This window comes from Corallococcus sp. NCSPR001, assembly GCF_017309135.1.
Taxonomy (GTDB): domain Bacteria; phylum Myxococcota; class Myxococcia; order Myxococcales; family Myxococcaceae; genus Corallococcus.
Window position 1 is genome coordinate 1,869,340 of the sequence record NZ_JAFIMS010000002.1, and the last position, 56,687, is coordinate 1,926,026.

Sequence of the window (56,687 nt, forward strand, 5' to 3'; positions counted from 1 at the left end):
GCGGTGCTCCAGTCGCCCACGGTCGCCCAGCTCGCGGCCGGCTTGAAGCAGGGGCAGGGTGGGGTGGACCTGGGGCCTCGCGGAGGCGAGCCGGGCGCCGCCATCGCCCCGTCGTTTGGCCAGGAGCGGGTGTGGTTGATGCACAAGCTCAACCCGGACGCGCGGGCCTACCACACGCAAGCCGTCTTCCGGCTCGCGGGGGCCCTGGACCTCGCCGCGCTGCACGCGAGCCTCACGGACGTCGTCCGTCGTCACGACGTGATGCGCACCCGCTTCCCGGAGGTGGATGGAGAGCTGCGCTGCGAGCTGGAGCCGCCCTGGGAGGTGGAGGTGCCGCTCCAGGACTTCAGCGGCGTGGGCGAGGACGTGCTGGAGGCCCGGGTGGGCGAGGCGGTTCGCGAGGCCGTGCAGACGCACTTCGTGCTGGCGGAGGGCAGGCCGTTCCGCTGGCGGCTCCTGAAGGTCGGCGCGGAGGAGCACCTGCTCGTGCACGTCGAGCACCACGTCGTGCACGACGGCTGGTCGTTCAACGTCTTCGTCCGCGAGCTGATCAACGGCTACGCCGACCATGTGCGCCACGGACAGTCGCGCCGCCCTCCGCTGGCCGTGCAGTATTACGACTACGCGCGGTGGCAGCGGGAGTGGGTGGGCACGGAGGCCGCGAACGCGCAGCGCCGCTTCTGGCGTCAGGCCCTGGAGGGCGCGGAGACGCAGCTCCAGCTCCCGCGCCGCGCGCTGTCCGGGACCCGGCGCTTCCGGGGCGTGGCGCCCCGGATGGAGCTGGACGCGGAGCTCGCGCGCCGGTTGCAGGACCTGGCGGACCGCAATCACACGTCCCTCTTCACCACGCTCCTCGCGGCGTTCTTCGTCCTGTTGCACCGCTACACCGGCTCGCGGGACATCCTCGTCGGGACCGCGGTCGCGAACCGGCGCTGGCAGGACACGGAGAGCCTGCTGGGCATGCTCGTCAACACGGTGGTGTTGCGCGGCCGGCTGCACGAGGACCCTACCTTCACGGAGCTCCTGGCGCGGGTGCGGCGCAACACGCTGGAGGTCTTCGACCATCAGGAGCTGCCGTACGAGCACATCTTCGCGGAGTCACCCGCGCGGCTCCAGGGCGGGCTCAATCCGTTGATCCAGACGATGTTCAACTTCCATGACTCGTCGGTGGGCTCGCTCGACGCGTCCCCGCTCGACGTCACCATCGTCGAGGGCCTGAGCAACGGCTCCGCCAAGTTCGAGCTGTCCGTCGTCGCGGTGCCCCTCTACGCCGAACCGGGACACATCAGCCGGTTCGCCGGGGACCTGGTGAGCATTCCCCGCTCCGACAGCCCCGTGCGCTCCAGCCCCCGGGCCTCCCTGAGCGGCATCCTGCTCTCGTGGGAGTTCGACTCCGACCTCTTCGACGACTTCTTCGTCACCGGGATGCTGTCCGCGTACCAGCAGCTGCTGCGCTCCATCACCGCCGAGCCGGACACCCGCGTGTCCCGGCTGGCCTTGATGAACGAAGCGGGGCAGCGCGCGCTCGTCAGCGTGGGGGCCAGGACGGAGGCTCCCACGTACCGGGTGCATGACCTGCTGGCCCACTGGACCCGGCTTGCGCCCGACGCTCCTGCGGTGAAGGCGGGGGCGTCCGTGCTGACGTACGGAGCACTGATGCGCCAGGCGGAGACCCTGGCGCACCACCTGCGAGGCCTGGGCGTTGGCCAGGGGTCGCTGGTGGCGGTGTGCATCCACCGCTCGGCGGAGCTGGTCGTGGCCCAGTTGGGGAGCCTCATGGCGGGGGCGGCCTTCCTCTCGTTGGATCCGAAGGCGCCGCCGCCCTACCTGGAGTCGCTCGTCCGGGATGCCGGGGCGCACGCCCTGGGCACCACGGCGGCGCTGACGGACCGGCTCACCGGCCTGCCCACCGTCGTGCTGGACGACCTTCCCCCGAAGTCCGGTCCGCCGTTGCCCTCGGGGAGTCCGTCCGACCTGGCCTATGTCCTCTACACCTCCGGCTCCACGGGCAAGCCCAAGGGCGTTCAAATCGAACACCGCTCGGTCGTGTCGCTCATGTACCGGACGGCCCTGGCCGACGACCTGGGGCCGGGCAAGACGATGCTGGCGATGGCGTCGGTCTCCTTCGATGTCTCGGTGTTGGAGGTCTGGGGGACGCTGTTGAACGGCGCGGCGGTCCACTTCCTGCCGCCCGTCTGGGACGTGCCCTCGCTGGCCCGGTGCCTCGTCGAGGAGCGCATCACGCACGCGGTGGTTCCCCCCGTGGTGTTGCCGCGGTTGGCGGCGGAGGCCCCGGAGGCCTTCGCCGCCCTGGACCGGATGATCGCGGGCGGGGAGGCCTTTCCCCCGGAGGCGTTCCGCATGCTTCAGCGCGCGGGCTTCACGAAGCTGACGAACGCCTACGGCCCCACGGAGGCCACCGTCATGGCCACTGCCTACAAGCTCGACGAAGGGCATGACCCCGAGGCCCCGAACGTGCCCATCGGCCGGGCGCTGCTCAATGCCCACGTCGTCGTGCTCGACGCGGCCGGGCAGGTGGCGCCGCCGGGCGCCGTGGGGGAGATCTGCATCGGAGGGGACGGCCTCGCGCGGGGGTACCGGAACAGGCCGGAGCTCACCGCGGAGCGGTTCGTGCCGGATCCGCTCGCGGCGCATCCGGGCGGGCGGCTCTACCGCAGCGGAGACCTGGGCCGGTGGCTCCCGGGGGGCCTCATCGAGTTCCTGGGCCGCCGCGATGAGCAGGTGAAGGTCCGGGGCTTCCGGGTGGAGCTGGCGGAGGTGCGCGCCGCCCTGGCGGAGCATCCCGGCGTGGCGGACACCCTCGCGGTCATCGACTCGCGCGCGGAGGAGCCCCGCCTCGTGGGGTATGTGGTGTCCGAGCCGGGAGTCGCGGTGTCCGCGCAGGCCGTGCGCGAGGACCTGGCGCGCAGGCTGCCGGGACACCTGGTGCCCTCGGAGGTCGTCGTTCTGGAGGCGTGGCCGTTGACCCCGCACGGGAAGGTGGACCGCTCCCGGCTGCCCACCACGACCCCACGCAGTCCGGAGGCGCCCTTCACGGCGCCCAGGACCGAGACCGAGGTCCGCATCGCGGCGGTGGTCGCGGAGCTGCTGGGGGTCATCCGGGTGGATGTCCACGAGAGCCTGCTCGCGCTGGGCATGCACTCCCTGCAGGCGATGCGGCTGGCCTCGCGGCTGAGCCGGATGATGGGGCGCGAGGTCGGGCTCGCGACCATCCTCATGGGGCCCACCGTCGCGCAGCTGGCCGCGGCGCTCACCGTGGCGCCGGCCGCCTCCACCTCCCTCAAGCGATTGCCGCGCGCATGACGACCGCGTTCCCGATGTCCTTCGCCCAGCAGCGGCTGTGCTTCCTGCACCGGATGGACCCCACCGGCGCGGCCCATGCCACGGTCCGCTGCCACCGGGTGGCGGGCCCGCTGGACCTGCGAGCCCTGCGAGAGGCCCTGGACGTGCTGGTGGCCCGGCACGAACCGCTGCGGACCGTCTTCCCCCTGGGGACGCAGCAGCACCTCGCGCCGCATGGACAGGCCCCTCTCCATGTCGTGGACGTGGCGACCGAAGCCGAGGCCCTGCGCCACGCGCAAGCCGAGGCGGCCCGTCCGTTCGACGTGGAGCGCGGACCGCTGCTGCGGCTCACCGTGCTCCGGCTGGAGCCCCGGACGCACTTCCTGGTCTTCGCGCTGCACCTGCTCGCGGCGGACGGCGGGTCGCTCCAGGTCTTCTCCGAGGACCTGGCCCTCGTGTACCGCGCGGCGGTCCTGGGCGAACCCACGGGCCTGGCCGAGCTGCCCGTGCAGTACGTGGACTGGTCCGCGTGGCAGCGCGAACAGCTCACCGCTCCACGGCGCGAGTCCCTGTCGCGCTGGTGGCGTGAGCGGCTGTCCGGCGCTCCCTTGTTCCTGGACCTGGTCGCCCCGCGTCCCGCGCTGGGCCAGGGGCGCCGTGCGCATCGCGTGCTGCCCGCCGCCCTTGTCCGGTCCGTGCACGCCCTGGCGAGCGCTGAACGTCAGACGGTGTTCACGGTGCTGGCCGCCGCGTGCGGCCTCGTGCTCGGTCAGCGCGCGGGACGTGAGCGGGTGTTGCTGGGGCTGGCCGTGGCGAACCGGGACCTGCCCGAGGTCGAGCGCGTGCTCGGATTCTTCGTCAACACCGTCGTGCTGGAAGTGGACCTGCGCGGCGCCCCTGATTTTCGCCAGCTGCTCACGAGGGTGGCCGCGGCCACGGCGGACGCGTACGCCCACAAGGACCTGCCCTTCGAGCAGCTCGTCCAGGACCTGTGCCCGCCCAGGGAGCCCACGCGCTCTCCCGTGGTCCAGGTGAACTTCGCCTACCATCCGCCCCACACGGCGGGAGCGCTGGCCCTGCACGGCTGCGAGGTGACGGAGTCGGTGTTGGACCTCCCCTCCGCGAAGTTCGAGCTCACCCTGCGGGTCGAGGAGCGCCCCGACGGCCTGTTCACGCTGTGGGCCGAGTTCGATGAGAGTCTCTTCGATCTGGCGTTCATCGAAGGGCTGCTGGCGGCCTACGAAGAGGTCCTGCGGACCGTGAGCCCCGGCGCACGCGTGACGAGCCTGCGTCCGCCCCCGACCGCGACGGAGGCACACCTCGCCCGCATCTTCGCCGACGTGCTGAAGGTCGCTTCGGTCGACCCGTACGACGACTTCTTCCGGCTCGGCGGTCATTCCCTCCAGTTGATTGAGATCGCGGCCCGGGTCCGGACCGAGATGGACCGGGACCTGGGAGTGCGTGAGCTGTATCAGCATCCCACCGTGGCGGGCGCCGCCGCCCTGCTGACACGAACAGGAGCTTCCCGATGAGCAATTCCTATCCGTTCCCCAAGGATTGGCAGCACCCGTTGGAGCCTCCCGCTGAATACAAGCGATTGAGGCAGGAAGCCCCGGTGTGTCCGGTCCGGCTGTTCAACGGCAACACGGCATGGTTGGTCAGCCGCTATCAGGACGTGCTCGCGGTCCTGAGCGATACCCGGATGGTGCTGGACTCCACGCTGCCAGGGTTCCCGCATATCTCCGCCTCCTCGGTGGCGCGGCAGGAGCGGACCCTGCCTTTCTTCTTCCGCCCGGACGCGGAGTACCGGGTGCAGCGGGCCATGCTCGTGCAGGAGTTCCTGCCCCGGCGCATGGAGGCCCTGCGGCCGCGAGTCCAGCGCACCGTGGATGAGGCGATCGACGCGATGCTGGCGGGCCCTCAGCCAGTGGACCTGATGGCCGCGTTCGCGCTGCCTGTCGCCATCCGCGTCATCTGCGACCTGCTCGGGGTGCCCCACGACGGCGCGGAGCGCCTGCACGTCCTCAGCCGGACCATCGGCTCCCGGACCTCGTCACGCGAGGAGGCGATGGCGGCCCTGGCCGGACTGGATGACGTCTTCCTGTCGCTGGTGGAGGCGAACCTGCGTGAGCCCACGGACACGCTCATCGGGCGCGTCGTGGCCGAGCAGGTGGCGACGGGCAAGCTGAGCGCCCCGGATGCCGCCGCCATGTTCCATGCGCTGTTCTACGCGGGCCACGGGCCGCCCGCGTACATGTTCGGCCTGGGCACGCTGGCGCTGCTGCTCGACCCGGAGCAGTTGGAGAAGTTCCGCGCGATGGAGGACCCCGCGGCCATCACCGCGGCCGTCCAGGAGCTCCTGCGCTTCGTCAACGTCTCGCACCTGGGCCGGCAACGCGTCGCCACGGTGGACGTCACCCTTGGCGGCCAGCTCATCCGCGCCGGCGAAGGCATCCTCGCCCAGCCGGATTCAGCCAACCGCGACGAGACGGTCTTCGAGAACCCGGACCGGCTGGACCTCGAGCGCGAGGTGCACCGTCACTTCGCCTTCGGCCATGGCATCCACCTGTGCACGGGGCGGGCGCTGTCACTCATCGAGTTCGAGGTGGTCTTCAAGACGCTCTTCCAGCGCATCCCCACGCTGCGGCTGGCCGTGCCTGCGGAGGAGCTCAGCTTCAAGAAGGATGAGAACCTGCTCGGCGTGCACGAGCTGCCCGTGACCTGGTAGGCGCGTCAGGGAGCCAGGGCCTCGAAGCGGCAGTCCATGTCGCCCAGCACCGTGCCTGGCGACGTGAAGAAGTCCGCCCGGAACTCGAGCGCGTAGGTGGCGCTCTGGGGCGCGGTGAAGACAGCCCGCCAGCGCACCTCCTCCCGGTCCTCCAGGGTGGACGCCTGGACCGCCCCCGTCGCGTCGAGGAAGACCACGTCCGGCCGGTGCTTCGCGCCCGACACCTTCCAGGGGCAGTCGAGCTGGTAGCGCTGTCCGGCGACGGCCTGGAACGTGTAGACGTCGTGGTCGATGGCGTTAGCGATCCGGAAGGACAGCGTCTGGGGGCCGTCCGGGATGGGAGTCGCCGTGTCCAGGGTGTCCCCGTGGTCGTCCAGGCCCTGGTCCTCCACCTGGAGCGTGTAGTTCCCCGTCACGTACTTCGCTTCGAGCGCGGGCGTGCCCGTCATCTCCACGAAGTGCGTCGCCTGGGACGCCTTGAAGGACGTCGAGGTGGGGACGCCCCCGGAGGCCGGATGGGTGCCGAACGGGCCCCCCGGCGCCGCGTCCCGGAGCGCGCCCTGGCGCTGTCCCGTGAGGGCGAAGGACACCCGGTAGTGGTGCCCGGGCTGGACGGAGAGGGCGAAGACGTCCCGGTCTCCGGGCACCTCGATCTTCCCCTGCACGGACGCGGTGCCGGCCAGGACCGGCGTGGCCGCTTCCGGGGTGCCCCCGTGGTCCTCCGGCCCCAGGTCGTTCAGCACGCAGGTGTAGGGGCTGGACGGAAGGAGGGAGTTGGCCTGGATGGAGGCGAAGTAGGTGCCCCCCAGGGCCTTGATGCGGGCTTCGCCCTCGGTCTCCCGGTCGTTGACGTCATACGCGGCGCCTTGCGACTTCTCCTGGCCGTTGAGGAACCGCAGCTCCCAGGAGGGGTTCGGGAAGGCGCAGCCGAGCGCGTAGACGTGGTCCACGGTGGTCTCGAACGACAGCAGGTCCCGTTCGCGCCAGTGCTCGCCGTAGCCCGTGAAGGGCTGCTCCGACGGCTTCCAGGGCGTCGCCCGGAGGAGCAGGTCCCCGTGGTCGTCCGGCCCGCGGTCCTCCAGGCGGAACTGGAACGGCACGCGGGGGTGGCTGTTGAGCGGGAGCAGATAGAACGTGTGCACGGCGCCGCGCTCCAGCCCGGACCAGTGCCGCGGGCTGGGGGGATAGTCGGTGCTGTCGCTGTACTGGTCGGCGGAGTCGAGCCGCGTGCCCGCGGCATCCCGCAGGACCACCGAGTAGCCCAGGCTCCCCGGCTCCACCGTGAGGTCGTAGTGCCGGCATCCCCGGGCGACGAAGGCGAAGTGCACCGGCACGCCTCCTCCGGGCGGCCAGGTGACGGTGTGCACTTCGTCCGAGGGCGTCAGCAGCGTGGCGCCATCCGGCACGCCCGCGTCCCCCGGGTCCCCAGCCGTCCCGTCGTCCGCGCAGTCGACGTTCCCCGCGTCCGGCTCCGGCTCACTCCCCGCATCCGCCTCCGCGTCCGTGCCGGCGTCGAGCACGAGCGGCGGAGGCTCCGGTGTGGAATCACATCCCGCGCCGAGGACGAGCCCGCCGGACAGGAGGAGGACAGACAGCCACCGCTGCTTGACGTTCATGGCAATGGACATGTCAGGGGGCCAGGACCTCGAAGAGGACCGTGTGGTCGACGAGGTTCTCCCGCAGATAGGCGGCCATCGCGAAGTAGTAGGTCCCCTCCGTGGTCAGGGTGAACTCCTTCACCCAGCGCGAGCCGACGCGCTGCCCGGGGGCCCGGATGGAGCGCCCCTGCTCATCGTAGAGCGTGGAGATCAGCTGCTGCCCGGTCGACGTGTCCCTCCAGTCGCCGCTGAGGCGGTAGCGCCCCCCGGCGATGGCCTGGAAGGAGAGGTAGTCCTCGTCGATGAACTCAGAGATGTGCACGGTGACGGTCTGCGACGGTCCGGTCAGCGGCGTCGCGGTCTGCCGCGTGTCGCCGTGGTCGTCCAGGCCCAGGTCCTCGAACCGGAGCGAGTACGGGGCGGACGTCCACTGCGCCCGCACGACCCCGTCCCCCTTCACCCCCACATAGTAGGAGGTCTCGGCCGCCTTGAAGGCCAGGACGATGTCGTCGAACCCCTCGAACTCGCCGTCCGGCGGCGCCGCGAGGACCCGACAGTCGGGCGGCGTGGCGCCGGGAGTGCAGGTCGCGCGGTAGTGGTGTCCGGGTTGGACGCCCAGCGCGAAGACGTCGAAGTCCCCACGGAAGTCGAGCCGCCCCTCGACGGAGGTCGTCCCCTCGGCGAGCGCGGTCGCCGTCTCCATGCGCTCACCGTGGTCCTCCGCCCCTTCGTCCTTCAGCCGGCACTGGTAGTCGGAAGGGGACGGGGCCACCAGGACGTTGTTGGCCTGGACGATGGCGAGGGCCCGCTCCGCGGGGGCCTTGAAGGCCGTGGAGGCCCGCAGCTCCGTGAAGTTCGCGCCGTTCACCTCTCTGACGGCGTAGTTCAGGACCGGATCGAAGAAGGACAGCCACCAGCCCCGGTGTGAGAAGTCGCACTCCATCGAATAGACGTGGCCCGCCACGGTGGAGAACGAGAACACGTCGCGGTCCCCCGAGTGCTTCCCCTGTCCCATCACTGGCTCCGAGGGGCGCCAGGGGGATGCAGTGGTGAGCAGGTCACCGTGAGCATCCGGCCCCTGATCCACGAGGCGGAAGACCAGGTCCCGGGGGAACTCGAACGGCTCCGTCGAGACCTCCAGCGTGTAGAAGCCCTCCTGGGTGAACCCGGACCAGTGCGTGATCACGGGGAGAGTCCCGGAGAGGCCTTCCCGGCGTTCGAGGACGGCTCCGGACGGGTCCTTCAACGTCATGATGACCCACCGCTGGTACTCCTCGATGAGGAAGTCGTAGTGCCGCCCGGCCTGTCCCAGGAAGGCGAAGCGGAGCGTGACCTGGGGGTCCGTCCAAGGCGCGGTGCGAACGCGCGTCGCGGACGGGCGCAGGAACGAGTGGCCCGCCGGAACGCCTGGCGGCGGGGGCTCCTCGGGTCCGTCGTCCGGCCCCGCATCGGCCCCCGCGTCCACACCGGCATCCAGGCCCGTGTCCACACCGGCATCCGAACCCGCGTCGCTTCCCGCATCCACGCTCGGGCCCGCGTCTGACAGGGGAGGCGGCTCCTCCGGAGTGGACTCGCACCCCGAGCCCATGAGCAGACACCAAGAAACGAGAAGGGCAGACAGCGAACGCGATTTCAAAAACATCTCATGGGCTCCCGGGACGCGGGCACCCTATCCGAAGAGCGCCTGGGGTTGCCACGGCCGCCTTGTCAGGCTTCAAGACGGCGGGCAGACGCCGCGTGGAGCCGCGCCTCAGTGCCCCCAGGTCCCCGAGTTCCAGAGCGGGGTGACGCCGTCCTTGTCATAGATGACGAGGTTGCCGTCGTCCTGGAGGATCAGATAGGCGCCCGGATGTCCCCAGGTCATGCTGGACCAGACCGCCTGACCGACGGTCGGGGTGCTCGTGCGGTAGACCACGAAGTTGCCGTCGTCCTGCATGTGGGCCGTCAGGGCCCCCTGTCCTGCGGTGTTTGCCGTCCACAGGGCGCTCGTCGCGTCCCAGAGGACCAGGTTCCCATCGTTCTGCAGGACGAGCGAGAACCGGCGGTCGTTCGACACCATGGACTGTCCCAGCCAGAGGCCCTGGCCGGCGAAGAGGATGCTCGGGCCCACGCCCACGGCCTGCCAGGCGGCGGTCACGGAGGCGATGTCGGCCGCGCTGTACCCGAGCTGCGCGGCGGCCTGCTCCGTGGCCAGCTTCGCGTCGGCGAACGTGGCCATCGTCTTGCCAAGCAGCAGCACCGTGTTGGCCCGGTGGAAGACCTGGGCCGCCTTGGCGATGCCGATTCCGCGCACGGCGATGGAGGAGCGGCCCCGTGGGTGCTGGCCACCCTGGGACAGCAGATAGAACGCCAGGTTGGGGATGCCCGAGCTGTAGTGGACGTCGGTGAACGGGCTGAAGGTCTGGTCGAAGTAGTCCAATGACTGCCCATCCAGCTTCGGGTCGTTCATGTAGCGCAGGGCATCGCCAGACGTGGCGGGAGTATAGATTTCCTCCGCGCACTTCCAGGTGTTGGCATTCACCACCTGGCCGTTGCGGTACCACTCGCACACGCTGCCCATGATGTCGGACATCGACTCGTTCAGGGCGCCGGGCTCGGCGAAGTACAACAGGTTGGAGGTGGAGAGGGTGAGCCCATGGGTCACCTCATGCGCTGTCACGTCCAGCGCGTTGACCATGTTGCCGAACGTCACGCCGTCGCCGTCTCCGTACAGCATCTGATTCTTCGAGCCGCTCCACGCCGCGTTGGCGTAGCCGTAGCCGTAGTGCACCGAGCTGACGAGCTTGGACCCCGCGCCGTCGTAGGAGTCGCGGTTGAAGAGGCTCTTGTAACAGTCGTAGGTCGTGCCGAGCAGGTCGTAGTTGGTATTGACCGTCGGGTCCGCGACCGCCGCGCCGCCCTCCGCCCGGACGAGGGTCCCCGGGAGGTTCGCGGAGCCGCCGTGGTTGACGTCGTACACCGCCCGGTTCTTGAGCGTGTAGAGGTTCGGCAGCCGCTGCACGACCGACCCGCTCACGGCGTGGATGATGACGTCCTCATCCACAGCCATTCCGTCCTGGCTCCGCCCCGTCACGTTCACGCGGTACACGAGGTCCAGCTTTCCGCCCGCTGGCCAGTAGGCCATCCGCGGATGGGTCTCCAGCTCGATCCGGTCGAGCCGCGCGGAGTCCCGCCGGGCCACCGCGATGGCGTCCTCGGGACTGAGCCGCGCGTCTCGCGGCGCGTCGAGGTCCGCGCGGGCGTTGCCGTGAACCGCGTAGACAGCGTCATTCCTCGTGTGGAGGACAAGCGCGGCGCCCAGGACCTCGCGGCCATGCTTGCGCTGCACGTAGATGAAGTGCCGGTCGCCCAGGCCATCCGTGACGGCCCGCTGGAAGGTGAGCTCCGCGGGGTCCGCGTGGAACACATTGCTCACCGCGAGGAGGGAAGGGCGCAGCGCGCGGACCTCTGCCTCCTCGGTCCGCTCGTTCCCACCGAGCCGCAGTTGACCGAAGTTCCCATTCGCGAACGTGGGCACATGGCCCTCGTCGGTGCCCACCACCTGGAGTCCGGAGATCGTGACGCCCAATGCGTCCGGCTCGGCGGCGGTGCGCTTGTCGTTTTCTTCCATTCCCTGACAGGCCGAAAGGCCGACCAGGACGCCCAGGGTCGCGAGACCCCGAATTCGATGCGCGGTCATCATTTGCACTTTCGTCTCCTGCCGCTTTTCGTTGCGTTGTGATTCGATGCCGCTCAATCCCTCAAGGAGAGACATGCCATGAAGAGCTTCCTGGGTGTGCTGACGGTGCTTGTCGTCCCGGTGCTGGCGGCCTGTGGTGGATTGGAGCCTGTCGAGGCGCCAGAACTGGAGCAGCAGTCGAGCGCCCTCGTCACGTGCTCACAAACCTGTCCGGATGGTTCGACGGTGTCTTGTGAAGGGAACACCTGCTCGGTGCAGGCGGACTCCGTCGAGTGCGATGGCTTCTACAACATCTGCCTCCCCTCCACTCCCTTCTGTGGGCTGAACAATCGCTGTAGCAAGCTCGCGGGGACCCCGTGTTCGCCCGTGGGTGGGACGCGGAGTTGCTGTCTGCCGGGCCACCCCAATCCCAATTGCTTCTGCACGCCCCTGGGCGTCTGGGCTTGCAGCGCGCTGTGAAGTGCCGACCCGGACGGCCCCTGTCAGCGGCCGTCCGCGTCCCCAAGGGAGCTTCAGTTTCTCAGGCAGACCCACTTGTTGGCGGGGATCTCCTGACAGAAGCACTCGCCAAAGGCGCCATCGGCCCACTGGCAGCCCGTCTCCGCCCCCGGAGAACAGCGGCGGGTCTGGAGCGTCTCACAGCTGCTGAGGGCCTCGGCGGAGACCTGGCCGGGCTGCGCACCGCTCTCGGCACCGTCCGTCACTTCCGCGCCACCACAGCCCATTCCGAAGATGGAGACGACGGCGAACATCGCGAACCCACGAAGCAACATGTGACGCTCCCTTTCGCTGGTGAGGTGTCGATGCAACTGCAGACGAAAGGATTGGTCAAGGTTTGCCTGGAAAGCGCGATGTTGTTGGAAAGCTACGCGCGGAGCGGTCTCAGCGTTTGAGATTGCGGTTCGCGCGCAGGCTCAGCAGAACGCCTGCGAGCAGCGCGGTGCCACCCCAGAGCAGCCGCTGGGTGAGGGGTTCTCCGAGCAGCAGCACCGCGCCCACCGCCGCGATGACGGGGACGGACAGTTGCACCACCGCTGCGCGCGCGCTGCTCAGGTGTGGCAGTGCTGCGTACCAGAGGCTGTAGCCCACGCCCGAGGCGAGCGCGCCGGACGCGACCGCGAGCAGGAGCCCCTTGGACGACGGGAGTGGGGCCGCTTCCAGCGCACGGGCGAGCATCACGAGTACGAGGGCCAGCGGCACGCTGCGCGCGAAGTTGCCGGCCGTTGCCGCGAGCGGGTCCGTGCTCCCGCGTCCCCGCAGGCTGTAGATGCCCCACGCCGCGCCCGCCGTGGCCATGAGCCCCGCGCCGAGCGCATCCGGGGCGCTCGCTCCAGGGAGCGTGAGCCCCGCGAGCCCCACGAGGGCCACCGCGAGCCCCGCCCACTCGAGCGCACGCGGCCGCTCACCGCGCGCGAGCCCCGCCGCGAGCATGGTGAGCTGCACGCAGCCGAAGAGCAGCAGGGCGCCCACGCCCGCCCCGATGCGCACGTACGCGAAGCTGAAGCCGGCCGCGTACACGAAGAGCGCGAGCGCCGAGGCCCAGCTCCCGTGCCCCTTCGTCCCGTGGCCGCCCCGTCGGAGCCGCAGCAGCAGCGCGAGCACCAGCGCTCCCGACGCGAGCCGCACCAGCGTGAACGAACCCGCGTCGATGCCGCGCGCCGCGCCACCCGAGAGGGCCGCGCGGCACAGCAGCGAGTTCGCGGCGAAGCCCAGGAGGGCAAGCAGGGTGAGGAGGGGCGTGCTCACGCGGCAGGGGCATAGCGGGCCGCGTGCCGCGCGTCACGTGCCCGGACATGGAAGTGTTCCATCGCCGGTGGATGCGGCCCCACGGCTTCGTGCTCACTCGCGAGCCGCTGCCTGCCTGCACGGCCTCGCCGCGAGCCTCGACTTCTTGTGTGACGGGAAGAGGGCGCCCGTCGGCATGGCACCGGGCCTGAAACACGCCTTCCGCACATTGGGGAGCGTGTAGGTGTGGTTTCTCTCCGATGCGCCTTGCCCGCGTCAGGGGCGCGCCCGAAAATGCCGGGCCATGCGTTTAATCCTGATGACGGTGCTGTGTGCCTCCGTGTTGGCGGGGTGCAAGAAGGACGACTCGAAGGCCGGAGCGCTGAACGTCACCATCGGCTACAGCGGCTTCACGAAGGGCTGCGTCACGGTGACCGCCACGGACGAGGCCAACGCGGCGAACACGAGCCGCCTCGACGTGCCGATCCCCGGCAACAAGCCGGACACCGTGTCGGTGGCGGTGTTCCGGAAGAAGGACTGGGGCCGCGTGCTGAGCGTGACCACGCAGCTGCATGAGGTCGACTGCTCGGGCCCCACGGTGGGTGTCCCCCAGGAGGAGAAGGCGGAGGTCCCCGAGGAGGGCACGCTGGACGTGACCTTCTCGGTGCGGGCCGTTGATGGAGATGGGGACGGCTACTTCAGCAGCGATGGACCCGGTGGCGCCATCAAGGGCTCTGACTGCAATGACGGAGACATCACCGTGCACCCCGCCGCCAAGGAGGTGTGCAACGAAAAGGATGACAACTGCACCCTCGGGGAGTCGGACGCGGACGAGAAGCCGACCTGGTACATGGACGGGGATGGGGACGGCTACGGAGACGTCGCGGTGCAGGTCTGTGCCCAGCCTGCCGGGGCCGTGGCTCTGGGCGGTGACTGCAACGACGCCAATCCGCAAATCCGGCCGGGGCGGGCAGAGCTCTTCTGCGATGACAAGGATGACAACTGCGACGGCAACAAGGATGAGGGTTTCGGTCTTGAGAGTGATTGCGAGGCTGAACTCAAGTGCGCGGGCAAGGTCAGGTGTGCCAGCACCGCGAGCCAGACCGCCTGTGTGCGAGTCGAAGAGCCGGTGATCTGGTATGTGGACAGCGATGGCGACGGCTTCGGTGGCCAAGCGGTGCCGGGGGCCGCCTGTGAGTCGCCCGTGGATGGCGGTGTTTCGCCATCGCAGGACTGCGATGAGAGCTCTCGCTACGTTCGGAATGGGCTGCCGGAGGTCTGCGACCGGCTGGACAACAACTGCTCCGGCATGGTGGACGAGGAGTGCGCCCCCCTCACATGGACGACGAACACGTCAGTGGGAGGCAGCGATAACCTGAAGGCCATCGCCCTTTACGACAATGGGCAGAAGGGATGGCTGGCCGGTACCGATAATCTCGTCCATTACGATTTCGCGACAGGCACTCCGACGTCGTATACAGATCCTTCCTGCCTGGGTAACTGGACGGCGGCGTGGGCGTCCGCGAACGGGCGGCTCTTCGCTGTCGCGGACTCAGGGAAGATGATTACCCGGCTCTTCAACAACGACCCCCTTTGTTTCGCGGTCACCGCGCCCGGCTCAGCGCCGTTGCATGGCGTCACCGGTATCGAGCAGTCCGGCGGCAACCCCACTGCCTATGCGGTCTCAAGCAATGGCAAGATTTTCAAGTGGACCGATCCCTACGGAGAAGGCGGCGCTCTTTCTAACTTCGGCAATGTTGGCGACAACCTTCGTGCGATCGGGAGCGCCGGGTCCCAGGGCACGTTGTTTGCCGTGGGTGGGAATGGCGGTAACAAAGCGGTCGCCTACCGCTATGACGCGGCAGCCTCTCAGTGGGTTTCAGACTCCTTGGGCGGAAACTTCGATGGGTATCTCTATGGCGTCCATGTGACGGATAGCCGATTCGCTTACGCGGCAGGTGCCAATGGACTCGTTTTCAAAAAGAGCGGAGGCTCCTGGGCCTCTTTGCCTCCCGTTTTCGAAGCGAATGGAACAACGAAGGCCGGCATCCGAGACATCCTTGCCTTCAGTGAGAAGGGCATCTACGTCGCCACCACCGAAGGAAGGATTCATTTCTACGATGGATCCGTGTGGACCCCCGTGCACCTGGGGACAACCCCGCTGTACTCGCTGGATGGTCCATCTCCCACGCGTGTCGTGGCGGCGGGCGAAGGCGGCACTGTCGTGAGCTTCACGGCTCCCTGAGCCCCATGGACCCGACGCCCCTGCTCCAAGCTCTGCCTGCTTGATCCACTCCAGCTCGGCCCCGGCAGGAAGACGTGGCCGACCTGGTGTCTCAACGGGCGAAGGACCTGTCCCGCGAGGAGCAGGCAGTGCTGGAGCAGGCGGCTCTCATCCGGCTGGACGCAGGTTCGACCCCTGCCCCTGGAGCGCTACTTCCTCCGGCCGCGCCAGAGCCGCAGCGTGGCCAGGAGCCCCAGCACCGTCAGGCCCCCTCCCGCCTGGGTGCAGCCGTTCTTGGACGGGTCGTGGAGGGGCTCTTCGTCATCGGGGTCTCCGACAACGTCCGTGCCCCCGTCGGCGCATCCTCCACCCATGCACGCCGTGGGGCAGTGGAGCTCGAAGTCCACGCTCAGCGGCGGCAGCGTGACGCCCGCGTGCTCCAGCGTTCCCTTGAGCGTGGCCTGATGGCGTCCGGGCGTGAGGCCCATGTTGGGCGGCGGCGGGTTGTACGCCTTGCAGACCGTGTAGAGGGACAGCAGTTGCCGCCGGTACTCGTACTTGTGGCTGTCCGGGTTGTCCTCGCCCGTCGAGGTCAACCCGTGGTGATTGGCGAACGACCAGGGCTGCCCGTCCACCTCCACCGCCCAGTGCACCCAGGGCAGGAAGGGCACCAGCTCCGGTGACGGGGTGAAGCGCAGCGTGGTGGCCTCGCCCTCCTGCGGGCTTCCGCAGTTCGAGTCCCCGAACACCGGGAACACCCCCTGGCTTGGTGTGTCCACGCTCATCGTGCCCAGGGTCGTGGGCAGGGGCAGCTCCGGGCCCGCGGTGAAGGTCGCGGATTGCGTCTGTGTGTCCCGGTACTGGCAGAGGCCCTTCGCCTCGATGCGGTACTGCGTGCCCGGCACGAGCGGCGCCTTCGGGACCACGACGTGCGTCCTCCGCTCGCCTTCCGCCAGCGTGAAGGGCACCGGCGTGCCATCCGACTGGAGCAGCTTGAAGGTGGAGACGTCCGTGTTCTCCAGGAGCGGCGGCACCACCACCAGCCCGGGGACGTTCGAGGGAACCGTGCCGCCGTCCTCTGGGAGAGGGAAGCGGACGTCGACGAGGCAGTTGGGCGCGACGCATGCCTCCGCGGAAGGAGGCGCGAGCGCCCCCAGCCCCAGGAGGAACATCCCCACCGCGCCCCATGTCCAAGCGTGTCCGTGCATTTGCTTCATCAGACACGGGAGCCCGGGACGTTGGGACATGCCTCAGGGGCGGTTCTTGCGCCGCCAGAGCCGGAGCGTGGCCAGGAGCCCGAACGCCGCGAGGCCTCCGCCCGCCTGGGAGCACCCCTCGTGCCGCGGAGCCTCGGGCTCGGGGTCGACGTCGGGGACCGGCTCGGGCTCGGGCTCTTTCTCGGGGCACGTCAGCTCGAAGGAGACCTCCAGGGCGGGAAGCGGCGTGGGGGACTGTTCGAGCACCGGACGCAGCGTGGCCACATGCCTTCCAGGAGCAAGCCCCTGGTCCGTGGGAGGCGGCTGCTCCTGTGGGAACTCGCAGACCGAATACACGGTGAGCGGGACGTGCAGGTACTGCAGCCGGTCCATGAAGCGGAGGGTGCCCGCCGGCTCCACCGCGCCGTGCGGTGCGGTGGCCCACGGCTGCCCATCCACCTCCAGCGTCCAGTGCACCCACGGCAGGAAGGGCACCAGCTCCGGCGAGGGCGTGAAGCTCAGCGTCACCTCGCTGCCCTGCACCTCCGTCGAACAGGATGCGCCACCGTAGACGGGGAAGGAGCCGTGCTGCTCCGGGCCCGCTCGCAGGGTCCCCGACGTCGTGGGAAGCGCGACGGCCGGGCCAGCGGTGAACGTTGCCGTCGCGGTGTTCTCCTCCTCCGAGGCTCCTGGACATGGGCTGTGGCCCTCCAGCCGGTAGACGGTCCCCGGCACGAGCGGAGCGGCCGGGACGAGGACCCCGCTTCGGCCAGGGCCTGACAAGAGCTGTGCCTCCACGTCGGCGCCGTCCTCCGTGCGCAGGCGCAGGCTGTCGCTGTCGACGGGGGGCCATCCGAGCGACGCCATCACCAGCGCCGGCACGTTCGCGGGCACGACCGAGTCCGCCGGCATCGGGAAATCGATTCCTCGGGGGTAGCAGGGGGCTCCGCTGCACGCCTCCGCGGAAGGAGGCAGCACGAGCCCCCCTCCAAGCAAGAACGTCCCCACTCCCAGGGCCTTCCATGCGCGTGTCGTCATGCCCTTGGGACACGCGAACCCGCCAGGCTGGGACAACATCACTCCCTCCGGCGGCGCCAGAGCCGCAGGGCCGCGAGAGCGCCCAGCACCGAGAGTCCACCTCCGGCCTGCGAGCACCCCTTGGCCTTCACCGGAAGGTCGTCATCCGGGCCCGTGTCAGTGCCGGCGTCGGGGAGCGGCGCGATGCCGCCGTCGGAGCCCATGGCGGGACACGTCAGCTCGAAGGAAGTGCTCACCGGGGGCAGAGGGGTCCCCGACTGTTCGAGCACCGGGCGCAGCGTGGCCGTGTGCACCCCGGGCGCGAGGCCCGTGGCCGAGGGCGGCATCCCGGGGGACTCGTAGCCACAGAGTGAGTAGACGGTCAGCAGGTCCCGCATCGTCCTGAATCCATCCGCGGGGATGACCCCGCCGCTGGAGTCCACCGCGCCATGCGGCGCCGTGGCCCACGTCTGTCCATCCACCTCCAGCGTCCAGTGCACCCACGGCAGGAAAGGCACCAGCTCCGGCGAGGGCGTGAAGCCCAGCGTCACCCAGCCCGCGATGTAGCCCGACGCGCACGACGCGCCGCCGTCCCAGACCCGGAGTTGTCCGTGCTGCGCGGCTGCCGGCTGGAGCACGCCGGTCGCCGTGGGCAGCGCGACCTCCGGACCCGCGAGGAAGCTCGCCATCGTGACGAAGGGCACTCCCGTGCGGCCTTCGGAGCAGGGGACGCTCCCCTCCAGGCGATAGCGCGTTCCGGGGACGAGCGGGGCGGCCGGGGCGAGCACGCCGCTGTTCCCGGGACCCCTGAGGACGCGTGCCTCCACATCCACACCTTCCGTTCGCAAGCGCAGGCTCTGCTCCTCCACCCACTCATAGGCAGGAGGCACCACCACCAGGGCCGGCACGTTCGCCGGGACGACCGCGTCCGGTGGCAGGGGAACGCGGCTGTCCTGCACAGTGCACAGGGGGCGTCCGCACGCCTCCGCAGAAGGGGGCTTCATCAGGCCAAAGCCTCCCAGGAACACTCCTATCGTCAGCGCCGTCCATCCAGGTGTCTTCATGGCCCTTGAGACACGCGGGCCCGGCGAATTGGGACAATGGCGTCTCCGCGACCGTTCAGCGCGCGGCGCCGACCGTCCGGCCCGAGGGGCCACGCCGCGGCCCTGCCCCCGGCCGAGACTGCCGGGCATGCGACGCAAACTCGTGCTGCTGGTGCTGGCCGTGGCGGTGTGGCTGCCCGCGCTCCACCTGCTGTTCCGGCCCCGCGACCGGGAAGCGCTGACGGCGGCGCTGGCCTTGCGCCAACGCGCGTTCTCGCTCCAGGAGTCGAGCGCGGAGCGCGACGTGCTCCACCGCTCGAACCCGGAGTGGGACTTGATGGTGCGCACCTTCTCCGTGCTGTCGTTCGCGAACCTCGCGCTGTCGGAGCCCGCGCGAAAGGCGGAGCACCTGGCGGTCGTGGACAGCCTCATCGCCCGGACGCTGCGAGACGAACGGCGGGCGCACGAGGCCTTCTTCCTCCCCTACGTGCACGCAGGCCCCTTCAAGGACCCGGGCGGGCGCAGCCTCTTCGTGGACGGTGAGCTGGCGTTGATGCTCGCCGCGCGCCAGGTGGTGGAGACGCGCGCGGACTACGCACCGCTCCTGCGCGAGCGCGTGGACCTCATCGCCGGACAGTTGGAGCGCGCGCCGGTGCTCGCGGCGGAGAGCTACCCGGATGAGGGCTGGACCTTCTGCAACACGGTGGCGCTCGCGGCGCTGCGCCTGTCGGACCAGGTGGACGGGCGGGACCATGGCGCGCTCCTTCGCCGGTGGGTGGCTTCCGCGCGGGAGCACCTGTCCGACCGCCGGACCGGTCTGCTCGTGTCCAGCTTCACCTACGACGGCGTGACGAAGGACGGGCCGGAGGGCTCCACGTTGTGGCTCGCGGCGCACATGCTCCAGGTGGTGGACGCGGACTTCGCGAGCGACCAATACCAGCGGGCCCGCGCCGCGCTCCTGGGGCAGACGCTGGGCTTCGCGTGGGCGGCGGAATGGCCAGCGGAGGTGGAGGCGATGCAGGACATCGACTCCGGGCCCACGATTCCATGGGTGAACGCGAACGCGGGCTCCAGCGGGCTCGCGCTCGTGGGGGCGGCGGCGTTCGACGACGAAGAGGCGTTGGACGGGCTGCTCACGAGCCTCCACTTCGCGGCCTTTCCGGTGCACGACGACACCGGCGTGCGCTTCGCGGCGGGCAATCCGCTCGCGGACGCGGTGCTGCTGTACGCGCTCGTCGAAGGACCGCTCTGGCGTCTGGCGCGGGCGCCGCGCCTGGAGGCGCACCGATGATGCGACACCCGTTCGTCATGGCCGCGCTGGGCATCTGCGCGCTCTACCTGGCGCTGCACCTGGGCGGAGGCCGTGAGTCCGTAAGCGTGCTGTCCGGGACCGTCGTGGGAGGCCCCTGGAGCATGGGCTTCGGAGTCCTCTACGCGCTGGCCTGGTTCGGCGCGGTGCTGGTCGCGCCGGTGCTGCTGCTGGCGGGGCTCGCGGACGCCGCGCTTCAGAGCAGCTCGAAGGTGAGCGTCACGTCACAGCGGGAGTAGGAGTCCTTCGCCCGGCCCATCTCCAGCGAGATGCGCAGCCCCTCTTCGTTGGTGGCCATCACCATCCGGCGCTGTGAATAGGTGTCCCACGAGTCCAGCCGGGAGTCCTGCCAGCTCCAGCCCGGGTAGCACGTGCTCATCAGGTAGCTGGAGAGCAGGTGGAAGCGGTCCTGCGCGGGCGAGCACTCCTGGTTCGTCTGGACGCAGTACACGTAATCCCCCAGCACCCGTGTCTGGTAGACGGAGCAGCGCAGGTCCTGGATGTTCTTCGTGGACTCCCAGATGGAGAGCTCCTCCGTGTTGCCCCGCTGGGCCTGCCCTCGCAGCGGCTTGAAGCCCTTGCCCACCGTGCGCACCACCGCCTTCACGTCCTGGCAGAAGGCCTGCTTGTCCGGCAGCACGCTCCCGGAACCCTCACGGGTAGCGTCCCCCATCTTCACGCTGGAGCCGGGCAACGCCTTCCAATGGGACACACGTGAACCATTTCGTCCCTGGGCCTGGGGCTCTGTCGTAGCCATGAGGCAAATGCCACCCAGGACCCACGGACAGATGCTGCGGAGCAATGACATGGATTGTTTCCCTGAAATCAAAGACAGGTCTGGAAGACATCAGGGCTCGGGCTCCCATGCCCGTCCCCCCTCGGAGCGCGGACGTATAGGCAAGGCGGGTCGGCCGGGTCAATCCCTGCCCTGAGGCGGGGTTTCTCGGGGAGGGTTTTCCGGATGACAACGGGATGTGATTAGACTGCGCGCCGTCTCATCCCGAGGGGAAATGTCTTCACAAGTCAATGAGGGGGCCGCCGTCGAGGCGAACGGCGGAGGGGCCACGCGCGACGGCGCGAAGTGGGCCCTGCTGTTCATGGGCGCGTTCGGGATGGCCCGGCTCGGGCAACTGGCTTCGCCAGAGGTGATGCCCCGGTTCCTGGAGGCCTGGGTGCTGGGGCCGTGGCTGTGGAGCGCGCCGCCCCGGCCCTGGGGGCTCGCGGTGTCGCTGGTGCCCTGGCTCGCGTGGGCCCTGTTCCTGGCGGTGGCGGTGCAGGGCCTCCGGGGGCGCGGCGCGCTTCCCGCGTCCCGGCCCGCGTCGGTGGCGGCGGGGCTGGTGGCGGGCCTGCTGCTGGCGGGACTGCCCCGGCTGGCGAGCGTCCTGTCCGAGCTGCCGCACGCCCGCGCGCGGATGCTGAGGGCCTGCGCGTCCGGCATCGTGCTGCTTCAGGGCGGGGTGGCGTTGCTGCTCACCTCGGAGTTCCTCACGCGCTCGCCGCGCTGGGGTCTGGCCGTGCTCTGCGTGGACGCGGTGCTCCTGGGCCTGCAACTGGGTTTCCTGAGGGCCGTGTGGTGGACGTGGCGCGACGCGGAGGCGGTGGGCGTGGAGGCGGCGGACGTGGAGGCCGCCGCGGCCCCGGAGGCCGCGCGGCAGGAGGCGGGCTACGACTGCCCGGACTGCCCGGCGGCGGTCCCGCTGTGGCGGAGCGAGGGGCGGCTGGGGGCCCACTGCGACGCCTGCGGTGGCGACCTGCTGACCGCCCGGGAGCAGGACCAGGTCCTCACCGAGCGCGGCCTGCGCGCGGATGCGCTGCGCCGGATGCTGGAGGAGCCCGGAGGCAGGCCGGCGAGGTGCGCCTCCTGCGGGGGCGCGTGCTCGACGGTGGTGTTCCAGGGCGTCGCGGTGGTGCCGTGCGCCTCCTGCGGGACGCTGTGGATGCGCGAGGGCATCCTCCACCAGCTGAGCCGGGGACAGCATGGCTTGCCCCGGGCCTCCCGGGCCGCGCCGCAGGGCCCCCCGGCGACGCTGCCGTCCTCCTGGGCCGGGGCGGGAGCGCTGGCGCTGCTGGGGCTCGCCGCGGGCGGATTCGTGGCGGACCGCTGGAGCCTGGACGCCTGTCCCACCGGGACCACCTTGCGGCGCGATTCGTCGCCAGGGGGCCACGTGCTGTCCCGCTGCCTGACGGTGCTGGAGTCGCCAGCGGGGCCCTCGTGGCTGAGGACCGCGCGGGGACAGTTGCTCTTCCGCGAGGCGTACGCGAAGGGACGGCGCGACGGGCGCTGGTCGCGCTGGGACCGGGAGGGGCGGCTGCTCGCGGACGGTGAGTACGCGAACGGGCTGGAAGTGGGCGAATGGCGCCTCCACGACGCGTCCATGCCGGAGGCGGTGGTGTTCCGCGCCCGCTTCAACAGGGGGCGGCTGGAAGGCGTGGTGGAGGACCTGGCCCTGGACGGGCGCGTGCTGGAGAGCAGGACGTACGCGGACGGCCGGCTCCAGGGCCCCTACGCCCACTTCTTCGCGAGCGGCATCACGCACGTGGAGGGCCACTACGCGCGCGGCCTGCGCGACGGGGAGTGGAGCACCTACGACGCCCGGGGCAACCGGCAGGAGCTGTCCTGGTGGCAGGGAGGACGGCCTCTGCGGGTGCACGGCGGCGGGACGCCCCTGGCCCAGAAGGACTCGCGGCCGGAGGAAGAGGAGGAGCGCGAGGCGCGGTGGGAGTCCGCGGCGGACATGGTGAGGGTGAAGCGGGCCCTGGCGGTCCAGGGGGCTTCCGCGCCCGCGGAGGAGGAGGCGCTGTACGGCGGACATCCGCTGGAGTGGTGGGGCCAGCGGCTGCGGCTCGCCTGGCCCCGGCGCGACACGGCGGACGGCGCCGCGCGCTACGCGCTCACCGTGCGGCGGGCGGGGCTCAACGGCCTGCGGGTGGAGGAGTCGGTGGCGGGCCCCCGCGTGAAGGTGGGGACGGACGCGGCGGTCCCCGCGACGGGGACCGGTGCGCAGGTCGTCAGTCAGGAGGCGCCATGAAGGCGTGGGTCTGGGGAGGGCTGCTGCTCTGGGCCTGGAGCGCGGCGTCGGCCGCGCCCTTCGAGGTTCAACGCTCGCGGGAGTCGCCGGAGCACGCGCGCCTGGTGCTCGCGCCACGTCCCGGGACGGAGCGCGCCACGCTGCACGTCGTCTTCACCGTGGGGCGCTACGACGAGGGCGGCCTGGTGGGGCTCACCCGGGCGGCCCAGCACGTCATGCTGGAGGCCAACCGGCGCGGGCGCTACGAGGACCTGGTGCGCGAGCTGTTCGGCGCGAACGCGACCCTGACGATGTCGACGGGGCTGCGCCAGAGCGGCTTCACGCTGATCGCGCCCCGGCAGGACTTCGACGCGCTCGCGGAGCACCTGCTGCCGCGGCTGCTCTCGCCCCAGGTGGACGCCGCGCGACTGGATGACGCGCTGGAGCGCACCGGACAGGACCCCTCGCTCACCTTCGCGGACGACTTCCTGGAGTCCGTGCTGGCGGTGGTGCTCTCCACGGAGCCGCGCTTCAGGGCCCCCGTGCCGCCGAGCGCGCAGTCGGTGCTGTCCTTCTCCGACCGCGACATCGCGGCCTATCTCTCCGGCCCGTTGAGTCCTCGCAACGCGGTGGTCATCGCCGCCGGGGACTTCGACGTGGAGGCCCTGAAGCGCACCGTGGCCCGCTACAAGGGCGGGACGCCGTCGGCGGTGACGCGGCTGTCGCCCCAGCTGCCGGTGACGCTCAAGCTCCCGGCGGTGAGCGACATCAACGTGCTGGCCTACCCCATCGAGCTGGGGGACGCGCGGCAGGCCGCGGCGGCGCGGGTGGTGGGCGCGCTCCTGGGACAGCGGCTGGAGCAGCGCTTCCGCCGCCTGGGCGTGGGCTACGCGCAGGACGCGTCCGTGGTGCTGACGCCATGGATGGATCAGCTGGTGCTGACGCTGCCCGCCAGGGACCCGTCCGCGCTGGACCTGGGCCCCTTCATGCTGGAGGAGGTGGGCGCGGTGCGCGAGGGGCGCGTGAGCGCGGAGGAGTTCGCGCAGGCCCGGGCCCAGGTGCTCGCGCGGCTGCGGACGGACGACCGGAGCCCCACGGAGGTGGGGCTCGCGCTCGCGGCGAGCGTGCACTCGCCGGCCTGGTACGCGCCGGAGCTGGAGGCCGCGCTGACATCCCTCACGCTGGAGTCCCTCACGCAGTCCGTGCGGGGCTGGTTGGGCGAGGACCGCCGCATCCACCTGCTGTTCACCCCCAGCGTCGTCCCGCTCCGCTCCACGGCGGGCGTCCGGATGCGGCGGAGATAACCCATGCATCGCCCCTTCTCCTGGAAGCCCGCCCTGCTCGGGCTGGTGCTCCTCGCCGCGTCCCCGTCCGCCGCCGCGGCGCCAGCCGTCACCTCCGAGATGTTGGTGGATGGGACGGAGCTGCTGCTGGTGCCTCGGCCCACGTCGGACACCGCGTCGCTGCGCGTGGTGGTGCGCTCCGGCGCCTCGCATGATCCACCGGGCAAGGAGGGCCTGGCGCACCTGGTGGAGCACCTGGTGTTCCACGGCAGCCACGACCTGGCGGGCCCGGAGCTGCGCGCGCGCGTGGAGGCGGCTGGCGGCACGTTGAATGCCCACACGATGTCGAACGCCACCGTGTACATGCTGGATGCGCCCGCGAGCGCGTTCGTCCCATTGGCCCGGGACGTGCTGCGCATGGTGACCAGCCCCATGCTCCCCGGCGGCAAGCGGCTGGACCGCGAGCTGGGCATCATCCAGACGGAGAGCACGTACCACTTCAAGGACTCGCTGCTGGGCAGCCAGATTGAAGGGGCCCTCTTCTCCAGCGTGTCCGCCGCCTACGCGCTCATCGGTTCGCGCGACTCGCGAGGCCGCATCACGCGCGAGGACGTGCTGAAGTTCTACGCGTCGGAGTACCTCACCTCCAACGTCTCGCTCGTCTTCACGGGCGCCGTGGACGGCGAGGAGGCGCGCCGCCTGGTGGACGAGGGCTATCGGCTGGCGCCAGCCCTGGCCGAGGAGCGGGTGGCGCCCGCGCTGGAGGAGGCCGTCTTCCCGGTGGAGCAGGAGACGCGGGCGGACAACACCTTCGTGACGCTGGGCTACGCGCTTCCCCGGGAGGCGCGCGCGACGTGCCGGACGGTGGCGGCGCTGCTGGAGCTGCGGCTGCTGCTCGCGGTGCACGTGAAGGAGCCCATCGTCTCCGGCGTGGACGTGCGGTGCCTCACGCTGCGCGGCAACGACCTGCTCCTGGCGTTCGCGTACACGCGCTCCCTGGACGGCTCGTTCCTGCCGTCGCGGATGCAGGAGACCTTCGAGTCATTGGCGAAGCGTCCGCCCGCCGCCGCCGAGCAGAAGCTGTTGGCCCAGCGGGGCCGGCGTGAAGTGGACGGGCTGTCGAGCGCGGGCCCGGCGCTGGCGGATGCCCTGGCGGCGGAGGCCTCGGAGCCGCGCCGGGAGGGTGGCACGGACCTGGGCTTCCTCCAGCCGCCGCCCCCGCTCACGCCCGCGGTGCTCAAGGGCTTCGTTCGCCGCTACTTCGTGGAGGAGCGCTCCGTGCGCATCGTGAGCACGCCGCTCTGACGCTGGCTTTCAGCGCGAATACAGCGTGCCGCCCTTCATCACCCACCGCACCTGGCGCACGGCGCGGATGTCCTGCGTGGGGTCGCCCTCCACGGCGACGAGGTCCGCGAGGAGCCCGGCCTTCACCTGCCCGATGCGGTCCTCCCAGTGCAGCATCCGCGCGTTGCCGGACGTGGCCGCCTGGAGCGCCTGCGCGGGCGTCACGCCGCTCTCCACCAGCAGCTCCAGCTCGCGCGCGTTCTCCCCGTGCGCGAAGACGCCCGAGTCCCCACCCACGCACAGGGGCACGCCCGCCGCCAGCGCGGCCTTGAGGCCCTCGCGCTTCTTCTTCGCGGATTCGGGCTCCGGGTCCACGCCGCGCTTCCAGCCGCGGTACTGGAGCATGGCGTCGCCCGCCGCCAGCGTGGGGCACAGGAACACGCCCCGCTGGGCCATCAGCTTCCAGACCTCCGGCGTGCCGGCGTCGCCGTGCTCGATGCTCCGCGCTCCGGCCAGCACCGCGCGCTTCATGCCCTCCGGCGTGCTGGCGTGCACGGCCACCGGACGCCCGCCGCTCTTCGCCGTCTCCACGATGAGGCGCATCTCGTCCTGGGAGAAGGTGGGGAGCGCCTCGCCGCGCGGACCCCAGCGGTAGTCGCCGTAGACCTTGATCCAATCCGCGCCGCGCCCCATCTGCCCGCGCACCGCGCGCGTGAGGCCGTCCACGCCGTCCGCCTCCTCGGCGCCCTGGGGCACCGTCCATTCGGAGGCGAAGCCCTTGGGGCCGTAGCTGCCGGTGGCCACCAGCGCGCGCGTGGTGACGACCATGCGCGGGCCCGGGATGATGCCCTGGTCGATGGCCTGCTTGAGGCCCACGTCCGCGTCCGCCGCGCCCTCCGTGCCCAGGTCGCGCGTGGTGGTGAAGCCCGCCAGCAGCGTCGCCTTCGCGTGGTTCGTGGCGCGCGCCACGCGCAGCGCCAGGGGCTCCTTGAGCACCTGGTCGTTCCAGTTCGCCTCGTTGTACGGGTGCAGGAACAGGTGCGAGTGGCCCTCGATGAGGCCGGGCAGCAGCGTCGCGCCGGGCAGGTCGATGACCTCCGCGCCCTCCGGCGCCTTCACGCCCTGCGCGGGCCCCGCGGCGACGATGCGCTCGCCGGTGACGACCACCACCCAGCCCGTGTGAGGCTTGGGTGTGGTGCCGTCGAAGACGCGCGCCGGGCGCAGCACGTAGGAGCGGGCAGGGGCCTGGGCCCGCGCGGACGCGGCCGCGAGGACCCCGGACAGGACGGTGGCGAAGAGCAGGGCGCGCATGTGGGGGCGCAGTCTGCGCGCGTCGCCCCGTCCAGGGCCATGGGTTCGTGGGGCAGGGGGCGTAGAGTGCCTGGCTTCGTGCACGCCGTCCCGCGTGCTGGCGTCAAGGGGCCAGCGCGCGGAACACCTTGGTGTCGCCGTCGTAGTTGCCGGGGTTCCAGTACACCTTGTCCGCGCCGTCCCGGCCGTCGATGTCCGCGAAGAAGAAGTCCGTGTTCTCCGAGTTGCTGAAGCCCGTGTTGTCCATCACCGGGCTGCCCGCGAATTGGGTGCCGGTGCTCGGGTACACCTGCATCCGGCCCTCGCGGAAGCCCGGCCGCCAGAAGACCTTGTCCGCCTTGCCGTCGCCGTCCACGTCCGCGAAGTAGAAGCGGGACGTGTCCACGCCGCTGGTGCCTGCCTCGTGCAGGAAGAACAGCGAGAACGCCCCCGCGCCCGTGGAGCGGTACACGCGCGTGCGGCCCCCCTCCTGGTCCGGATTCCAGAGGATGCGGTCCGCCTTGCCGTCACCGTCCACGTCCGCGAAGTACACGCGGGTGCCCGCGCTCGTGTTCGCGCCCGTCGTGCTCGTCACCGCGGCGCCGAAAGACACCGTGCCGTTGCACTTCGACACGAAGGTGTCGAAGGCGCCGGACCTCTGCGTGGGGTTCCAGCGCACCAGGTCCGCGCACCCGTCACCGGTGATGTCCGCGAAGAAGAAGCGCGTGGCGTCGCTGGTGCTCGCCGCCTGGGTGACGGCCACGCGGTCGCCGAAGGTGCCGTCACACTTCGCGGGGTAGACGCGCAGCTCGCCGTCCCCCAGGTTGGGCCGCCAGAGGACCTTGTCCGCGCAGCCGTCGCCGGTGACGTCCGCGAAGAAGAAGCGCGTGGTGGCGACGCCGCTCGTCGCGCCCGCGTTCTTCACCGCCGTGGCGAAGCCGCCGTCGCACTTCGACTTCGCCACCCACGTCTCGCCCTCGCCCACCGAATAGTTCCAGGTGATGCGGTCCGCGCAGCCGTCGCCGGTGACGTCCGCGAAGAACAGCTGCGTGCTGGTGGACGTGCCGTTGGGCGTGGGCGAAAGGGTGGAGCCCGCGTTGAAGAGGGACGGGCGGATGGTGGCGAGCACCGGGTAGTGGTCCGATGGCGTGAGGCCGCCGCTCTCCGTCCGGTCGATGGAAGGCGCGGACGAGGTGAGCGCGCCCCCGTTGTGGAAGATGTAGTCCAGCCGCTGGTACTTCGTGGACGTGGATCCGTTCCACGCGTTGTTGAACGTGGCGTCGTCCTCGCCCGTCACGCCGTCGAAGCGCGCGGTGCGGAACAGCCGGGCCCCGGCCTCCAGGTCCGCGATGGTCGTCTCCCCTGGCGTGTGCTGGCCCTGCGCGTCGGAGTTGAAGTCCCCCATGGCGATGACCGGCAGGCCCCCGGGCTTCGTGGCCAGGAACGACGCCATCTGCTCGGCTTCCCTGAGACGCCCCAGCGAACACTCCGCCGCGTAGGCGAAGTGCGTGTTGGCCACGAAGTACACTTGGCCGGACGTCAGGTCTCGCAGGCCCACCCACGCAATCTTCTTCCCCTCCGCGTGGCTGAAGCACGTGGCGCTGGAGGCGTAGGGGTTCACCAGCGCCTCGTTGCCCTGGCCCACTTCCGGGGCCAGCTCGAAGCGGCTCTTCTTGAAGAAGATGAGCTTCGGGCTGCCACCGCCCGGGTTGTAGACACCGTAGGGCTTGTCCGTGCCCGTGAGCCCCGCGATGAGGTCCGCGGGGATGCTGGGCCCGCCCGAGGGCGCCTGGGCCTCCTGCACGCCGACGATGTCCGCGTTGTTCGCGAGGATGCGCTGGAGGACCGCCGCCTTGCGGTTGGGCCACGCGCGCACGCCCGTGTCCAGCGGACCCCGCACGTTGTACGTCATCACCCGGAACGCTTTATGGCCTGTCGCCGCCAGCGCCCGCGACTGCCCGGCCGGCGCCTCGGGGACGGGCCGCGCGTCTCCGTCCGGCCCGCAGGCCAGCAGCGGTGTGAACAGGGAGAGCAGCACCAGACGGGAACAGAAGCTTCGCATGGATGCGATTATACAAGTAAAACGAGAAATAACATAAAATCCATCCAGGCCCGTGGCTGTGGCGTGGACGTCTCACGGCGCACGAAAGGCCGCGCCCGGCCCGGAAGCCGGACGCGGCCTGGGGATGAACCGCGAGGGGCGTGCTACTGGCGCACGACGCGCTTGAGCCGGAAGGGCGAGGGCGACTCGCTCATCGTGTAATAGGCCGTGCCGGTCGGGTCGTACTCGATGGCCTCGCCCTGGCCCTCCACGGTGTCCGTCAGGGAGACGGGCGTGGCGGCGAACGCGGTCTCGAAGGCGGCGCCGGTGGCGGCGCGGAACTCATACACCTTGCGGTACGTGCGCAGGATGAAGCGGTTGGCGCAGGCGTGGATGGCGCCGGACGTGGCGGCCCCGTAGTTGGTGTCCGTGGTGGTGGGCAACGGGAGGTTGGCCACGAACACGAGCGTGCTCAGGGTGCCCGGCGCGGGGAGCGGCTGGGGGAACTTGTAGACCTTGCTCGCGCCCGAATAGGACTTGGTGACGATGTAGATGTCGCCCGTGGTGGGGTGGACCATGAGGGTCTCGGCGTCCTTGGGCGTGTCCGGGTACTGGAAGGGGAAGGCCTCGGCGGTGAGGTTCCCGCTCGTCTGGCCCGCGCCGATGTTGGGCTCCCGGATGCGGTAGACGGCGAAGGTGGACGGCGGCGTGGGGAAGTTGGCGCTCGAGCGGCCGATGTCGCCCATGTAGATGCACTGGCCCGCGGGGCAGGGGCCGGTGGCGACGTCCTCCCAGTCCGCGGGCGTCACGTTGGACACGGTGAAGGTGCCCTTCGTGCTCGCGTCCGCGGTGCTGATGGCCACGATGGCGGTGGTGTCCTCGTTGTGCGCGTAGAGGACGCCTGACGTGAGGCGGCTGGCGGCCAGGCCCGACGGCTCCACCAGCGCGGTGGCCGTCACGGTGCCCTGGGTGGTGTACGCGGTGGAGAAGGTGTCCCCCACGGAGCAGGGGATGGTCGCGTTGGCCTCGCGCAGCGTCACCACCTGCGCGGTGTTCGTCTCCGCGTAGGGGGACGAACCGTTGAACGGCCCCTGCGCGCCCGCGGCGCCCAGGTCCTTGTGGGCCACGTTGTAGATGAGACCGGTGGACGAGGACACGAGGCAGGTGTCCACGGGTTCGGTGAAGCCCGCGGGCGGGACGATGGGGCTCGCCGGGCACGCGGAGCCGGTCCACAGCTGCGAGCCGAACCACACCGCGACGCCGTTGGAGGTGCTGGTGGAGAGGGCGGGCGTGTTGAAGCTGGCGGTGAGGCCGTTCTTCTGACCCGTCTGTGCGTCGACGGGGTTGTTCGTGTCCGCGCCGGAGAACGCGGAGATGCTGCCGGCCATGTAGCTGGCGATGTCGAGGGTGAACGCGTACGAGGACGGCTCGGACGCGGTGGCGACCTTGTAGAAGATCCACGCCTTGATCTGTGACGCGCTCTGGTCCGAGCGCACGAACTCCCAGCCCGCGGGCGGCGTCGCCACCGCGGCCACGTTGTTGCGGTTGATGATGCGCGCCAGCAGCACGTCACCCGCCGCCGTGCCCGTGGGCTTCGCGATGCTCAGCGACGTGCGCGTGCTGCCCCCCGCCGTGGCGCTGCTCCGGTACGCGATGGTGGACACCGCCTGCCGCGCGGTCGCGACCTCCTGCTCGGGGAGCGAGGGGGCGTCCGCCTCCATGGGCCCGCAGCCCGCGAGCGCGAGCAGGGACATGGAGCACAGCATGCGTGAAACATTCCGGTTGAAGAACGTCAAGGTCACTCCTGCCTGGGGGATGAGGCGCGTCGAGGCAGGAGGTTTTCGAAAAGACCCGGAAAGTGTTGCGGATTCCATGCGGGGCGGCCGTCGTGTTGGCTGTGATTGCAATCTTCCGCGAGCGGCCTTTTCTCGCGTGCGCGGGTGTGGAAGAGGGGAGGGCATGAAGCGTCACGCCCCGGCCACCGAACGCAACCGCGAACCGCTCCTCGCCGTCCTCCGGGAGGTGCTGCCCACGGAGGGCACGTTGCTGGAGGTGGCGAGCGGCACCGGCCAGCACGCGGCCTTCTTCGCGAAGGCCTTCCCGGAGCTGACCTGGCAGCCGACGGACGGTGACGCGGCGTCGCTGGAGAGCATCGACGCGTGGCGCGTGGCGGAAGGGCTGGCCAACGTCCTGCCCGCGCGCGTGCTGGACGCGAGCTCGGACGCATGGCCGGTGGAGCACGCGGACGCCATGCTCTGCGTGAACATGATCCACATCGCGCCGTGGACGGCCTGCCAGGGGTTGATGCGGGGCGCGGCGCGGGTGCTGCGTCCGGGCGGACGGCTGGTGCTGTACGGCCCCTACTTCGTGGAGGGGAAGGAGACCGCGCCGAGCAACCTCGCCTTCGACGAATCGCTCCGCGCGCGCGACCCGTCCTGGGGCGTGCGCGAACTGGGCGCCGTCACGGCCGAAGCGGCGCGCCACGGGCTCCTGCGCGAGCGCGTGGTGGAGATGCCGAGCAACAACCTCACGGTGGTGTTCCGCCGGTAGGGCCACCACCGGGACGGCGTTCGCCACGCCGTCCCGGCGCGTGGGCTACATGCCGGGGCAGTGACCGCCCTGCATCTGACGCGCGGTCTCGTGGACCTCGTCGATGAGCTGGCGCTTCTGCATGTGGTCCTGCGCGGAGTAGGTGACGGTGATGCCCTCCGGCGTGTCCGTGGCCACGACCGTGGAGAGGACGGAGGGCGCCCCGGCCATGCCCTGGTTGCCAGCGCCACCGGTCCCGCTCTCGTCGCGGCCAGACTGGATCTCCGTGGGGGTGTCGCCCAGGTCCTCCTCCTGCGCCAGGTCCAGGGGCGTCTCCGCGCTGTTGGTGCGCTTGGACTGCTCGTCCAGCAACCGCCGGGCGCGCGTCTGGAGGTCGGACACCTGTGACGGGTCGGACGTGGTGAACACGAGCGCCACGCCGTCGGACGTGTCCTGCGTGTGGACCTGCGCGCCCGGCACGGACATGGGGCAGCGCTGGTCCCCCGTGGACGACATCTCGGTGGCGGACATCGGCCCCTTGGAATCCTCCTTGTGCATCCCCTTCTTGGAGCAACCCGCGGAGAAACAAAGCGCCGCGGTCGCGGCGAGCATCAGCGGAAGTCGGGACATGGGCATGGTGTGCCCTCCTCTGTCGTGGGTTCGTCGTGCGGCAAGGTGGCGAGGTGCCCCAGCCCTCGCAACTCGTCCTCCACGCCGCCCTGCCTGAAGGCCCCACCCCGGGGATGGACGGCTCCATCGCACAGCGGACACGCGCACCCCCGCGGACGGCGCGGCGGCGGCCGCCACCCGCCTCAGCCCCGCTTCGTCATGTCGAACAGCGCGCGGGCCTGCGGCCCCAGGAACCCGTCGAACCCTCCCGAGCGCTGGGCGATCTCGAAGTACGCATACGGCCATGCGCGCGTGCCTCCGCCCCGGAGCGTCAGGGGCAGCGGGGCCGCGTGCGTGGCCGTCTGTCTGAGGGACGTGCCGGCCTCGCCCTCGATGTCCGCCTTCATGGGCACGCCCGCTTCGCGCATGCGCCGCTGCCACGCCTCCACGTCGTCCACCGCGCCGGTGAAGTGATTCACCTTGCGGCCGAAGGCCAGCAGCCACGCGCCGTACTGCGTCTCCTTCTCCAGCTCCAGCAGCGCGGCCTCCTCGGGAGGCTGCGGCGCCGTGAACCACGCCGCGAGCGCGTCCACGTCCTCCGGCGGCGGCGGATCCACCGGTAGCGCGGCGAGCAGTTCGCGGGCGCGCGGTGAGAGCTCCTCCTGCTTCAGCTCGGACAGGAAGACGCGCGGCAGTCCGTCCGGATGCGACAGGTAGATGGCGGACAGGTGCGCGTCCGGGAACGTGTACGCGCCGGCTGGCTTCCACCCGAACCGCTCGAACACGCGGGAGAAGAGGGCGATGCCTCCCTCCGGCCGCGCGAGGGTGCGGAACGCGACGTGGTCGTTGCGGAAGTGGCCCCCGGACAGCGTCACGAAGGTGCGCGCGAAGGGGACTTCGGAGGCGTAGCGCTCCCACAGCAGGTCCAGGAGCCGCGAGGCGTCGGAAGCGGAGGTCGTCATGACCGGCAGTCTACGCCGTGCGCTCCCAGGCTTTGAGCGCCGTCCGTGAGCCGTATTAACAAGCGGAAGCCCGCTCAGGGCGGAAGCGCTGAATACACGGAGACAGACGATGAACGCGATGAAGCTGGGCCTGCTGGCCCTGGTGTCCGGACTGCTGCTGGCGTGCGGAGGGGCCGTGGAGACTGAGACGGCCGCGCCCGAGTTGGCGCGTCAGGAGAAGGCCCTGTGCGGTTCCTGCGGCGACTTCATCTGCGACCCCGCGACGGAGAACCCGTTCAACTGCCCGCAGGACTGTGGCACCGGCCCCACCTGTGGTGACTCCGTGTGTTGCGACGGAGAGACGCCGTCCAGCTGTCCGCAGGACTGCCCGTACCTGTCTGACTTCTGCTACGTGACGCCCATGGGGTTCGCGTCCGCGTCCGCCGCCGGCCTGTGCGCCGTGTGCGGTGACAGCTATTGCGACCCCAGCGCGGAGAATCAGTACAACTGCCCGCAGGATTGCGGCAGCCCCGGCGGCTACTGCGGCGATTACGTGTGTGACCCGGGCACGGAGAACGCCTTCAACTGCCCGAGGGACTGCGGCGGCGGGCCTGTCTGTGGCGACAGCGTTTGCTGCGACGGGGAGACGCCGTCCAGCTGCGCGCAGGACTGCCCGTACCTGTCTGACTTCTGCTACGTGACCCCGGCGTACTGAGCCCACGGGGGCACGCGGTGGGCTTCAGCGCAGCTCCACCGTGAGCCCGCCGAAGGTCATCTGCTCCGGGTGATCGTTGTCTCCGGAGTGCGTCATCGGCGCGTCCGCGAGCCCCACCGCCACCAGTGAGTCCTCGTCCGCGTCCACGCCCAGCAGGTGGAAGTGCCGGCCCTGTCCCTCGGGGCCGGCCTTCCGCGTGCGCACCGTCTGGCCGTCGGTGGACGCGAGCGCGAGCAGGGCCCCTGCGCCGCGTGAGATGCTCATCCCTCCGTGCCACCGGTCCCAGCCGGATGCGCCCACGGCGATGAGCCCCGCGTCCGTCCAGCGCAGCGCGGAGAAGTGGTCCGCGCGGCCCGTGTCCACGCGGTGCTCGAAGCGCAGCGCGCCCGAGTCGAGCGACAGCACGCCCAGATATCCGTCATAGGGCGTCATCCGGTCCTCCGCGCCCGGCGCGGACGGGTACCAGGCGATGGTGCCCTCCGAGCCCTCCGTCACCACCGTACCCGCGAGCGCCACCTCCCCGTCGCGCACCGCCATGTCGAAGACGACGAACTCCGCCGCCCGGGCGGGGACGAAGACGTGCGTCCCGATGCGCGTCCCCACCGGCGTGAAGGCCGTCAGGGCGAAGGGCTGCCGTTCGGTGTCCGCGGGCGTGGTGACGTCGTCGCCGGAGCGGCAGTGCACGGCGGTGAAGTCATTGAACGTGCGGCTGGAGGCCAGGCAGCGGGAGCTGTTCCAGGTGCGCCCCACCACCAGCCGCCCATCCGCGTCCACCGCGAGCAGCGGCCGGAGCGCGGCCTCGCGCCAGCGGAACTCGTCGTAGGCCCAGGCGGCCGGCTGCGTGGAGTGGCGTCCGTCCACGACGCGGGTCCACTGCTCGGTGTAGCGCCCGTCCATCCACTGGAGCGTCATCAGGCCTGACGCCAGCTCCGGGGTGGTGGGTCCGCCTTCCGGGACGGCCACGAGCGACAGGAAGGCCACGGCCACGTCCTCGCCGCGCGCCTCCGTGCGGAGCCAGCCGTCGGTGAGGGCGTGGATCCAGGGCGACTTCATGCGGAACGCGGGGGAGGGGAGGGTGTCTCCCAGGTCGGCGCCGGGAACCGTCGTGGGCGTGGGCAGGGGCTGCCGTGACAGCACCTGGCCTTCGGTGGACAGGCGCACCAGGTCGTAGGCCTCCGCTGTCGCACCGGTGCGCTCGACGCCCAGGGTGACCTCCCCGGACGGATGCACGGTGAAATCGCTCAGATGGTCACCGGCCGTGGCGTCGAACCGCCACAGCCGCGAACCGTCCGGTGCGGACACGGTGAGCCTGCGGGTGTCCCGGCCTTCCGCGTCCCGCGACGTCTCCAGTACGAAGGTGCGTCCGGAGGCTCGCCGCACCTTGAGGCCCCCGAAGTCCGCGCGCGCCAGTGTCTGGGTGGAGGGCGTGCCCTGTTCGAACGCCCGGGTGAGCCCGGGCACCGCACAGTCCGTGTCCTCGCACGGGGACGTGGGCCCGTCCGTCCCGTGGCAGGCGGCGGCGCCCCACGACAGCAGGGCGCCCAGCAGGTACCGCGTCCGGCGGAGGTCCATGACTCGCATGCCTCCTCATACGGAGGCACGCGGCCCGGCGGGTCATGCCCTCCGGACGCGAAGCCCGGGACCGGTGGGCGGCGGGCCCCGCCATCGGCTCCGTGGACGCGTGCCGCGCCCACGGAGGGCCGTCCTTCGCTACGGCACCGACACCGCCTGGAGCGCGGCGCGGCTGGGCTGCTCATCCCCCGTGACGCTCACCACGAGGCGCTGGAGGCAACCCGCGAACTCCTGCTTCAGCGCGTCCGCCGTCACCGCCTGGAGGTGCGCGGGGCGCTGCGCCACCGACTCCACCGGGAAGCCCCGCACGCGCGCCTCGAGCAGCGCCTCCACCCACGCATCCGTGGAGATGAACGACACCCCCTGCCGCGCCAGCAGCCGCGCGCGCGCATGCGCCAGGTCCCTTTCGGACACCTCCTTCGCGAACGCCGCCAGCGTCTCGCGCAGCGACCCCACGCCCTCGCTCATCCGCTGCGCATCCAGGCTGCCGCCCAGCAGCAGGTGCGCCGCGCCGCCCCGGCCAATCCAGGGCTCGGCGTTGAAGCCGTAGGACGCTCCCGTCCCGGAGCGCGTCCGGTCGTAGGCCTCCACCTCCAGCAGCTCCGCCATCAGCGCGTAGCGCGCCTCCAGCTCCGGCGTCGCCGTGGGCAGCCGGCAGGCCACCTGCACCTGGCCCTGCGTGGCCCCGGGGCGCGCGGTGAAGAGCGTGCTCACCTTCGCGGACGCGGCGGGCAGCGCCGGCGCGGGCGGCACGGCCACCGGCTGAGGCTTGCCCCTGCTCCAGTCACCCAGGTACTTGCGCACCAGCGGCTCCACGTCCTTCACCTCGAACTCGCCCGCCACCACCACCGTCGTGTTGCCCGGGCGGTAGACGTCCTCCAACCACGCCTGCGCCTCCGACCAGGACACCTGCCCCATCTGCGCCCCCGTGGCCTCGTTGGCGTAGGGGTGCGTGCCGTAGAGCGCCTGCATCAGGTTCCGGTGCGCCAGCACCTCCGGCCGCGTGTCCACCGCCTCGCGCCACGGCTGCACCTGCTCGCGCCAGTAGCGCACCACGTCCTCCGAGGTGCGGGTGCTGGACAGGTCCTCCGCGAGCATCGCCAGCATGTTGCCCACGTTGCCCGCCGTGCCGGCCATGTCCACGCGCACGTGGTCCAACGCCGTGCGGGTGGACTCGTGCAGGCCCCAGTCGCTCGGGCGGCCCTCGAAGTGCGACTCGCGGAAGGAGCCCCACTTCGCCAGGTCCGCCACGCCCGGCTTCACCCCGTGCGCCGTCCCGCCGCCCATCGCCGCGCCCACGCGCACCACCGGCAGTCCCGGGCGGGGCACCAGCAGCACCTCCATGCCGTTCTCCAGCTTCAGCACCTGCACGGGCGCCGTGGTGGCCGCCAGCATGGACGGCGTGACGCGCTCGCCGCCCTCCACCGCGGGCTCGCCGCCCGGCAGCTTCGCCAGCGTGGGGAGCGCCGTCTGAGTGCCGCTCTCTCCCGGCCGCACGAGGATGGCGTGCGCCCGGTCGCGCTGGAGCCACTGGTAGGCAAAGTCCGTCACCTTGCTGCCGCCCAGCCCCATCAGCGCCATCTGCGAGCGCGTATACGAGCGCACGTCCGTGGTGAAGTGGGTGAGCAGCGCGCGGCTCCGGGTCCGCGCCAGCAGCCGCTCCGACTCCAGCACCATGTTCGTCACCACCTGGCGGCGCAGGGCCTGGAAGTTGAACTCCTGGCCCAGCACGCCGCTGGCCTCGATCTCCCCGCTCCAGGTCTTGTGCACCTGGTCCAGCACCTTCTCCGCCGAGCGCTCCGGGTGGTCCCCGCGCGACAGGTGCACGCGCACGATGAGCAGCGACGCGCGCGTGCCGGGCACCAGCCCCGTGGAGATGCCCGCGATGTCGCCATCGCTGCGCACCGCCTCCCAGAGGTTGTTGTCCAGGCTGACGCCCACGAAGTCATGCAGGGCGCTGGCCTCGTCGAAGGCGCGCGGCAGCACCCAGGACAGGTACAGCTCCGGCGACGGCACCGCCGCCGCGTACACCGGCATCGTCTTGCTGACCGGCGCGGCCGCGGGCTCCGGGCGCTTCGCGGGCATGCGCGTGTCCAGCGCCAGCGGGGCGCCCGTGCCCACCCACGCGGGCGGCAGGTTCTGCATGAGCGTGGCCTCCACCTCCGCCAGGTCCACGTCCCCGGAGATGACCAGGGTGACGTTGTCCGGGCGGTAGTGGGCGCGCGCGAAGCGGTGCGCGTCCGCCAGGGTGAGGGCGGACAGCGACTCGTGCGAACCCACCACGGGCCGCGCGTACGGGTCTCCCGCCGGGAACGACGCCGCGTGCACCCAGCTGAACACCTGGCCCACGTAGCCCGTCTCGTTGCGCTGGCGCAGCTCGTTGCGGACCACCTCGCGCTCCACCGCGAAGACCTCCGGGCTGACGTTGGAGAGCGGCGACGACAGCCGCTCCCCCTCCAGCTTCACCAGCGCGCCCAGCGACTCCTTGGGCGCGAGCTCCTCGTAGGCGGTGTAGTCCAGGCTGGTGCTGGCGTTGGAGTGCCCCGCGCCAGAGGCGTTGAGCCGCGCCTGCACGGAGGGGCCGTTGGCGGGGCGCGCGCGGAAGGCCAGGTGCTCCACCAGGTGCGCCAGCCCCTCCTTGCCGCCCGGGTCGCTGGAGCCTCCCGCGCCCACCACCGCGACCACCGCCACCACGGGCGCGCGCGCGTCGCGCTCCACCACCACGCGCAGGCCGGACGGCATGCGGAAGTCACGCAGGGGGAAGGACACGTCGCGCATGACGACCTGCCCTCGCGGAGGAAGCGTGGCGCACCCTCCCAGGGTCAGGGACAGGGAGGTCAGCGCGGCCACGGCCAGGCGCGAGGCGCGGACGGAACCCGACAGGAAAGACATACGACTCCAGGCACGAACCCGGAGGCAGCCCACGAAGGGCCCTCGGCCCCACGCCTCCCCCCGGGCGGGAAATGATGGATGTGGATGGTGGAACGACCGGGGAGACAACGTCTGACCGGAGCGGGCCGCGAAGGGCAAAGCCAGACGGCGACAGCCTCATAGCATGCTCACCCGTGGCGCGTCATCCCACCCTCCGTGTCGGCAGGGGATGACAGGAATTACAAGGAGCCCGGGCTCAGCCGTGTCCACGGTCCTCCGGATAGGATGAAGGCCATGTCCCTTCCGCCGCGCGTCGTGCCGCCGCTGTTGGCCTGCGCCCTCTGCCTCTCCTCCTGCCTCTGGGTGGACGACGCGTTCCCCAGGGCCACGGGGGAGTGCCGGGGAACGCATCAGGGGCGGCGCGTGCGCTGGCCCATCGAGGAGCAGTCCTCGCTGGTGCACCGCGCCGTCCAGGGCGAGCTGCCGGACACCTTCATCGACCTGGACTACACGCCGGAGGACGAGCCGGTCCTGGAGGGCTTCGGCGTGGACATCCACCTGGTGGAGGACGCCCGGGTGGAAGCGGACCGGACCGTGAACCTCTTCTCCCGGCAGGGCCGGCTGGTGCCCGCGGAGCCGTCGCTGGTGACGGCGTGGGTGGGCAACATCGGCGAGGAGACCGGGTACCTCTCCGTGCCCGGCGTTCCGTTGGAGGGCTCGGTGACGCTGGACGAGGTGTCTCCGTGGGCCGCGCAGGGGCGCTTCGTCTACCGCTACTCGGATGGCGGCGAGCTGACGTGCACCTTCGACGTCCTGGAGGCTTCCGAGGAATGACGCGGTGGGACTGACGGGACGGGTGGGGGCCCTGGTTAGGATGGGCGGATGCTCCGACCCTTGTTCCGCACCGCGCTGCCATGGCTGGCCTGCGCATGGTCCATCACCGCCTGTGATTCCGTTCCCAAGCCCGAGGGCGAATGCCGGGGCCCGTACGGCGACCGGAGCGTGGTGTGGCCCATCCACAACAATGCCGTGATGTCCGCGTACTTCATCCAGGATGGGGACCAGGGCACGCAGCTCCACCTGGAGTACTCGCCGGACGGCGCCCCGGAGTTGACGCACTTCGGGGTGAACGTGCTGATCGCGGGGGAGCCCACGGTGACCGCCGGGACGTGGACCGCGAAGCTCCGGCGGGAGGGAGACGCCCTGGTGCCCGAGGATCCGTCGCGGCTCCTCGAGTGGTACGCATTCCTCGGCCCCGGGCATCCAGGCTACCCCTCCGTCACCGGCGTCCCGGTGGAGGGAACCCTGACGTTGGAGCGGCTGGTGCACGGGGATGGCCAGGCCCAGGGCCGCTTCGTCTACCACTACGAGGACGGCGGCGAGCTGACGTGCACCTTCAACATCACCGACCGGTACTACACCGACGACGGCGATTGGCTGGACGGTGTCGGCGACGGTGACGACGATGACGATGACTGAGCCGCCCGGCCGGGACTGGTAGGCTCGAGCCATGGGCGTCCACGACTACCGATGCAGCGTCTGCGGTCCTCCCTCGTCGTTCGAGTGCGGTGAGAAGACCGGCAAGGAGTGCGAGGAGGAGGGCATCGGCAACGACGAGGCCCTCCTGGACCTGTTCTTCTTCGCCGCGGACGAGGCGCCGGAGGACGCGGACGCCTTCGAGGAGGCCCGGGGCCGCGCCCGCCGCACGCGGACGCAGGCCTACGGCTACGACTGGGGCGAGTGGGAGTTCGTCCCCAGCCTCAACTACCGGCAGCTGCTCATGGACGACGATGACGCCACGGGCGTCTGGCGCATCGAGCCGTACGAAGAGGACGTGAGCGACGGCAGTCCCGTCTCACTGGAGATTCCAGAGGGCGAGCGCGTCTGGGTGGTCAATTACTGCCCCGTCTGTCATCCGCTGTTCGCTGAAGGCAAGACGCCCCAGGACGAGCCCTGTCTGGAGTACCTCCGGGCCATCGCCGAGAACCTGGACCTGGACTTCGACGGCGTGAAGGGCAGCGCGGACAAGCCGGCCTTCATCGCCACCGTGCGGGAAGTCGTCGCCCGCAGGCGGCCCGTGTCCCGCTGAAGCGCCTTCAGCTGGCGGAGACCCGCGCGCCGGTGACGCGGACGTCGTCCGGCAGGTTGGCGACCCAGGTGGTGACCTCTTCCAGGTGGAGCGTCTCCTCGCGAAGGACTTCGCGGAAGGCGTCCACCAGGTCGGGCGGTCCCAGCTCCTGGGCCAGGTCCACGAGCATCGCCCAGCCGGCGTTGTTGAGGATTTCGGAGATGAGGACCGCGCGCAGCGCGTCCGGGAGCGTGGCGCACGGGTCGTCCACGGCCCGCAGCAGCCCATGGGGCCGCGGATCCGCGCTGTCCCCGTGCGCCATCAACTGGGGCGCGTCCATGCCGAGCCGGTAGATGCACTCGCGGATGAGGTTCAGGTGGTCCAGCTCCTGGTTGTGCAGCTCCACCAGCCGCTCCGGCGTGGGGCCTCCCGGGTAGCTGCCCAGGGCATGCGTCTTCACCAGCAGGCCCGCGTAGAGCCGGGAACTGGTCCGCTCGAAGGCGAGCCGCTCCCGCAGCTGCGCGACGAAGAGCAGGGGCGCGGGGCCCTCCACGGCCTGGAGCGCGGCGCCTACCACCTCCTGGAAGTCCGGCAGGTGCAGCTCGCCCAGGTGTCCCGCGATGCGCATGAGGTGCACCCGCAGGAACCGCACGGCGCTGCCCGAGGGGGGCAGGGCGGAGTCCCGGAGCGGCTCCTCGCGGGCCACCTGCTCCAGCTCCTCGGCGGTGAGCTGCGCCGCCGTGTGCTTCAGTCCCCAGTCTCCGCCTTCGCCAGATGACATCGCGCCCCTCCTGAGGGGGGCACAACGTGGAAACGATGCGCCAGGTCGGCCATCGGCCCCAGGGACTAGCGCACCGCCGCTGGGGCGGAGGCGAGCGACTCCCGCAGCCTCGCGATGTCACGTGAAGGTGGTGCACCGAACATCCTGCTGTACTCGCGGCTGAACTGGGACGGGCTCTCGTAGCCCACCGAGTGTCCGGCCATGGCCGCGTCCATGGCCTGGGCCAGCATCAGGCGGCGGGCCTCCTGGAGCCGCAGCTGCTTCTGGTATTGCAGCGGGCTCATCGCGGTGACGGACTTGAAGTGGTGGTGGAGCGCGGACGGGCTCATGTGGACGGCGCGCGCCAGCCGTTCGATGCGCAGCGGCGCGGCGTAGTGTTCCTTGAGCCAGTGGATGGCGCGGGTGACGGACTCGCGGCGGCTGTCCGCCACGGCGATGCGCCGCAGCCGTTCGGAGTTCTCGCCGGTCAGCAGGCGGTAGAGGATTTCGCGGATGACGAGCGGCGCGAGCACGGGGATGTCGCGCGGCGTGTCCAACAGCCGCACCAGCCGCGCCGTCGCGTCCAGCAGCGGCGCGCCCACCGGACCCAGGGCCAGGCCCCGGACCATGTCCGTGGGGCCGGGCGCGTCCAGCGCGGCCTCCATCATCAGGCTGCCCAACTGCCCGGGCTCCAGGTCCAACCGGAAGCAGAGGTAGGGCGCGTCCGCGGAGGCCTCCACCACCTGCCCCGTGACGGGCAGGTCCACGGACGCGACCAGGCACTGGTCCGGCCCATAGACATACAGCTCGTCGCCCAGGAGCACCTGCTTGCGGCCCCGCGCCACGATGCACAGCGCCGGCTCCTGCAGCGCGTGCAGGGGCGTGGAGGGCTGGGAGGCGCGGATGAGCACCATGCGCGGGATGGCCGTGGCGTGGATGCCGTCCGTGGGCGTGTGGCGCTCCAGCAGCAACGCCAGCTCGGACAGATGCGGGCTCAGGTCGGTCGGCATGCGCCTCAGTCATAGCGCCTGTGGAGCCGCGGTGCCCGTGCAGGAATGGGCAAGAGTCCGCGAGCATCCGGATACCGCCATCGCCGCCCTCTTTGAGAGGGTGTCCTCATCCCCGGCGCCCTCTTCGCGCCGGGCCCACGAGCGAGGACGCAAGCCATGACGACGGACATCCAGGGCAAGGTGGTGGCCATCACGGGCGCGAGCAGCGGCATTGGCGAGGCGACAGCCCGCCTGCTCGCCAGCCAGGGCGCGAAGGTGGTGCTGGGCGCGCGCCGGGCCGACCGGCTGGAGGCGCTGACGGGCGAGCTGCGAGGCCAGGGCGGTGAGGTGCGCTACCGGCCGCTGGACGTGACGAAGCGCGAGGACGTGGAGGGCTTCGTGGCCTTCACGCTGAAGGAGTTCGGGCGGCTGGACGTGCTCATCAACAACGCGGGGGTGATGCCGCTGTCCAAGCTGGAGGAGCTGAAGCTGGACGAGTGGAACCGGATGATCGACGTGAACATCCGGGGCGTGCTGCACGGCATCGCGGCGGGGCTGCCGGTGATGAAGCGCCAGAAGTCAGGGCAGTTCATCAATCTGTCTTCCATTGGCGGGCACTCGGTGAGCCCGACGGCGGCGGTGTACTGCGCCACGAAGTTCGCGGTGATGGCCCTCTCCGAAGGGCTGCGCCAGGAGGTGGGCGCGGACATCCGGGTGACGGTGATTTCGCCCGGAGTCACCCAGTCGGAGCTGGCGGACAGCATCAGCGACCCGGCGTCTCGCGAGTACATGCGCGAGTTCCGCAAGGACGCCATCCCGGCGGACGCCATCGCCCGCGCCATCCGCTACGCCATCAGCCAGCCGGCGGACGTGGACGTGAGTGAGATCATCATCCGCCCCACGTCGAGTCCGTACTGAGAGGAGATTGGCGGGGCGTCAGGCGTCGAATAGGGTGGGCGTCCCTTCCGAGGTATGCCCATCCTGAAACGTTCCCTGTCTGCCTTCATGCTCGGCGTCTGTCTCTTCACGCTGGGCGCCTGTGATTCCAACGACGAGCCCACCCCTGACGCGGGCGCCACCGTCGACGCCGGCTCGGACGCCGGGACCGACGCCGGCTCGACGGTCGTCATTCCAGAGGGCCATACGCTCCTGACGCCGTCCGCGACGGAGGTCCATTCCATGACCTGGGCCAGCGTGGAGACGCCGCTCCGGCTCGCCTTCGTGCCCAAGGCGGGGCACCACTACGACCTCATCGTCGAGACCGGCTCCGATGGCCACACCCTTCGGCTGCGGGACGCAGCAGGGACGTCGCTCGACTACGGCATGCCGAACCGGGGCGTCAGCTCATCCCCCCATGCGTGGCATTGGTCCGGGCTCACGGCGGGCGCCGTCCATACGGTGGAGGTCCAGTGGTACTCCGAGTACTCCGAGGCCCCCGTGGCGCCCTTCTCCTTCCGCTTCATGGACATGGGCCTGGACGACCACGGCGACCTGCTCGCCACGGCGACGCCCTACACGCCGTCGGCGCAGGTCCTGGTGGGGAGCGGTGAGCACTGGGGAGAGCGGGATCTGCTCTCCTTCCAGTCGGTGGCGGGCAACATCTACGTGCTCGATTGCACCTTCCCCACGCAGTTCTGGTACCAGGCCTTCCTCACCTCCAAGGGGAAGGTCCACGCGTACGCCGAGAACGGCGGCATCGAGCCGGGTTCGCGGGGACGCATCACCATCAAGGGCCTGGGGGGCCTGGCCTACGCGGAGATCAAGGACCAGGGAGAGGCCGGTGCGTCACAGCCCTACCGCTGCACCCTGAACGACCTGGGCGCGGAGGACCACGGGGACACCGTGGAGACCGCCACGGCGCTCCCGCGGGGCACCTCCTCCGTGTCCGGGAAGGTCGAAACGCTGACGGACGACGACGTCTTCTCCCTCGTGGTCCAGCCCGGCCATCACTACCGCGCCACCTGCACCATGGATGGCCTGCGGCTGTGTGACCTCTCCGCCGCCGCCCCCGGGGCTGCCTTCCACTCCTCGAATCCAATGGACCGGAAGCGCACGGCCTTCAAGGCATCCCAGGGCACGCACTTCGTGCGCATGCACAGTGAGGCCGGCCTCGCGACGGGGTGGGAGGAGGGCCACTACACCCTCCAGTTCGAGGACCTGGGCGAGGATGACCACGGCGACACCCTGGCCACGGCGACGCCGCTGACGGGGCCGGCGCAGACCGTGCCCGTCCGCATCCCGGACGCGGCCGACCGCGACTGGTTCTCCTTCCAGGCCGCCGCCGGGCAGCGCTACCAGTTCGGCTGTGATTGGAAGGACAGCCCGGGCCAGGTTCAGCTCTACCCGTTCTTCTACGACGCCCAGGGCAGCCGCTTCGAGCCTCTCCGCGAGCACGTGGGCGCGCGCTGGGTGTTTGCCTTCACGGCAGCCCACTCCGGCACCTACGGCATCGATGTGGGAATGGACTCCACGTTCCAGGCCCTGGAGGACTCCACCTGCCAGTTCGAAGTCCTGGCCCCCTGATTCAAAAGCGCCGCGGTCCCGGGACATCCGCCCGGGACTGCGGCGCTCGCGTCACATGTTGCGCCGGTACTGGCCGCCCACCTCGTACAGCGCGCGGGACAGCTGGCCCAGCGTGCACACCTTGCAGGCGTCCATCAGCGCGCCGAACACGTTGCCGTTGTCCAGGGCCGCGCGGCGCACCGCCTCCAGGGCCGCGGGCGCCGTCTTCGCGTTGCGCTTCCAGAAGGCGTCACGCGCGGTGATGGCGTAGTCCTTCTCCTCCTTCGTCGCGCGAATAACCTCCGGCGGCGTCACCGTGGGGGAACCCTTGGGGTCCAGGAAGGTGTTCACGCCGATGATGGGCAGCGTCCCGTCGTGCTTCTGCATCTCGTAGTAGAGCGACTCCTCTTGAATCTTGGAGCGCTGGTACATGCGCTCCATGGCGCCCAGCACGCCGCCGCGCTCGGAGATGGCGCGGAACTCGTTGAGCACCGCCGCCTCCACCAGGTCCGTCAGCTCCTCGATGATGAACGAGCCCTGGTTGGGGTTCTCGTTCTTCGACAGGCCGAACTCCTTGTTGATGACCAGTTGGATGGCCAGCGCGCGCCGGACGCTCTCCTCCGTGGGCGTGGTGATGGCCTCGTCGTAGGCGTTCGTGTGCAACGAATTGCAGTTGTCGTTGAGCGCCAGCAATGCCTGCAACGTGGTGCGGATGTCGTTGAAGGCAATCTCCTGCGCGTGCAGGGAACGGCCGGACGTCTGGATGTGATACTTCAGCTTCTGCGACCGGTCGTTGCCGCCGTACTTGTCCCGGATGGCCTTGGCCCAGATGCGGCGGGCCACGCGCCCCAGCACCGCGTACTCCGGGTCCATGCCGTTGGAGAAGAAGAACGACAGGTTGGGCGCGAAGTCGTCGATGTGCATCCCGCGCGACAGGTAGTACTCGACGAAGGTGAAGCCGTTGGCCAGCGTGAAGGCCAGCTGGGAGATGGGGTTCGCCCCGGCCTCCGCGATGTGGTACCCGGAAATGGACACCGAGTAGAAGTTCCGCACCTTCTGGTCGATGAAGTACTGCTGGATGTCGCCCATCACGCGCAGGGCGAACTCCGTGGAGAAGATGCAGGTGTTCTGCGCCTGGTCCTCCTTGAGGATGTCCGCCTGCACCGTGCCGCGCACCGCCTGGAGCGTGGACGCACGGATCTTCGCGTAGACGTCCGCCGGCAGCACCTCGTCACCGGACACGCCCAGGAGCAGCAGGCCCAGCCCGTCGTTGCCCTGGGGCAGCTCGCCCTGGTAGCGCGGACGCGGCAGGCCGCGCTCCTGGTAGAGCGCTTCGATCTTCTTCTCGACCTCCTCCACCTTGCCGTTGGCGCGGATCCACTTCTCGCACTGCTGATCCACCGCGGCGTTGAGGAAGAAGCCCAGCAGCATGGGCGCCGGGCCGTTGATGGTCATGGACACGGACGTGGACGGGTCCGCCAGGTCGAAGCCGGAGTAGAGCTTCTTCGCGTCGTCCACGTTCGCGATGGAAACACCCGAGTTGCCCACCTTGCCGTAGATGTCCGGCCGGTGGTCCGGGTCCTCTCCGTACAGCGTCACCGAGTCGAACGCCGTGGACAGGCGCTTCGCCGGCAGGCCGCGTGACACGTAGTGGAAGCGCTTGTTGGTGCGCTCCGGGCCGCCCTCGCCCGCGAACATGCGCGCGGGGTCCTCGCCCTCGCGCTTGAGCGGGAAGACGCCCGCGGTGAACGGGAAGGCGCCCGGCGCGTTCTCCCGCAGGAGCCACGTCAGGATGTCGCCCCAGTCCTCATACTTGGGCAGGGCGATCTTGGGCACGCGCAGGTGCGACAGCGTCTCGCTGATGAGGTCCAGCTCGATGACCTTGTCGCGCACCTGGAACTGGTACTTGGACGCGGCGTAGCGCTTCTTCGTCGCGGGCCACTCGGCCAGCAGGCGCCGGCAGTCCGCGTGCAGGCGGCTCTCCAGGTCCTGGTACAGCGCCACCAGGTCGCCCAGGTACGCGGGCTCGCCCTCCACGCGCTCCGTCACCTGCACCACGTCGTCCGCGCTCTTCGGCTCGACGATCTCCAGCTTCTTCTTCCCCACGTTCTGGCGCAGGGCCTGGATGGTGCCGTGCAACTGGTACATGCGCCGGGCGATGGCGGCCTGGGCGCGCGCGAAGCCGTCGTAGTCCTCGCAGGCGTCGACGATCTCCGCCAGGTAGCGCGTGCGCTCCGGGGGGATGATCCACTTCTTTTCGCTCATGCCGGGCGTGAGCTGGAAGCGGCTGTCCAGCTTCGCGCCCGTCTTCTTCACCAGCGCGTCGATGATGGCCCGGTAGAGCGTGTTCATGCCCGGGTCGTTGAACTGCGACGCGATGGTGCCGTACACGGGCACCGCGTCATCCGCCAGGGTGAAGGCGTTGTGGTTGCGCTTCCACTGCTTCTTCACGTCGCGCAGCGCGTCCAGCGACCCGCGCTTGTCGAACTTGTTGATGGCGATGACGTCCGCGAAGTCGAGCATGTCGATCTTCTCGAGCTGCGTCGCCGCGCCGTACTCGGCCGTCATCACGTAGAGCGCCACGTCCGAGTGCTCGGTGATTTCGGTGTCCGACTGCCCGATGCCGGAGGTCTCCACCACGATGAGGTCGAAGCCCGCCGCCTTGCAGACTTCAATCGAGTGGGCGACGTGACGGGACAGGGCCAGGTTGCTCTGGCGGGTGGCCATCGAGCGCATGTAGACGCGCGGGTTGTCGATGGCGTTCATGCGGATGCGGTCGCCCAGGAGCGCGCCGCCGGACTTGCGCTTGGACGGGTCCACGGAGAGCACGGCCAGCGTCTTGTCCGGGAAGTCCGCCAGGAAGCGGCGCACCAGCTCGTCCACCAGGCTGGACTTGCCGGCGCCGCCCGTGCCGGTGATGCCCAGCACGGGCACCCGGGGCGCGTCCGTGCCCGTGGTCTTCAGCGCGCTTCGCAGCTCCTCTCCCGCGTCCGCGAAGTTCTCCGCGATGGTGATGAGCGACGCGATGCGCTCCGGCTCGCGGGGCAGCGGGGCCTTGAGCAGGCCCTTGAAGTCGGAGGGGCGCTTTTCGAAGTCACATTGGGAGATGAGGTCGTCGATCATCCCCTGGAGGCCCATGGCGCGGCCGTCGTCCGGGGAATAGATGCGCGCGACGCCGTACTTGTGCAGCTCCTCGATTTCCGTGGGGAGGATGGTGCCGCCGCCGCCGCCGAACACCTTGATGTTCGCACCGCGCTCGCGCAGCAAATCAATCATGTACTTGAAGTACTCGACGTGGCCGCCCTGGTAGGACGTGAGGGCGATGCCCTGGGCGTCCTCCTGGATGGCGCAGTCCACGATTTCAGCCACGGACCGGTTGTGGCCCAGGTGGATGATCTCCGCGCCGGAGGACTGCATCAGGCGGCGCATCACGTTGATGGCCGCGTCGTGTCCGTCGAAGAGGCTGGCGGCCGTGACGATGCGGACGTGGTGGCGGGGCCGGTACGGCTGGGGAGCGGTGTTCGGTTGGGGGTGTCGCACGGGCGTACACTAGGAGTGCGGTGCAGGCCCGGCAAGCGATTGAGACAGGCGTTGCCCGTTGGACGACGCGCTTTGTCAGACCTGCGATTGCGGCAGGAATGCGCCCAGCACACGCAGTGCGGCGGAGGTGGGCGTCGCGCGTCCTTCGCGTACGGCCTGCTCCAGGACCGGCACCAGGGCGGCCACCTCGGGGTGCGCCCGCAGGGCCGCTCGCAGGCCGTCGTTCACCATGGCCCACATCCAGCCCACCTGCTGCTGGGTGCGCCGGTGCGACAGCTCGCCGGAGGACTCGCGCTTCGCGATGACGTCCACCACGGAGGCCCACAGCGTGTCGATGCCGGTGCCCTCCATGGCGCTGCACGTGGTGACCACCGGCTCCGCGCCGGGGCGCATCAGGTGCAGGGCGGCGCGGTACTCCGCGCGGGCCCGCGTGGCGCGCGGCAGGTTGTCGCCGTCCGCCTTGTTGATGGCCACCATGTCCGCGACTTCCAGGATGCCGCGCTTGATGCCCTGGAGCTCGTCACCGGCGCCCGCGAGCATCAGCACCAGGTAGAAGTCCACCAGGTCCGCGACCACGGTCTCGGACTGGCCCACGCCCACCGTCTCCACCAGCACCACGTCGAAGCCGGCGGCCTCGCAGAGCAGCAGCGTCTCCCGCGTCTTGCGCGCGACGCCGCCCAGCGTGCCGCTGGAGGGGCTGGGGCGGATGTACGCGGCCATCTCGCGCGCCAGCCGGTACATGCGCGTCTTGTCGCCCAGGATGCTGCCGCCCGTCACGGTGCTGGACGGGTCGATGGCGAGCACCGCGACTTTGTGGCCGCCGCCCACCAGGTGCATGCCCAGCGCGTCGATGAAGGTGCTCTTGCCCACGCCGGGCACGCCGCTGATGCCCACGCGGCGGCTCTTGCCGGTGTGGGGCAGCAGCCGCGTGAGGACCTCCTGCGCGAGCGCGGCGTGCTTCGGGTGCTCGCTCTCCACCAGGGTGATGGCGCGCGCGAGCACCGCCCTGTCGCCCGCGCGCACGCCGTCCACGTAGGTGTCCGCGGAAAGCGGCTTCACGCCGCCTCCTGCTCGGCGGCCAGCTTGTCGAGCAGCTCGATGGCAGCCTTCGCGATGACGGTGCCCGGGCCGAAGATGGCGGCGGCACCGGCGGCGCGGAGCGCGTCGTAGTCCTGCGGCGGGATGACGCCGCCCACCACGACCATGATGTCCTCGCGGCCCAGGGCCTTGAGGGCGTGCTTGAGCTGCGGCACCAGCGTGAGGTGGCCCGCGGCGAGCGACGACGCGCCCACCACGTGCACGTCGTTCTCCACCGCCTGGCGCGCGGACTCCTCCGGCGTCTGGAACAGCGGGCCGATGTCCACGTCGAAGCCCAGGTCCGCGAACGCGGTGGCGATGACCTTCTGTCCGCGGTCGTGGCCGTCCTGGCCCATCTTCGCGATGAGGATGCGCGGCCGGCGGCCGAAGCGCTCCAGGAAGTCATCCGCCTTCGCCCGAGCCTCCGCGATGCCCTGCGCCTGTCCTGCTTCCGCTGAGTACACGCCCGTCACCCCGCGCACGGTGGCCTCGTAGCGCCCGAAGACCTTCTCCAGGGCGTCGCTGATTTCCCCCACGGTGGCCTTCGCCCGCGCCGCGTCGATGGCCAGCGCCAGCAGGTTGCCCTCGTTGCGGCGGCCCGCCTCCGTGAGCGCGTCCAGGCGGCGGCGGACCTCTTCGCCGTTGCGCTCCGCGCGCAGCTCCCGCAGGCGGGCAATCTGCGCCTCGCGCACGGCGGAGTTGTCCACCTTGAGGATCTCGATGTTGTCCGGGCGCTCCGGCGGGTACTTGTTCACGCCGATGATGGCCTGGCGCCCGGAGTCGATGCGCGCCTGCGTGCGCGCGGCGGCCTCCTCGATGCGCAGCTTGGGCAGGCCGGCTTCAATGGCCTTGGTCATGCCGCCCAGCGCCTCGACCTCCTGGATGTGGCCCCAGGCCTTCTGGGCCAATTCGTGGGTGAGGCGCTCCACGTAGTAGCTGCCGCCCCACGGGTCGATGACGCGCGTGGTGCCGCTCTCCAGCTGGAGGTACAGCTGCGTGTTGCGGGCGATGCGCGCGCTGAAGTCCGTGGGCAGCGCGATGGCTTCATCCAGCGAGTTGGTGTGCAGGCTCTGCGTGTGGCCCTGCGTCGCGGCCATGGCCTCCACGCAGGTGCGCACGACGTTGTTGTAGACGTCCTGCGCGGTGAGGCTCCAGCCGGACGTCTGGCAGTGGGTGCGCAGCGCCAGGCTCTTGTCGCTCTTGGGGTTGAAGCCCTTGATGAGGCGGGCCCAGAGGAGGCGGGCCGCGCGCATCTTGGCCACCTCCATGAAGAAGTTCATCCCGATGGCCCAGAAGAACGACAGGCGCGGGGCGAACGCGTCCACGCCCAGGCCGGCGGCGAGGCCCGCTCTCACGTACTCCACGCCGTCCGCCAGCGTGTAGCCCAGCTCCAGGTCCTGCGTCGCGCCGGCCTCCTGCATGTGGTAGCCGCTGATGCTGATGCTGTTGAAGCGCGGCATCCGCTCCGCCGTGAACTTGAAGATGTCCCCGATGATGCGCATCGAGGGGCCGGGCGGATAGATGTACGTGTTGCGGACCATGAACTCCTTGAGGATGTCGTTCTGGATGGTCCCGCTGAGCTGCTCGGGCTTCACGCCCTGTTCCTCGGCCGCGACCACGTAGAGCGCGAGCACGGGGAGGACGGCGCCGTTCATCGTCATCGACACGCTCATCTGGTCGAGCGGGATGCGGTCGAACAGGATGCGCATGTCCTTGATGGAGTCGATGGCGACGCCCGCCATGCCCACGTCGCCCGCGACGCGCGGGTGGTCGCTGTCGTAGCCCCGGTGCGTGGCCAGGTCGAACGCGATGGACAGGCCCTTCTGACCGGCCGCGAGGTTGCGGCGGTAGAAGGCGTTGGACGCCTCCGCCGTGGAGAAGCCCGCGTACTGGCGCACCGTCCACGGCTGCTGCACGTACATGGTGGAGTACGGGCCGCGCACGAAGGGCGGCAGGCCCGGCAGCGAGCCCAGGTGCGCCATGCCCTCCAGGTCCTCGCGGGTGTAGAGCGGCTTGACGGGGATGCCCTCGGGCGTGTCCCAGCGCTCGGCGGCGGCCGTGGCTTGGGTCGCCTTCGCGCGCTGCTGCTCCAGCACGGACGCGGGCGTCTGGGTTTCAGGGGCGTCGAAGGCGACGCGGGAGAAGTCCGGAACGGTGGGGCGCATCAGGCCACTCCCAGGTGCGTGTGCAGCGTCTTCAGGAGCTGGAACAGGTCCGCTCCCGCGTAGAGGAACAGGTCCACGCCGGCCGCGCGGAAGGCGGCCTCGTGTTCACCGGGGCGGCCCGCGACGGCGACCGTGCGGGCGCCCTTCGCCTTGAGGGCGGAGACGTAGGCGGGCAGGACCTCCGGGTAGAGGGCATCCGGACCGGAGATGACGGCGAGCGTCGTGCCCGCCTTCGCGAACAGCTCCGCGGCGGCGTTCGCGTCCGCGAAGCCGTGGTGCTCGCTGGGCTCGATGCCGCCCACGGCGAGCACGTTGGCGATCCACGTGGCGCGCGCGGTGTGCTCGGCCACGGTGCCCAGGTTGGCCATGAAGGCGCGGGGACGCACGCCGTGCGCCGCGTGGTAGCGGTCGCTCGCATCGCGCAGGGACTCGAAGGCCTCCGCCACGCGCACGGGCTGGGGCGGGGTGATGCCTTCACCCTGCACGGGCGCCGCGGCGCGGGCCTCGCGCTGCACGGGGGCCTCGTGGAGGTGGGGGAACTCGCTGACGCCCACGATGGGGAGCTTGCGCGTGCGCACGGCCTTGTCGCGCGCGGTGCGCGTCTCCGTGAGGACGCGGGCCACGTCGCCCTGCGCGATGGCCTTGCTGATGCCGCCCAGCGCTTCGATGCGCTGGAGCTCCGTCCACGCCGCGCGGGCGAACTCGCCGGTGAGCTGCTCCAGGTAGTAGCTGCCGCCCGCGGGGTCCGCGACGCGGTTGAGGCTGGACTCGTCGCGCAGGATGAGCTGCGTGTTGCGCGCGAGCCGCCGGCTCTGCTCGTCGGGCGTGCCCAGGGGCTCGTCGAAGGGGGCGGTGCTCACGCTGTCCGCGCCCGCGACGACGGCGGCGAAGGACTCCGCGGTGCCGCGCAGGATGTTCACCCACGGGTCGCGCCGCGTCTTGGTGGCGCTGGCCGTGCGCGCGTGCAGCGCCATGGCCTGCGACTCCGGCGCGCCGCCCGAAGCGGCGACGACCTTGGACCAGAGCAGCCGCGCCGCGCGCAGCTTCGCGATTTCGGGGAAGAACTGCCCGCCCACGGACAGGGCGAACTGCATGGACCGTGCGGCGTCACCCGGGGACACGCCCGCGCGCTCCAGCTCGCGCAGATACTCCACGCCGGTGGCGATGCTCCACGCCAGCTCATGCACGGACGTGGCGCCCGCGTCCGCCCAGGGGCGCGACGACACGAGCAGCGCGCGCAGGCCGGGCGCGTCCTTGAGCAGCGACGTGACGAGGGGCGCGGCCTCCGTCAGCGTGCGGGCCACGTCCACCTTCGCGGCGCCGTGGCGCGCGAGCGCCGCGATGGGGTCGATGCCCAGGCTGCCGCGCAGGGACTGCTTCGCGGCGCCGGCCTTCTTCGCCAGCACCTCCAGCAGCAGGGACGCGGGCCGCAGCACGTCCGCGGTCGGCTCCAGGTGCACCGGCGTGCGCTCCAGCGGCACGTGCTCCAGCAGCTTCGCCAGCGTGGACTCGTCCTTCACGTCCAGGCCGTGGGGCGCGTCCAGCAGCAGCCACACGCCCTGCGTGCCGCGCTCCAGGTCCTCGCGGAGCGCGTCGGCGGTCGCGGCCACGTCCGGGCCCGCGTACTCCTGGCACAAGAGCCATCCGCCCTCGGTGTGGCCCAGGGGCTGGGTGCCACGCACGTAGGGTGCGACGCCGGGCGGCTCCGAGGGCGCCGGGGCGTCCTGGGGCGTGTAGAGGGGCTGGAGGGACAGGCCGCCCTCCAGGGGCGACTGGAGCACCGTGAAGGGCTTGCCCTTGAGGTCCTTGTCCACCAGCCGGCGCCACTCCTCGACGGAAGGGGGCGCGAAGTCCGCTGCGGTAAGAGGCACGTCAGCCATGCCCCTCCCATAGGCGCATTGCCCTACCCGGGGCAATGGGATGGTGACGCCCCCCGCCCCCATGCGTCAGCGGAAGGTCTTCGTGATGCAGTGCAGTGAGCCCTGGCAGGGGATGAGGGTGTCCGAGGGGATGGGCACGACCTTCACCGCGCCCGCGCCGAACTCGCGGTCCAGCGCCCACTGGTAGGTGGCCAGGGCCTCCCGTTCCTGGCCGTGGTGCCGCCAGGCCAGGGAGGGTGGCACCCAGCGGTAGACGGGCACGGCCATCACGTCGCCCAGGCGGATGGAGTTGAGGTACGTGGCCCAGACGCGCGTGTTGGTGCCGTCACATTCGGCGATGCGCTCGGGCGCTCCCACGCAGGTTCCGTTCGTGTCCTGGCAGTAGGGGGTGGGCATGGGGATGCGCACGACGTCGTAGCCCAGGTCCGACAGCCGCCGCGCGTTGCGGTCCAGGATGGCGGCGTTGATGGCGTCGTCGTTCACGTCGTAGCGGCCCACGAGCACCGTCTTGGGGGACAGCACCGTCATCCACATGTCGATGTGGTCGATGACGCGGTCCTGCATCGACTCCAGGGTGACGACTTCGCAGCCGTGCGCGCGGCCGATGACCGCGTCCGTCTGCGCTTCGGTGTAGCACCAGCCCGCGAAGCAGTTCTGCCGGTTGGTGGCGTTGCGGGCGCGGAAGCAGCGGCCGGCGCCGTCCGTCAGCAGGTTGCCTCCGGAGAGGATCACCGCGGGCCGGTCCATGGGGACGCCCCAGTGTTTCCCCAGGTCGTCCGGCACGCGGTCCAGGTGGTCGATGCCGTCCAGCGCGGAGCAGAAGGGGACGGGCAGGGGGAAGTAGACCATGTCCACGAACCGGCGCTCCCCCCGGGGCCCCTCCACGACGTCCGGCCCGAAGTCGCGGACCCATACGTCCTCCACCTCCACGTCCACCAGGTTGATGCCCCGTTGCTGCTCCTCCGTCGCGCCGGCCAGCGTCAGGCACTCGCGCACCTGGGGATGGAGCGACGCGGCCGCGAGCACGTGCACGGGGACATGCCCCGCCGCGGTGAGCGCCAGCGCCGTCTGCTCCGGGTAGTTGCATCCCCGGTCGGGCCAGGCGAGCAGCAGCCCGCCGTTGGACTCATGCTCCGCCGGGAACCTCACGCCGTCGGGGGATGGCGTGAAGCCGTAGGTCGCGGGGTCGCACTCCCATTGGTACAGCCGGGGCAGTGCCTGGGCCTGCTGCCGTTCGTAGCGGTTGCTCGGAGCCCGCATGGGCTCCTCTTCCACCACCTGTCCACAGCCGAGGCTCCACGCCGCGAAGCCCATCCACAGCAGCCGCCTTGTCACGTTCCGGCCCGCTTCCCGCGAGGCGCGCGGCCCGTATCCCTGGATGGGTTCGGGGGCGCCTCGCGAAATGACTCCGGAGCGGGACGACCGGTCCGGTCCTCCCGGCGGAAGATGGTTCCCGGGCGCAAGCATCCGCCCCTGGCGCGATATGGCCGGGCACCGGAGGCGTTCGCGCGGAGGACCCGCGTTGGCGGAGGGCCGCGAGGGGACGGTAGATTCGCGGGCATGCGCCCCAAGACGAAGTCCCCCTCCCGCGAGCCGGGCCTCGAAGACCGGCTCCTGCTGGACGGAGTGGAGCGGCTGTCCGAGGAGACGGGCAGCGCCGGTGCGCCCCTCACGCCGGGCGCCGTGCGGCTGCGCGCGCTGGGGACCCTGGCGAAGGGCTCGGGGTTGGTGCTGCTGGGCGCCGCCATCATGGCGGGCCTCGTCTGGGTGGGCCTTGGAGGCGACGGCGCCCTGCCCATGCTCCTGGTGGCGCCCACGTACTTCATGGGCGCCGCCTATGTCGTCGCGGGGCTAACAGGGCTGCTGACGGGGCGCCCGTGGGACCGCACGCCCTTCTGGGTGAAGCTGCCGATGATGATCATCGGTGGCGTCCTGGTCCTCACGGCCGGCATCGCCATCAACATCGTGGGCGCGCAGGCCCTGCGCTCGGACACGGTCTCAACGCCGGGCGCGAACGAATGACTCGAAGTCGCGCGGCGCGCGGCCGGTGACCCGGAGCACCGTGTCCGTCACGCGGTCCTCGGCGCCGTCGCGGATGAGCGTGTCGAGCATCGTGAGGAACCTCGCGTAGACCTCCGGCATGCCAGACGCCTGGAGGTGCCGCTGCGCCTCCTCTGGCGTCGCGTGCACGTGCCGGATGGGACGGCCCGTCACCCGGGACAGGATGGCCGCGAGGTCGTCGTAGCTCAGCGCCTGGGGGCCGGTGATGACGTGCGCGGTGTCGTGAGCGCGCGCGTCCGCGAGCGCCCGGACGCCCACCGCCGCGATGTCCTCCGCGGCCACGAAGCCCACGCGTCCCTGGCCCGTGGCCGTCACCAGCGTGCCGTCGCGCTGGAGGCTGTCCGCGTGGTGGTGGCCCGGAAGGACGAAGTTCTGCATGAACCACGAGGGTTGGAGCACGCTCCACTCCGGCGCCCGCGTGCGCAGGAAGTGGTGCACCTGTCCCAGCCCCGGGCCTCCTTCCGGAACGACGGACGCGGAGAGCAGCACGACCCGCCGCACGCCGCGGGACAGCGCGCGCTCCAGCACGGACGTCATGAGGCTGGACGGGTCCTCCACCAGCGCGGGCGCCAGGATGTACATGCGGTCCACGCCCTCCAGCGCGGCCCCGTGCGTGGAGGGATCCGCCCAGTCGAAGCGCACGTGCTCGGCGGCGGCGACGGGCGGGCGCGTGTCGCGCGTGGCGGTGCGCACCGTGAAGCCCTCCGCCGTGAGCCCCTGCGCGATGGGACGGCCCGTGTTGCCGGCGGCTCCGATGACGAGGATGCGGGTCATGCGCGCTCCTGCGTGAAGGACTCGAAGGTGCCCCGGGGCGCGGCCAGCGGGTTCCAGTATTCCCGGTAGTGCACGATGCGGCCGTCGCGCACCTGCACGCGCATCACGTAATCCTGTTCGTAGGGGATGTTGCCGGGCTGCAGCGTCGCGGAGCCGTGCACCTCCAACCAGCCGGTCGTGGAGTCTTCGCCCGGGTAGCGCCGGACGTTCGTGAAGGTGAGGTCCCGGAAGTGCTTCGTGATGGGCGCGAAGTAGGCGCGGATGGCCTGGCTGCCCTCCAGCCGGTCAGGGCTGCCGAGCGACGGGGCGTAGGGGAACTCGACGACGGCGTCCTCCGCGAAGAGGGCAAGCCAGCGTTCGACGTCCGTGGCGATGAGCGTCAGGTGCGCGTCCATCAGCCGGGTCAGGTCAGCGGAAGTGCGGTCCATGTGCGGCCTCCAGAGAAGAGGTGATGGACCTGAAATAGGCCGTCCGTTATGGACGCTCCATGCCGCTGCGTCCAAAAGAACTGTCTTTCCGTCCAACGCCTCCGGAGCTGGAGACCGACGTGGTCTCCGATGTGCTGGAGACGCTGCGCTTCAAGACGTTGCTCTTCGGCCGTATCGAGCTGGGCGCCCCCTGGGCCGTGCGCATGCCCCGCAAGGCCAACGCGTCCTTCTACGTGGTCGCGCGCGGAAGCCTGCGCCTGCAGGTGGACGGCCTGGCGAAGCCGGTGTTCCTGTCCGCCGGAGACGTGGTGCTCCTGCCCCGAGCCCCCGCGCACACGCTGGATGACGGCAGCCGCCGCACCCCCGCCGCCAGCGACTTCGTGCCGCCGCAACTGCTCCGTCCCTCCACCGCGCCGCTGGGCGGGCCCGGGCAGGTCACCACGCTGGTCACCGGCTGCTTCCAGTTTGGCGCGGACCC

Annotated in this window: 44 protein-coding genes (2 of these 44 only partly in view); 19 read left to right on the plus strand and 25 right to left on the minus strand. The window is 70.7% G+C overall.

Annotated elements, in window-relative coordinates; translation table 11 throughout:
* The 3 genes in view from JYJ93_RS09780 to JYJ93_RS09790 are tightly spaced (each overlapping or abutting the next) and all read left to right on the plus strand, a layout consistent with a single transcriptional unit that may run on beyond the window.
* A protein-coding gene (locus JYJ93_RS09780) for a non-ribosomal peptide synthetase (protein WP_206788498.1) crosses the window boundary here: on the plus strand, positions 1 to 3,324 show its 3' portion. Its footprint begins 1,809 nt before the window's first position; only the last 3,324 of its 5,133 coding nucleotides appear in the window; its start codon lies beyond the left edge, outside the window; its stop codon occupies positions 3,322 to 3,324.
* Positions 3,321 to 4,835, plus strand: coding sequence for a condensation domain-containing protein (locus JYJ93_RS09785; protein ID WP_206788500.1), 1,515 nt, complete (start codon positions 3,321 to 3,323; stop codon positions 4,833 to 4,835). The genes JYJ93_RS09780 and JYJ93_RS09785 overlap by 4 nt, the downstream gene beginning before the upstream one ends.
* Positions 4,832 to 6,031: a cytochrome P450 gene (locus JYJ93_RS09790; RefSeq protein WP_206788502.1), complete on the plus strand. Its 1,200-nt coding sequence runs from the start codon at positions 4,832 to 4,834 to the stop codon at positions 6,029 to 6,031. Before JYJ93_RS09785 ends, JYJ93_RS09790 begins: the two co-directional genes overlap by 4 nt.
* A gap of 5 nt (positions 6,032 to 6,036) precedes the next feature.
* Here JYJ93_RS09790 and JYJ93_RS09795 read toward each other — a convergent pair whose 3' ends face one another.
* From JYJ93_RS09795 to JYJ93_RS09805, 3 genes are all read right to left on the minus strand, one after another.
* Positions 6,037 to 7,659 (minus strand): hypothetical protein, encoded by a 1,623-nt coding sequence (locus JYJ93_RS09795; RefSeq protein WP_206788505.1) that lies wholly within the window; start codon positions 7,657 to 7,659, stop codon positions 6,037 to 6,039.
* A gap of 1 nt (position 7,660) precedes the next feature.
* Complete coding sequence (locus tag JYJ93_RS09800) at positions 7,661 to 9,217, minus strand: hypothetical protein (RefSeq protein ID WP_206788507.1); 1,557 nt, start codon at positions 9,215 to 9,217, stop codon at positions 7,661 to 7,663.
* 162 nt (positions 9,218 to 9,379) lie between these two features.
* Entirely contained in the window at positions 9,380 to 11,239 is a 1,860-nt protein-coding gene (locus JYJ93_RS09805; protein WP_206788516.1) for a M4 family metallopeptidase, read from the minus strand.
* 147 nt (positions 11,240 to 11,386) lie between these two features.
* On the opposite strand from JYJ93_RS09805, the gene JYJ93_RS09810 reads away from it, so the two are divergent.
* Positions 11,387 to 11,767 carry a hypothetical protein gene (locus JYJ93_RS09810; protein WP_206788518.1) on the plus strand — a complete coding sequence of 127 codons (381 nt, stop codon included), beginning with the start codon at positions 11,387 to 11,389 and terminating at the stop codon, positions 11,765 to 11,767.
* Between the two features lie 53 nt (positions 11,768 to 11,820).
* Here the strand turns inward: JYJ93_RS09810 and JYJ93_RS09815 are convergent, their stop codons facing one another.
* Both JYJ93_RS09815 and JYJ93_RS09820 read right to left on the minus strand, forming a co-directional pair.
* Complete coding sequence (locus tag JYJ93_RS09815) at positions 11,821 to 12,081, minus strand: hypothetical protein (RefSeq protein ID WP_206788520.1); 261 nt, start codon at positions 12,079 to 12,081, stop codon at positions 11,821 to 11,823.
* Positions 12,082 to 12,190: 109 nt separating this feature from the next.
* Positions 12,191 to 13,054: a DMT family transporter gene (locus JYJ93_RS09820; protein WP_206788522.1), complete on the minus strand. Its 864-nt coding sequence runs from the start codon at positions 13,052 to 13,054 to the stop codon at positions 12,191 to 12,193.
* Positions 13,055 to 13,337: 283 nt separating this feature from the next.
* On the opposite strand from JYJ93_RS09820, the gene JYJ93_RS09825 reads away from it, so the two are divergent.
* The gene (locus JYJ93_RS09825) at positions 13,338 to 15,278 is read left to right on the plus strand and encodes a putative metal-binding motif-containing protein (RefSeq protein WP_206788524.1); all 1,941 of its coding nucleotides are present in this window, start codon (positions 13,338 to 13,340) and stop codon (positions 15,276 to 15,278) included.
* A gap of 188 nt (positions 15,279 to 15,466) precedes the next feature.
* Here the strand turns inward: JYJ93_RS09825 and JYJ93_RS09830 are convergent, their stop codons facing one another.
* The 3 genes from JYJ93_RS09830 to JYJ93_RS09840 form a co-directional block, all read right to left on the minus strand.
* Complete coding sequence (locus JYJ93_RS09830) at positions 15,467 to 16,465, minus strand: hypothetical protein (RefSeq protein ID WP_206788526.1); 999 nt, start codon at positions 16,463 to 16,465, stop codon at positions 15,467 to 15,469.
* Positions 16,466 to 16,507: 42 nt separating this feature from the next.
* Positions 16,508 to 17,365: a hypothetical protein gene (locus JYJ93_RS09835; protein WP_206788528.1), complete on the minus strand. Its 858-nt coding sequence runs from the start codon at positions 17,363 to 17,365 to the stop codon at positions 16,508 to 16,510.
* Between the two features lie 164 nt (positions 17,366 to 17,529).
* On the minus strand, positions 17,530 to 18,474 hold the full coding sequence (locus JYJ93_RS09840; protein ID WP_206788530.1) for a hypothetical protein: 945 nt from the start codon (positions 18,472 to 18,474) through the stop codon (positions 17,530 to 17,532).
* A gap of 187 nt (positions 18,475 to 18,661) precedes the next feature.
* Here JYJ93_RS09840 and JYJ93_RS09845 point away from each other — a divergent pair, with 187 nt between their 5' ends.
* The gene (locus JYJ93_RS09845; protein ID WP_206788532.1) at positions 18,662 to 19,804 is read left to right on the plus strand and encodes a hypothetical protein; all 1,143 of its coding nucleotides are present in this window, start codon (positions 18,662 to 18,664) and stop codon (positions 19,802 to 19,804) included.
* Entirely contained in the window at positions 19,801 to 20,061 is a 261-nt protein-coding gene (locus JYJ93_RS09850) for a hypothetical protein (protein ID WP_206788534.1), read from the plus strand. The genes JYJ93_RS09845 and JYJ93_RS09850 overlap by 4 nt, the downstream gene beginning before the upstream one ends.
* Here the strand turns inward: JYJ93_RS09850 and JYJ93_RS09855 are convergent.
* Positions 20,019 to 20,534, minus strand: a complete 516-nt coding sequence (locus JYJ93_RS09855) for a hypothetical protein (RefSeq protein ID WP_206788536.1) — start codon at positions 20,532 to 20,534, stop codon at positions 20,019 to 20,021. The two genes, JYJ93_RS09850 and JYJ93_RS09855, sit on opposite strands and share 43 nt — an antisense overlap.
* A 298-nt stretch (positions 20,535 to 20,832) precedes the next feature.
* Here JYJ93_RS09855 and JYJ93_RS09860 point away from each other — a divergent pair, with 298 nt between their 5' ends.
* The 3 genes from JYJ93_RS09860 to JYJ93_RS09870 are packed head-to-tail and all read left to right on the plus strand — an operon-like array spanning position 20,833 to position 25,418.
* Positions 20,833 to 22,851 (plus strand): hypothetical protein, encoded by a 2,019-nt coding sequence (locus JYJ93_RS09860; RefSeq protein ID WP_206788538.1) that lies wholly within the window; start codon positions 20,833 to 20,835, stop codon positions 22,849 to 22,851.
* Entirely contained in the window at positions 22,848 to 24,134 is a 1,287-nt protein-coding gene (locus tag JYJ93_RS09865; RefSeq protein ID WP_206788540.1) for an insulinase family protein, read from the plus strand. The genes JYJ93_RS09860 and JYJ93_RS09865 overlap by 4 nt, the downstream gene beginning before the upstream one ends.
* Positions 24,135 to 24,137: 3 nt before the next feature.
* Entirely contained in the window at positions 24,138 to 25,418 is a 1,281-nt protein-coding gene (locus JYJ93_RS09870) for an insulinase family protein (RefSeq protein WP_206788542.1), read from the plus strand.
* Positions 25,419 to 25,427: 9 nt separating this feature from the next.
* Here JYJ93_RS09870 and JYJ93_RS09875 read toward each other — a convergent pair whose 3' ends face one another.
* The 3 genes from JYJ93_RS09875 to JYJ93_RS09885 all read right to left on the minus strand — a co-directional run bounded on the left by JYJ93_RS09875 (position 25,428) and on the right by JYJ93_RS09885 (position 30,524).
* Entirely contained in the window at positions 25,428 to 26,708 is a 1,281-nt protein-coding gene (locus JYJ93_RS09875) for an amidohydrolase family protein (RefSeq protein ID WP_206788549.1), read from the minus strand.
* Positions 26,709 to 26,811: 103 nt separating this feature from the next.
* Positions 26,812 to 28,749, minus strand: coding sequence for an FG-GAP-like repeat-containing protein (locus tag JYJ93_RS09880; RefSeq protein ID WP_206788551.1), 1,938 nt, complete (start codon positions 28,747 to 28,749; stop codon positions 26,812 to 26,814).
* Positions 28,750 to 28,892: 143 nt separating this feature from the next.
* Complete coding sequence (locus tag JYJ93_RS09885) at positions 28,893 to 30,524, minus strand: cell wall anchor protein (protein ID WP_206788553.1); 1,632 nt, start codon at positions 30,522 to 30,524, stop codon at positions 28,893 to 28,895.
* A gap of 163 nt (positions 30,525 to 30,687) precedes the next feature.
* Here JYJ93_RS09885 and JYJ93_RS09890 point away from each other — a divergent pair, with 163 nt between their 5' ends.
* A complete protein-coding gene (locus JYJ93_RS09890) occupies positions 30,688 to 31,278 on the plus strand; it encodes a DUF938 domain-containing protein (protein ID WP_206788555.1) in 591 nt (196 codons plus the stop codon).
* A 45-nt stretch (positions 31,279 to 31,323) separates the two neighbouring features.
* Here the strand turns inward: JYJ93_RS09890 and JYJ93_RS09895 are convergent, their stop codons facing one another.
* Both JYJ93_RS09895 and JYJ93_RS09900 read right to left on the minus strand, forming a co-directional pair.
* Complete coding sequence (locus JYJ93_RS09895) at positions 31,324 to 31,893, minus strand: hypothetical protein (protein ID WP_206788557.1); 570 nt, start codon at positions 31,891 to 31,893, stop codon at positions 31,324 to 31,326.
* Between the two features lie 176 nt (positions 31,894 to 32,069).
* Complete coding sequence (locus JYJ93_RS09900) at positions 32,070 to 32,828, minus strand: DUF1338 domain-containing protein (RefSeq protein ID WP_206788559.1); 759 nt, start codon at positions 32,826 to 32,828, stop codon at positions 32,070 to 32,072.
* A 109-nt stretch (positions 32,829 to 32,937) separates the two neighbouring features.
* Here JYJ93_RS09900 and JYJ93_RS09905 point away from each other — a divergent pair, with 109 nt between their 5' ends.
* Complete coding sequence (locus JYJ93_RS09905; protein WP_206788561.1) at positions 32,938 to 33,522, plus strand: hypothetical protein; 585 nt, start codon at positions 32,938 to 32,940, stop codon at positions 33,520 to 33,522.
* Positions 33,523 to 33,546: 24 nt separating this feature from the next.
* Here JYJ93_RS09905 and JYJ93_RS09910 read toward each other — a convergent pair whose 3' ends face one another.
* Together JYJ93_RS09910 and JYJ93_RS09915 are read right to left on the minus strand one after the other, a co-directional pair.
* Entirely contained in the window at positions 33,547 to 35,094 is a 1,548-nt protein-coding gene (locus JYJ93_RS09910; protein ID WP_206788563.1) for a hypothetical protein, read from the minus strand.
* A 138-nt stretch (positions 35,095 to 35,232) separates the two neighbouring features.
* Positions 35,233 to 37,986, minus strand: a complete 2,754-nt coding sequence (locus tag JYJ93_RS09915; protein ID WP_206788565.1) for a M16 family metallopeptidase — start codon at positions 37,984 to 37,986, stop codon at positions 35,233 to 35,235.
* A gap of 273 nt (positions 37,987 to 38,259) precedes the next feature.
* Here JYJ93_RS09915 and JYJ93_RS09920 point away from each other — a divergent pair, with 273 nt between their 5' ends.
* The 3 genes from JYJ93_RS09920 to JYJ93_RS09930 are packed head-to-tail and all read left to right on the plus strand — an operon-like array spanning position 38,260 to position 40,054.
* Positions 38,260 to 38,799: a hypothetical protein gene (locus JYJ93_RS09920; protein ID WP_206788567.1), complete on the plus strand. Its 540-nt coding sequence runs from the start codon at positions 38,260 to 38,262 to the stop codon at positions 38,797 to 38,799.
* Between the two features lie 48 nt (positions 38,800 to 38,847).
* A complete protein-coding gene (locus tag JYJ93_RS09925; protein ID WP_206788569.1) occupies positions 38,848 to 39,444 on the plus strand; it encodes a hypothetical protein in 597 nt (198 codons plus the stop codon).
* A 31-nt stretch (positions 39,445 to 39,475) separates the two neighbouring features.
* Complete coding sequence (locus tag JYJ93_RS09930; protein WP_206788571.1) at positions 39,476 to 40,054, plus strand: hypothetical protein; 579 nt, start codon at positions 39,476 to 39,478, stop codon at positions 40,052 to 40,054.
* Positions 40,055 to 40,061: 7 nt separating this feature from the next.
* On the opposite strand, the gene JYJ93_RS09935 is transcribed toward JYJ93_RS09930, so the two are convergent.
* Together JYJ93_RS09935 and JYJ93_RS09940 are read right to left on the minus strand one after the other, a co-directional pair.
* Complete coding sequence (locus JYJ93_RS09935) at positions 40,062 to 40,814, minus strand: ferritin-like domain-containing protein (protein ID WP_206788573.1); 753 nt, start codon at positions 40,812 to 40,814, stop codon at positions 40,062 to 40,064.
* A 65-nt stretch (positions 40,815 to 40,879) separates the two neighbouring features.
* Positions 40,880 to 41,803, minus strand: a complete 924-nt coding sequence (locus tag JYJ93_RS09940) for an AraC family transcriptional regulator (protein ID WP_206788575.1) — start codon at positions 41,801 to 41,803, stop codon at positions 40,880 to 40,882.
* Between the two features lie 156 nt (positions 41,804 to 41,959).
* On the opposite strand from JYJ93_RS09940, the gene JYJ93_RS09945 reads away from it, so the two are divergent.
* Entirely contained in the window at positions 41,960 to 42,700 is a 741-nt protein-coding gene (locus JYJ93_RS09945) for an SDR family oxidoreductase (RefSeq protein WP_206788577.1), read from the plus strand.
* A gap of 87 nt (positions 42,701 to 42,787) precedes the next feature.
* Positions 42,788 to 44,305, plus strand: coding sequence for a hypothetical protein (locus JYJ93_RS09950; RefSeq protein WP_206788579.1), 1,518 nt, complete (start codon positions 42,788 to 42,790; stop codon positions 44,303 to 44,305).
* 51 nt (positions 44,306 to 44,356) lie between these two features.
* Here the strand turns inward: JYJ93_RS09950 and JYJ93_RS09955 are convergent, their stop codons facing one another.
* The 5 genes from JYJ93_RS09955 to JYJ93_RS09975 form a co-directional block, all read right to left on the minus strand.
* Positions 44,357 to 47,824 carry a methylmalonyl-CoA mutase family protein gene (locus tag JYJ93_RS09955; RefSeq protein WP_206788581.1) on the minus strand — a complete coding sequence of 1,156 codons (3,468 nt, stop codon included), beginning with the start codon at positions 47,822 to 47,824 and terminating at the stop codon, positions 44,357 to 44,359.
* A gap of 75 nt (positions 47,825 to 47,899) precedes the next feature.
* Positions 47,900 to 48,883, minus strand: a complete 984-nt coding sequence (meaB, locus tag JYJ93_RS09960; RefSeq protein ID WP_206788583.1) for a methylmalonyl Co-A mutase-associated GTPase MeaB — start codon at positions 48,881 to 48,883, stop codon at positions 47,900 to 47,902.
* Positions 48,880 to 51,066, minus strand: coding sequence for a methylmalonyl-CoA mutase (scpA, locus tag JYJ93_RS09965; RefSeq protein WP_206788592.1), 2,187 nt, complete (start codon positions 51,064 to 51,066; stop codon positions 48,880 to 48,882). Before scpA ends, meaB begins: the two co-directional genes overlap by 4 nt.
* Positions 51,066 to 52,946, minus strand: a complete 1,881-nt coding sequence (locus tag JYJ93_RS09970; protein WP_206788594.1) for a methylmalonyl-CoA mutase family protein — start codon at positions 52,944 to 52,946, stop codon at positions 51,066 to 51,068. Before JYJ93_RS09970 ends, scpA begins: the two co-directional genes overlap by 1 nt.
* Before the next feature lie 66 nt (positions 52,947 to 53,012).
* Entirely contained in the window at positions 53,013 to 54,281 is a 1,269-nt protein-coding gene (locus JYJ93_RS09975) for an agmatine deiminase family protein (RefSeq protein WP_206788605.1), read from the minus strand.
* Positions 54,282 to 54,506: 225 nt separating this feature from the next.
* Here JYJ93_RS09975 and JYJ93_RS09980 point away from each other — a divergent pair, with 225 nt between their 5' ends.
* Complete coding sequence (locus JYJ93_RS09980; RefSeq protein ID WP_206788608.1) at positions 54,507 to 54,968, plus strand: hypothetical protein; 462 nt, start codon at positions 54,507 to 54,509, stop codon at positions 54,966 to 54,968.
* Here the strand turns inward: JYJ93_RS09980 and JYJ93_RS09985 are convergent.
* Positions 54,945 to 55,781 (minus strand): NmrA family NAD(P)-binding protein, encoded by an 837-nt coding sequence (locus JYJ93_RS09985; protein WP_206788618.1) that lies wholly within the window; start codon positions 55,779 to 55,781, stop codon positions 54,945 to 54,947. The two genes, JYJ93_RS09980 and JYJ93_RS09985, sit on opposite strands and share 24 nt — an antisense overlap.
* Positions 55,778 to 56,209 carry a nuclear transport factor 2 family protein gene (locus tag JYJ93_RS09990; protein ID WP_206788620.1) on the minus strand — a complete coding sequence of 144 codons (432 nt, stop codon included), beginning with the start codon at positions 56,207 to 56,209 and terminating at the stop codon, positions 55,778 to 55,780. Before JYJ93_RS09990 ends, JYJ93_RS09985 begins: the two co-directional genes overlap by 4 nt.
* A 119-nt stretch (positions 56,210 to 56,328) precedes the next feature.
* Between JYJ93_RS09990 and JYJ93_RS09995 the strand changes: the two genes are divergently transcribed.
* Positions 56,329 to 56,687 carry the beginning of an AraC family transcriptional regulator gene (locus JYJ93_RS09995; protein WP_269012809.1) on the plus strand. 583 nt of this gene lie beyond the right edge of the window, so only the first 359 of its 942 coding nucleotides appear in the window; its start codon is at positions 56,329 to 56,331; its stop codon lies off the right edge, out of view.

Excerpts from the sequence above, each read along its gene's own strand:
- JYJ93_RS09905 (WP_206788561.1), top strand. The coding sequence starts at position 32,938 with ATGAACGCGATGAAGCTGGGCCTGCTGGCCCTGGTGTCCGGACTGCTG.
- JYJ93_RS09895 (WP_206788557.1), bottom strand. The coding sequence starts at position 31,893 with ATGCCCATGTCCCGACTTCCGCTGATGCTCGCCGCGACCGCGGCGCTT.
- JYJ93_RS09915 (WP_206788565.1), bottom strand. The coding sequence starts at position 37,986 with ATGTCTTTCCTGTCGGGTTCCGTCCGCGCCTCGCGCCTGGCCGTGGCC.
- JYJ93_RS09785 (WP_206788500.1), top strand. The coding sequence starts at position 3,321 with ATGACGACCGCGTTCCCGATGTCCTTCGCCCAGCAGCGGCTGTGCTTC.
- JYJ93_RS09890 (WP_206788555.1), top strand. The coding sequence starts at position 30,688 with ATGAAGCGTCACGCCCCGGCCACCGAACGCAACCGCGAACCGCTCCTC.
- JYJ93_RS09830 (WP_206788526.1), bottom strand. The coding sequence starts at position 16,465 with ATGCACGGACACGCTTGGACATGGGGCGCGGTGGGGATGTTCCTCCTG.
- scpA (WP_206788592.1), bottom strand. The coding sequence starts at position 51,066 with ATGCGCCCCACCGTTCCGGACTTCTCCCGCGTCGCCTTCGACGCCCCT.
- JYJ93_RS09825 (WP_206788524.1), top strand. The coding sequence starts at position 13,338 with ATGCGTTTAATCCTGATGACGGTGCTGTGTGCCTCCGTGTTGGCGGGG.
- JYJ93_RS09790 (WP_206788502.1), top strand. The coding sequence starts at position 4,832 with ATGAGCAATTCCTATCCGTTCCCCAAGGATTGGCAGCACCCGTTGGAG.
- JYJ93_RS09910 (WP_206788563.1), bottom strand. The coding sequence starts at position 35,094 with ATGGACCTCCGCCGGACGCGGTACCTGCTGGGCGCCCTGCTGTCGTGG.
- JYJ93_RS09865 (WP_206788540.1), top strand. The coding sequence starts at position 22,848 with ATGAAGGCGTGGGTCTGGGGAGGGCTGCTGCTCTGGGCCTGGAGCGCG.
- JYJ93_RS09930 (WP_206788571.1), top strand. The coding sequence starts at position 39,476 with ATGGGCGTCCACGACTACCGATGCAGCGTCTGCGGTCCTCCCTCGTCG.
- JYJ93_RS09850 (WP_206788534.1), top strand. The coding sequence starts at position 19,801 with ATGATGCGACACCCGTTCGTCATGGCCGCGCTGGGCATCTGCGCGCTC.
- JYJ93_RS09945 (WP_206788577.1), top strand. The coding sequence starts at position 41,960 with ATGACGACGGACATCCAGGGCAAGGTGGTGGCCATCACGGGCGCGAGC.
- JYJ93_RS09970 (WP_206788594.1), bottom strand. The coding sequence starts at position 52,946 with ATGGCTGACGTGCCTCTTACCGCAGCGGACTTCGCGCCCCCTTCCGTC.
- JYJ93_RS09990 (WP_206788620.1), bottom strand. The coding sequence starts at position 56,209 with ATGGACCGCACTTCCGCTGACCTGACCCGGCTGATGGACGCGCACCTG.
- JYJ93_RS09870 (WP_206788542.1), top strand. The coding sequence starts at position 24,138 with ATGCATCGCCCCTTCTCCTGGAAGCCCGCCCTGCTCGGGCTGGTGCTC.
- JYJ93_RS09980 (WP_206788608.1), top strand. The coding sequence starts at position 54,507 with ATGCGCCCCAAGACGAAGTCCCCCTCCCGCGAGCCGGGCCTCGAAGAC.
- JYJ93_RS09795 (WP_206788505.1), bottom strand. The coding sequence starts at position 7,659 with ATGTCCATTGCCATGAACGTCAAGCAGCGGTGGCTGTCTGTCCTCCTC.
- JYJ93_RS09925 (WP_206788569.1), top strand. The coding sequence starts at position 38,848 with ATGCTCCGACCCTTGTTCCGCACCGCGCTGCCATGGCTGGCCTGCGCA.
- JYJ93_RS09940 (WP_206788575.1), bottom strand. The coding sequence starts at position 41,803 with ATGCCGACCGACCTGAGCCCGCATCTGTCCGAGCTGGCGTTGCTGCTG.
- JYJ93_RS09950 (WP_206788579.1), top strand. The coding sequence starts at position 42,788 with ATGCTCGGCGTCTGTCTCTTCACGCTGGGCGCCTGTGATTCCAACGAC.
- JYJ93_RS09985 (WP_206788618.1), bottom strand. The coding sequence starts at position 55,781 with ATGACCCGCATCCTCGTCATCGGAGCCGCCGGCAACACGGGCCGTCCC.
- JYJ93_RS09840 (WP_206788530.1), bottom strand. The coding sequence starts at position 18,474 with ATGAAGCCCCCTTCTGCGGAGGCGTGCGGACGCCCCCTGTGCACTGTG.
- JYJ93_RS09860 (WP_206788538.1), top strand. The coding sequence starts at position 20,833 with ATGTCTTCACAAGTCAATGAGGGGGCCGCCGTCGAGGCGAACGGCGGA.
- JYJ93_RS09875 (WP_206788549.1), bottom strand. The coding sequence starts at position 26,708 with ATGCGCGCCCTGCTCTTCGCCACCGTCCTGTCCGGGGTCCTCGCGGCC.
- JYJ93_RS09880 (WP_206788551.1), bottom strand. The coding sequence starts at position 28,749 with ATGCGAAGCTTCTGTTCCCGTCTGGTGCTGCTCTCCCTGTTCACACCG.
- JYJ93_RS09920 (WP_206788567.1), top strand. The coding sequence starts at position 38,260 with ATGTCCCTTCCGCCGCGCGTCGTGCCGCCGCTGTTGGCCTGCGCCCTC.
- JYJ93_RS09815 (WP_206788520.1), bottom strand. The coding sequence starts at position 12,081 with ATGTTGCTTCGTGGGTTCGCGATGTTCGCCGTCGTCTCCATCTTCGGA.
- JYJ93_RS09805 (WP_206788516.1), bottom strand. The coding sequence starts at position 11,239 with ATGGAAGAAAACGACAAGCGCACCGCCGCCGAGCCGGACGCATTGGGC.
- JYJ93_RS09845 (WP_206788532.1), top strand. The coding sequence starts at position 18,662 with ATGCGACGCAAACTCGTGCTGCTGGTGCTGGCCGTGGCGGTGTGGCTG.
- JYJ93_RS09900 (WP_206788559.1), bottom strand. The coding sequence starts at position 32,828 with ATGACGACCTCCGCTTCCGACGCCTCGCGGCTCCTGGACCTGCTGTGG.
- JYJ93_RS09935 (WP_206788573.1), bottom strand. The coding sequence starts at position 40,814 with ATGTCATCTGGCGAAGGCGGAGACTGGGGACTGAAGCACACGGCGGCG.
- JYJ93_RS09800 (WP_206788507.1), bottom strand. The coding sequence starts at position 9,217 with ATGGGCTCGGGGTGCGAGTCCACTCCGGAGGAGCCGCCTCCCCTGTCA.
- JYJ93_RS09810 (WP_206788518.1), top strand. The coding sequence starts at position 11,387 with ATGAAGAGCTTCCTGGGTGTGCTGACGGTGCTTGTCGTCCCGGTGCTG.
- JYJ93_RS09835 (WP_206788528.1), bottom strand. The coding sequence starts at position 17,365 with ATGCCGGCGGACTCGGTCGTGCCCGCGAACGTGCCGGCGCTGGTGATG.